47 protein-coding genes and 2 tRNA genes (1 of these 49 running past the window's edge) are annotated in these 57,671 nt (G+C 53.3%); 26 read left to right on the top strand and 23 right to left on the bottom strand.

The window, feature by feature from the left end; genetic code table 11:
* Window positions 1-389 carry the 3' portion of a cupin domain-containing protein gene (locus ACMHXE_RS00540; protein ID WP_101055082.1) on the top strand. It extends 85 nt beyond the left edge of the window, so 389 of the gene's 474 nt are visible here — the last part of the coding sequence; its start codon lies off the left edge, out of view; the stop codon is at window positions 387-389.
* A 215-nt stretch (window positions 390-604) separates the two neighbouring features.
* Here the strand turns inward: ACMHXE_RS00540 and ACMHXE_RS00535 are convergent, their stop codons facing one another.
* Entirely contained in the window at window positions 605-1,030 is a 426-nt protein-coding gene (locus ACMHXE_RS00535; RefSeq protein WP_224866175.1) for a DUF2809 domain-containing protein, read from the bottom strand.
* A complete protein-coding gene (locus tag ACMHXE_RS00530; protein ID WP_101055084.1) occupies window positions 1,027-1,365 on the bottom strand; it encodes a winged helix-turn-helix transcriptional regulator in 339 nt (112 codons plus the stop codon). Before ACMHXE_RS00530 ends, ACMHXE_RS00535 begins: the two co-directional genes overlap by 4 nt.
* A 206-nt stretch (window positions 1,366-1,571) precedes the next feature.
* On the opposite strand from ACMHXE_RS00530, the gene ACMHXE_RS00525 reads away from it, so the two are divergent.
* Both ACMHXE_RS00525 and ACMHXE_RS00520 read left to right on the top strand, forming a co-directional pair.
* Complete coding sequence (locus tag ACMHXE_RS00525; RefSeq protein ID WP_025010933.1) at window positions 1,572-1,886, top strand: monooxygenase; 315 nt, start codon at window positions 1,572-1,574, stop codon at window positions 1,884-1,886.
* A 134-nt stretch (window positions 1,887-2,020) separates the two neighbouring features.
* The gene (locus tag ACMHXE_RS00520) at window positions 2,021-5,287 is read left to right on the top strand and encodes a S41 family peptidase (protein WP_413731097.1); all 3,267 of its coding nucleotides are present in this window, start codon (window positions 2,021-2,023) and stop codon (window positions 5,285-5,287) included.
* Between the two features lie 105 nt (window positions 5,288-5,392).
* Here ACMHXE_RS00520 and ACMHXE_RS00515 read toward each other — a convergent pair whose 3' ends face one another.
* A complete protein-coding gene (locus tag ACMHXE_RS00515) occupies window positions 5,393-5,836 on the bottom strand; it encodes an OsmC family protein (RefSeq protein WP_028781544.1) in 444 nt (147 codons plus the stop codon).
* Window positions 5,837-6,178: 342 nt separating this feature from the next.
* On the opposite strand from ACMHXE_RS00515, the gene ACMHXE_RS00510 reads away from it, so the two are divergent.
* Window positions 6,179-7,741 (top strand): S8 family serine peptidase, encoded by a 1,563-nt coding sequence (locus tag ACMHXE_RS00510; RefSeq protein WP_413731096.1) that lies wholly within the window; start codon window positions 6,179-6,181, stop codon window positions 7,739-7,741.
* A gap of 83 nt (window positions 7,742-7,824) precedes the next feature.
* On the opposite strand, the gene ACMHXE_RS00505 is transcribed toward ACMHXE_RS00510, so the two are convergent.
* Genes ACMHXE_RS00505 through ACMHXE_RS00495 form a run of 3 tightly spaced genes read right to left on the bottom strand, consistent with a single transcriptional unit; the run spans window position 7,825 to window position 10,056 of the window.
* Window positions 7,825-8,148: a DUF3325 domain-containing protein gene (locus ACMHXE_RS00505; RefSeq protein ID WP_234556288.1), complete on the bottom strand. Its 324-nt coding sequence runs from the start codon at window positions 8,146-8,148 to the stop codon at window positions 7,825-7,827.
* Window positions 8,145-9,752, bottom strand: a complete 1,608-nt coding sequence (locus tag ACMHXE_RS00500) for a PepSY-associated TM helix domain-containing protein (protein ID WP_413731095.1) — start codon at window positions 9,750-9,752, stop codon at window positions 8,145-8,147. Before ACMHXE_RS00500 ends, ACMHXE_RS00505 begins: the two co-directional genes overlap by 4 nt.
* 1 nt (window position 9,753) lies before the next feature.
* Window positions 9,754-10,056, bottom strand: coding sequence for a hypothetical protein (locus ACMHXE_RS00495; RefSeq protein WP_413731094.1), 303 nt, complete (start codon window positions 10,054-10,056; stop codon window positions 9,754-9,756).
* Between the two features lie 350 nt (window positions 10,057-10,406).
* Between ACMHXE_RS00495 and hpf the strand changes: the two genes are divergently transcribed.
* Entirely contained in the window at window positions 10,407-10,763 is a 357-nt protein-coding gene (gene hpf / locus ACMHXE_RS00490) for a ribosome hibernation-promoting factor, HPF/YfiA family (protein WP_039033763.1), read from the top strand.
* 75 nt (window positions 10,764-10,838) lie between these two features.
* On the opposite strand, the gene ACMHXE_RS00485 is transcribed toward hpf, so the two are convergent.
* Window positions 10,839-11,561, bottom strand: a complete 723-nt coding sequence (locus ACMHXE_RS00485) for a YebC/PmpR family DNA-binding transcriptional regulator (protein ID WP_101056645.1) — start codon at window positions 11,559-11,561, stop codon at window positions 10,839-10,841.
* Window positions 11,562-11,823: 262 nt separating this feature from the next.
* Between ACMHXE_RS00485 and ACMHXE_RS00480 the strand changes: the two genes are divergently transcribed.
* Window positions 11,824-13,398, top strand: a complete 1,575-nt coding sequence (locus ACMHXE_RS00480; protein ID WP_413731093.1) for a methyl-accepting chemotaxis protein — start codon at window positions 11,824-11,826, stop codon at window positions 13,396-13,398.
* 46 nt (window positions 13,399-13,444) lie between these two features.
* On the opposite strand, the gene ACMHXE_RS00475 is transcribed toward ACMHXE_RS00480, so the two are convergent.
* Window positions 13,445-14,026 carry a TetR/AcrR family transcriptional regulator gene (locus tag ACMHXE_RS00475; protein WP_101056644.1) on the bottom strand — a complete coding sequence of 194 codons (582 nt, stop codon included), beginning with the start codon at window positions 14,024-14,026 and terminating at the stop codon, window positions 13,445-13,447.
* A gap of 183 nt (window positions 14,027-14,209) precedes the next feature.
* On the opposite strand from ACMHXE_RS00475, the gene ACMHXE_RS00470 reads away from it, so the two are divergent.
* Window positions 14,210-15,253 (top strand): alkene reductase, encoded by a 1,044-nt coding sequence (locus ACMHXE_RS00470; protein WP_101056643.1) that lies wholly within the window; start codon window positions 14,210-14,212, stop codon window positions 15,251-15,253.
* Here ACMHXE_RS00470 and ACMHXE_RS00465 read toward each other — a convergent pair.
* Window positions 15,171-16,112 carry a substrate-binding periplasmic protein gene (locus ACMHXE_RS00465; protein ID WP_413731092.1) on the bottom strand — a complete coding sequence of 314 codons (942 nt, stop codon included), beginning with the start codon at window positions 16,110-16,112 and terminating at the stop codon, window positions 15,171-15,173. The genes ACMHXE_RS00470 and ACMHXE_RS00465 overlap by 83 nt on opposite strands.
* A gap of 188 nt (window positions 16,113-16,300) precedes the next feature.
* Between ACMHXE_RS00465 and ACMHXE_RS00460 the strand changes: the two genes are divergently transcribed.
* Entirely contained in the window at window positions 16,301-21,247 is a 4,947-nt protein-coding gene (locus ACMHXE_RS00460; protein WP_413731091.1) for a S8 family serine peptidase, read from the top strand.
* A 146-nt stretch (window positions 21,248-21,393) separates the two neighbouring features.
* On the opposite strand, the gene ACMHXE_RS00455 is transcribed toward ACMHXE_RS00460, so the two are convergent.
* Window positions 21,394-23,778: a Lon protease family protein gene (locus ACMHXE_RS00455; RefSeq protein ID WP_165565345.1), complete on the bottom strand. Its 2,385-nt coding sequence runs from the start codon at window positions 23,776-23,778 to the stop codon at window positions 21,394-21,396.
* Between the two features lie 227 nt (window positions 23,779-24,005).
* Between ACMHXE_RS00455 and ACMHXE_RS00450 the strand changes: the two genes are divergently transcribed.
* From ACMHXE_RS00450 to ACMHXE_RS00420, 7 genes are all read left to right on the top strand, one after another.
* Window positions 24,006-25,229: a DEAD/DEAH box helicase gene (locus tag ACMHXE_RS00450; RefSeq protein WP_413731090.1), complete on the top strand. Its 1,224-nt coding sequence runs from the start codon at window positions 24,006-24,008 to the stop codon at window positions 25,227-25,229.
* A 348-nt stretch (window positions 25,230-25,577) separates the two neighbouring features.
* Window positions 25,578-26,339 carry a phosphatase gene (locus ACMHXE_RS00445; RefSeq protein WP_413731089.1) on the top strand — a complete coding sequence of 254 codons (762 nt, stop codon included), beginning with the start codon at window positions 25,578-25,580 and terminating at the stop codon, window positions 26,337-26,339.
* Window positions 26,340-26,407: 68 nt separating this feature from the next.
* Window positions 26,408-27,670, top strand: coding sequence for an SDR family oxidoreductase (locus ACMHXE_RS00440; RefSeq protein WP_413731088.1), 1,263 nt, complete (start codon window positions 26,408-26,410; stop codon window positions 27,668-27,670).
* Between the two features lie 188 nt (window positions 27,671-27,858).
* Window positions 27,859-28,620 carry a 3'(2'),5'-bisphosphate nucleotidase CysQ gene (gene cysQ / locus ACMHXE_RS00435; protein WP_413731102.1) on the top strand — a complete coding sequence of 254 codons (762 nt, stop codon included), beginning with the start codon at window positions 27,859-27,861 and terminating at the stop codon, window positions 28,618-28,620.
* Window positions 28,621-28,648: 28 nt separating this feature from the next.
* Window positions 28,649-29,551 (top strand): fructokinase, encoded by a 903-nt coding sequence (mak, locus tag ACMHXE_RS00430; RefSeq protein ID WP_412495965.1) that lies wholly within the window; start codon window positions 28,649-28,651, stop codon window positions 29,549-29,551.
* A 313-nt stretch (window positions 29,552-29,864) separates the two neighbouring features.
* Window positions 29,865-30,527 (top strand): YdcF family protein, encoded by a 663-nt coding sequence (locus ACMHXE_RS00425; protein ID WP_224866350.1) that lies wholly within the window; start codon window positions 29,865-29,867, stop codon window positions 30,525-30,527.
* A 68-nt stretch (window positions 30,528-30,595) separates the two neighbouring features.
* Window positions 30,596-31,270: a DUF2982 domain-containing protein gene (locus tag ACMHXE_RS00420; protein ID WP_107110267.1), complete on the top strand. Its 675-nt coding sequence runs from the start codon at window positions 30,596-30,598 to the stop codon at window positions 31,268-31,270.
* Window positions 31,271-31,376: 106 nt separating this feature from the next.
* On the opposite strand, the gene ACMHXE_RS00415 is transcribed toward ACMHXE_RS00420, so the two are convergent.
* The 6 genes from ACMHXE_RS00415 to galU all read right to left on the bottom strand — a co-directional run bounded on the left by ACMHXE_RS00415 (window position 31,377) and on the right by galU (window position 37,983).
* The gene (locus tag ACMHXE_RS00415; RefSeq protein ID WP_101056634.1) at window positions 31,377-33,644 is read right to left on the bottom strand and encodes an OmcA/MtrC family decaheme c-type cytochrome; all 2,268 of its coding nucleotides are present in this window, start codon (window positions 33,642-33,644) and stop codon (window positions 31,377-31,379) included.
* Between the two features lie 288 nt (window positions 33,645-33,932).
* Window positions 33,933-34,907 carry a LysR family transcriptional regulator gene (locus tag ACMHXE_RS00410; protein WP_101056633.1) on the bottom strand — a complete coding sequence of 325 codons (975 nt, stop codon included), beginning with the start codon at window positions 34,905-34,907 and terminating at the stop codon, window positions 33,933-33,935.
* A gap of 152 nt (window positions 34,908-35,059) precedes the next feature.
* A complete protein-coding gene (locus ACMHXE_RS00405) occupies window positions 35,060-35,464 on the bottom strand; it encodes a bactofilin family protein (RefSeq protein WP_165565339.1) in 405 nt (134 codons plus the stop codon).
* A 115-nt stretch (window positions 35,465-35,579) separates the two neighbouring features.
* Window positions 35,580-36,059 carry a ferredoxin-type protein NapF gene (gene napF / locus ACMHXE_RS00400; protein ID WP_101056631.1) on the bottom strand — a complete coding sequence of 160 codons (480 nt, stop codon included), beginning with the start codon at window positions 36,057-36,059 and terminating at the stop codon, window positions 35,580-35,582.
* A 2-nt stretch (window positions 36,060-36,061) separates the two neighbouring features.
* A complete protein-coding gene (gene galE, locus ACMHXE_RS00395; RefSeq protein ID WP_413731087.1) occupies window positions 36,062-37,075 on the bottom strand; it encodes a UDP-glucose 4-epimerase GalE in 1,014 nt (337 codons plus the stop codon).
* Complete coding sequence (galU, locus tag ACMHXE_RS00390) at window positions 37,072-37,983, bottom strand: UTP--glucose-1-phosphate uridylyltransferase GalU (RefSeq protein ID WP_101056648.1); 912 nt, start codon at window positions 37,981-37,983, stop codon at window positions 37,072-37,074. Before galU ends, galE begins: the two co-directional genes overlap by 4 nt.
* Before the next feature lie 286 nt (window positions 37,984-38,269).
* On the opposite strand from galU, the gene phhA reads away from it, so the two are divergent.
* The 7 genes from phhA (at window position 38,270) to ACMHXE_RS00355 (ending at window position 46,403) form a co-directional block, all read left to right on the top strand.
* Window positions 38,270-39,061 (top strand): phenylalanine 4-monooxygenase, encoded by a 792-nt coding sequence (gene phhA / locus ACMHXE_RS00385; RefSeq protein ID WP_100145291.1) that lies wholly within the window; start codon window positions 38,270-38,272, stop codon window positions 39,059-39,061.
* A 54-nt stretch (window positions 39,062-39,115) separates the two neighbouring features.
* Window positions 39,116-39,454: a 4a-hydroxytetrahydrobiopterin dehydratase gene (locus tag ACMHXE_RS00380; RefSeq protein WP_413731086.1), complete on the top strand. Its 339-nt coding sequence runs from the start codon at window positions 39,116-39,118 to the stop codon at window positions 39,452-39,454.
* A gap of 198 nt (window positions 39,455-39,652) precedes the next feature.
* The gene (gene tyrR / locus ACMHXE_RS00375; protein ID WP_286995963.1) at window positions 39,653-41,191 is read left to right on the top strand and encodes a transcriptional regulator TyrR; all 1,539 of its coding nucleotides are present in this window, start codon (window positions 39,653-39,655) and stop codon (window positions 41,189-41,191) included.
* Window positions 41,192-41,452: 261 nt separating this feature from the next.
* Window positions 41,453-42,442: a fumarylacetoacetate hydrolase family protein gene (locus ACMHXE_RS00370; protein WP_165565336.1), complete on the top strand. Its 990-nt coding sequence runs from the start codon at window positions 41,453-41,455 to the stop codon at window positions 42,440-42,442.
* A 268-nt stretch (window positions 42,443-42,710) separates the two neighbouring features.
* Window positions 42,711-43,370 (top strand): maleylacetoacetate isomerase, encoded by a 660-nt coding sequence (maiA, locus tag ACMHXE_RS00365; RefSeq protein WP_101056647.1) that lies wholly within the window; start codon window positions 42,711-42,713, stop codon window positions 43,368-43,370.
* 462 nt (window positions 43,371-43,832) lie between these two features.
* The gene (locus tag ACMHXE_RS00360) at window positions 43,833-45,944 is read left to right on the top strand and encodes a S8 family peptidase (protein WP_101056628.1); all 2,112 of its coding nucleotides are present in this window, start codon (window positions 43,833-43,835) and stop codon (window positions 45,942-45,944) included.
* Between the two features lie 12 nt (window positions 45,945-45,956).
* Entirely contained in the window at window positions 45,957-46,403 is a 447-nt protein-coding gene (locus ACMHXE_RS00355) for a hypothetical protein (RefSeq protein ID WP_101056627.1), read from the top strand.
* A 163-nt stretch (window positions 46,404-46,566) separates the two neighbouring features.
* Here the strand turns inward: ACMHXE_RS00355 and ACMHXE_RS00350 are convergent, their stop codons facing one another.
* Window positions 46,567-47,448 carry a LysR family transcriptional regulator gene (locus ACMHXE_RS00350; RefSeq protein ID WP_413731085.1) on the bottom strand — a complete coding sequence of 294 codons (882 nt, stop codon included), beginning with the start codon at window positions 47,446-47,448 and terminating at the stop codon, window positions 46,567-46,569.
* A gap of 148 nt (window positions 47,449-47,596) precedes the next feature.
* On the opposite strand from ACMHXE_RS00350, the gene ACMHXE_RS00345 reads away from it, so the two are divergent.
* Window positions 47,597-48,859, top strand: a complete 1,263-nt coding sequence (locus ACMHXE_RS00345) for an MFS transporter (protein WP_226564212.1) — start codon at window positions 47,597-47,599, stop codon at window positions 48,857-48,859.
* Here the strand turns inward: ACMHXE_RS00345 and ACMHXE_RS00340 are convergent.
* The 6 genes from ACMHXE_RS00340 to ACMHXE_RS00315 all read right to left on the bottom strand — a co-directional run bounded on the left by ACMHXE_RS00340 (window position 48,838) and on the right by ACMHXE_RS00315 (window position 55,685).
* Complete coding sequence (locus tag ACMHXE_RS00340) at window positions 48,838-50,205, bottom strand: sigma-54-dependent transcriptional regulator (protein ID WP_412500374.1); 1,368 nt, start codon at window positions 50,203-50,205, stop codon at window positions 48,838-48,840. The genes ACMHXE_RS00345 and ACMHXE_RS00340 overlap by 22 nt on opposite strands.
* Window positions 50,202-51,998, bottom strand: a complete 1,797-nt coding sequence (locus ACMHXE_RS00335; RefSeq protein WP_412500373.1) for an ATP-binding protein — start codon at window positions 51,996-51,998, stop codon at window positions 50,202-50,204. Before ACMHXE_RS00335 ends, ACMHXE_RS00340 begins: the two co-directional genes overlap by 4 nt.
* 88 nt (window positions 51,999-52,086) lie before the next feature.
* Entirely contained in the window at window positions 52,087-53,484 is a 1,398-nt protein-coding gene (locus ACMHXE_RS00330) for a TRAP transporter large permease (protein ID WP_335917816.1), read from the bottom strand.
* Between the two features lie 8 nt (window positions 53,485-53,492).
* Window positions 53,493-54,131, bottom strand: a complete 639-nt coding sequence (locus tag ACMHXE_RS00325; protein WP_413731084.1) for a TRAP transporter small permease — start codon at window positions 54,129-54,131, stop codon at window positions 53,493-53,495.
* Window positions 54,132-54,176: 45 nt separating this feature from the next.
* A complete protein-coding gene (locus tag ACMHXE_RS00320) occupies window positions 54,177-55,196 on the bottom strand; it encodes a TRAP transporter substrate-binding protein (RefSeq protein ID WP_101057642.1) in 1,020 nt (339 codons plus the stop codon).
* A 261-nt stretch (window positions 55,197-55,457) separates the two neighbouring features.
* Complete coding sequence (locus ACMHXE_RS00315; RefSeq protein WP_101057640.1) at window positions 55,458-55,685, bottom strand: hypothetical protein; 228 nt, start codon at window positions 55,683-55,685, stop codon at window positions 55,458-55,460.
* 256 nt (window positions 55,686-55,941) lie between these two features.
* On the opposite strand from ACMHXE_RS00315, the gene gltX reads away from it, so the two are divergent.
* From gltX to ACMHXE_RS00300, 3 genes are all read left to right on the top strand, one after another.
* Window positions 55,942-57,351 carry a glutamate--tRNA ligase gene (gene gltX / locus ACMHXE_RS00310; RefSeq protein WP_165565329.1) on the top strand — a complete coding sequence of 470 codons (1,410 nt, stop codon included), beginning with the start codon at window positions 55,942-55,944 and terminating at the stop codon, window positions 57,349-57,351.
* Window positions 57,352-57,457: 106 nt separating this feature from the next.
* A tRNA-Ala gene (locus ACMHXE_RS00305) sits at window positions 57,458-57,533 on the top strand.
* 51 nt (window positions 57,534-57,584) lie between these two features.
* A tRNA-Glu gene (locus tag ACMHXE_RS00300) sits at window positions 57,585-57,660 on the top strand.
* Window positions 57,661-57,671: the final 11 nt, after the last annotated feature.

Raw genomic sequence — 57,671 nt, 5'->3', positions numbered from 1 at the left:
ACAGCCGGTTTGATGACAGCCGTAACCTGTGGACCAGCATCTACTTTATGCTCAAGACGGGTGAAAAGTCCCACCTGCATCAACTGACGGCCGATGAGATGTGGTACTTCCACAGTGGTGAGTCGCTGACCATCTATATGATCTCCGAGCAGGGTGAGCTGACCGAGGCTCAACTCGGGATGGACTTGGCCAAAGGTGAGCGGCCACAGGTCTTGGTGCCCAAAGGCACTATCTTTGGTTCGGCAATGAATAACCCGGGCTATTCGCTGGTAGGTTGTATGGTGGCACCTGGCTTTACCTTCGATGACTTCAAGCTGTTTGGCCGTGATGAACTGCTCGAGCGTTTCCCTCAGCATCAGGCGTTGATAAACCGCCTGACCCGCGACTAGCGAGCTTTACAAGGTTTACGCTTATTTTGAGCCGTGACTTTTAAACCGCTATTTTTAAACCGCTATTTTTGAACAGTCAAATCCCCGGGGGGCAGGTGCTAACCTGCTCCCGGTCTTTTAGCCCAAGTTAGTGGATAATTCTCAGTCTTAATACCGCCCAGGTGGTGCAGATATTGGCCTAAGATAGGGGATAAGCACCTAAACTGAGTTTTATTTCAGGGATTATTCACCGGCCCTTGCGCTATCTTCCTCGGGAAAGACAGCGCAATGGAACCAGGGAGTAACAGCAGGCAACCCAGGCTGTATGCCAGCAGATCCAGCCAATCGAAGTGGCTGCCGATAACGATTCGTGCCAGGCGAATATGGCCCAGCCCCAGCTTATCCACCAAGCCAAAGGCCTGGCCAAACTCTATGGCGAAGGCAAATGCCAACACCAAGGGAAACAGCAACCGACTTGCCCAGGGGCTCACGGTTTTAAGGGCGCAAAACATCAATATGACTACCAGCAGATCGCCGATAAACCCGCGGATGAAGCCGGGCGGGGCGTAGCGGGCTATCAATACTTCAATACCGAATAATAAAACAGTGGCCAAGGCAAAATGCCAGCGCTTCAAGCCATCGAACCAGGGCACAGGTTTCATTGGGGCTCTCCCGTCAGCAAGTCGGCGTTTTGCTCGGCAAAAAGGTGCATCTGTTCCAGCAGCGGCAACAGTGCCATTCCAAGCGGACTGAGACGATAGTCGACTCTGGGTGGCACTTCAGGGTAGAGAGTGCGGGTGAGTACGCCGTCTTGCTCCAATTCCTTTAGCTGAGCGGTCAGCACTTTTTGACTGACACCGGGCAGATGTCGTTTTAGGTAGCTGAAGCGCTGTGGTTGCTGTTGCAGCAGGAACAGAATGGCGGGTTTCCACTTGCCGCAGATCAGCCGCAGAACCTGATAGGCCGGGCAGAGAGGGGCTTGCTGATTGAGAGTCATAAGGCTGGGCGCAAGTTACTTTAGGGTAACTATGCCACTAATTTGTGCCTCCTTGTAGCGAACGCGCAGCAGTTTTATGATTTTATCAGGAAGGTCCTCACGGCGCTCTCTTGAAAGAGAGCGGCTAAAACAGTGACAGGCGTTCAAGGCCTGTCACTTGTTTGTATCTTCCCTGACATTTATCCGCAAACCAAGGGGAGGGTTGAATGACCACTCTATTGCAAATCGATTTTGAATTTCCCGCCGAAATGATGGGCGATGCCCTGACTGAGCAAGCCAAGCCTCTGGCCGAGTCCATTACCCGGGAGCCGGGTTTCATTGCCAAAATCTGGACTGAAAACCCACGCAGCGGCGAGGCCGGTGGCATCTATCTGTTTGAAGATGAAGCCAGCGCCGAAGCTTACGCCTGCATGCACTCACAACGAGTGGCGGCCATGGGCGCCCACAACATACGCATCAGGCTGTTCGATGTGAATGAATCCTTGAGCAAAATAACCCACGGCTGGCCGCTATCAGTTTGATTTTTCAGTATGCCTGCCGACACATTTGCTAAAACTTCTGTCGTCGGCAACAGCTGAATCCCGCTGCTTTCTCTGTTAACTTGTTGGGCTCGTAAAACCGTACCAACAGACTAATAACAGAGATAGAGGCATTCATGAAACTTCGTCACTCCGTGGCCTGCTGTATGCTGGCATTGGGAACTTTGGGCAGTGCAGCCGCCTACGCCGCAGAAGCGGGCCAGGGCTATTACCGTTCGCCCGCGATTCATGACAACACCCTGGTGTTTACTGCCGAAGGGGATATCTGGACTCAGAAGCTCGGGCAGGACAAGGCCGCCCGGTTGACCAGCCTGCCGGCCGAAGAGTTGAATGCCAAGATCTCTGCCGATGGAAAATCGCTGGCGTTTACCGCCAACTATGACGGTGCCCAGGAAGTCTATGTGATCCCCATGAGTGGCGGGATAGCCAAGCGCGTCAGTTTCGAAAACAGCCAGGTACGGCTGCAGGGCTGGACCGCAAATGGCGAAATTCTCTATGCCACAGACAATGCCCAAGGGCCGGCGAACTACTGGGTGCTGCGTTCGGTAAACCCGGATACCCTGACAACCCGCGATCTGCCGCTGGCCGATGCCATAGAAGGCGTGGTTGACCCACAAGGCGAGTATGTCTACTTCACCCGCTTTGGGCTGCAAACCACAGGGGATAATGCCAAGGTGTACCGCGGCGGCGCCATGGGTGAACTGTGGCGTTATCAACTGGGGCAGGACAAAGAGGCCGTGCGGCTGGCCAAAGAGCATCAGGGCTCGCTGCGTCATCCCATGCTGTGGCAGGGACGGGTCTATTTTGTCTCGGATGCCGATGGCAACGCCAACATCTGGTCTATGGCCAGCGATGGCTCAGATCTTCAACAGTTGACTCAATATCGTGATTTCGAAGTGCGCAGCCCCTATCTGGATGGCGGCCGCATAGTGTTCCAGCTGGGCGCCGATATTCACCTGTGTGACCTGGCTTCCGGGAAGGAGCAGAAGCTGGATCTGCGTCTGGCCTCCGACTTCCCCGAGCGGCGTGAACATTGGGTTAACGATCCGCTCGATTTTGCCACCAGTGCCAGGCTGGCCCCGGCAGGAGACAAGGTGGTCATCACTGCCCGCAGCCATGTGGCGCTGGCGACTACAGATGGTTCCCGTCTGGTAGAGCTGGACTCGGACGGCAAGCATAGAATGCGCAACGCACTGATGAGTCATGACGGCCGTTGGGTCTATGCCATCTCGGATGCTTCCGGTGAGCAAGAGATCTGGCGTTATCCCGCCGATGGCAGCGCTGGCGCCAAGCAGCTGACCCAAGATGGCAACACATTGAGAATGAGTCTGGAGCTGTCGCCCAATGGTCGTTATTTGGCCCATGATGATTATGCCGGTAATTTGTGGCTGCTGGATCTCAAAGACGGCAGTAATAAGAAGATAGTGACCAACAACGAAGGTCTTGGCCCCTATGCCGATATCCGTTGGTCGCCGGATAGCCGCTTCCTGGCTTTGACTCGCTCGGAAGTCGGTGCCCAGCGCAGCCAAGTGATGCTTTACTCACTGGAATCCGCCAAGGGCGAGATGCTGACCAGCGACAAGTACGAGTCTTTTTCGCCCAGCTTCAGCCCGGATGGTCAGTGGCTCTATTTCCTGTCAAACCGTGAGTTCCAGGCCACTCCTTCTTCGCCTTGGGGCGATCGCAACATGGGCCCCGTATTTGACAAGCGTAGCCAAATATTTGCCCTGGCATTGAGTCAGGATGCCCGTTTCCCATTCCAGCGTCCCAACGAACTGCAAGGCGTTGCTGCCGGTGATGAAAAGGCCGCCGACGATAAGCTGAAAGTGGATTGGCAAGGCCTGAAGTCGCGGCTGTGGCAAGTCCCCATCGAGGCGGGTAACTACCAGAAACTGCAGGTGCTGGACTCTGGGTTCTATCTGCTAGATAGCGATATCACAGGCAAACAGTCGGCGCTCAAGCTGGTGAAGTTTGACCCTTTGAGTCCCAAGTTGGAAACATTCGCAGGTGATGTGCGCGATTATCAACTCTCGGCCGATCAGAGCAAGGTATTGCTGCGGAAGCAGAGCAATCCCAAAGAGATGGTGATAGTGCCAGTGGGTGACCAACTGCCGGGCGATCTCAGCAATGCCGTGGTGCAAACATCCCAGTGGCAACTCGCCATTCAACCGCGTCAGGAGTGGCAGCAGATCTTTGAAGATGCCTGGCTGATGCACAGAGACTCTTTTTTCGACAACAAGATGCGCGGGGTCGATTGGCAAGCCGCCAAGGCCAAATATCAGCCATCGCTGGACCGGCTCACCGACAGACATGAGCTGAATGATATCTTCACTCAGATGATGGGTGAACTGGATGCGCTGCACTCGCAAGTGCGCGGCGGTGACTTTGCCAAGGATCCCGATATGCCCAAGGCCGCCGAGCTGGGAGCACGTCTGAGTCAGGTGAAAGATGGTGTCAAGGTCAGCCATATCTATCGCACCGACCCTGAACTGCCGATGCAGGCCTCACCGCTGGCGCGCCCCGGGGTCGATGTCCGTGATGGCGACATCATCACCCATATCAATGGCCGGAAATTGGCTACCCTGGCGCAGCTCACCTCTATGCTGCGTAATCAGGCCGACAAACAGGTGCTTTTGGGACTCAAGCGCGGCAGCAAACAGCACAAGGTAATAGTGCAGGCGATCAGCAACCGTGACAACGCCAAACTCAGGTATCTCGATTGGGTCAATGCCAATGCCGATAAGGTGGCCAAGGCCAGCGACGGCAAGATAGGTTATCTGCATCTGTATGCCATGGGCAGTGGTGATATTGAGAGCTTTGCCCGCGAGTTTTACGCCAACTACGACAAGGATGGTCTGGTTATCGATGTGCGCCGCAATCGTGGCGGTAATATCGACAGCTGGATTATCGAAAAGCTGCTGCGTAAGGCCTGGGCCTTCTGGCAACCTACAACAGGCGCGCCTTATGTCAACATGCAGCAGACGTTCCGCGGCCACCTGGTGGTGCTGACAGATCAGTTGACCTACTCCGATGGTGAAACCTTCTCCGCCGGCATAAAGGCACTGGGATTGGCGCCCTTGGTGGGTAAACAGACGGCGGGCGCCGGGGTGTGGCTTTCGGGCCGCAACAGCCTCACCGACCGGGGCATGGCGCGGGTTGCTGAATATCCTCAGTATGCTATCGATGGCCGCTGGGTGCTTGAAGGCCGCGGTGTCAGCCCGGATATCGAGGTCGACAATCTGCCTCTGGCAACCTTCAAAGGCAAAGATGCTCAGCTTGAGCGGGCTATCAGTTATCTCAAGGATGAACTGGTTCGCGAGCCGATACCGGCATTGAATGCTCGCCCCATGCCCCTCAAGGGCGAAGCGGACGATATTAAGTAAGCATGCAGCGATAAAAAACAGGGGATGCATTTGGCATCCCCTGTTCAGGTGTTAGGGTGTTATCGGCCAAGTGGTTCCCAGGCCGGTGACACCCGTTTTTATTGCTCAGAAATTGATTTCCACTTCGGTATCTGCCGCCAGTGAGTTGGCGATAAAGCAGTTGGCATGTGCCTTTTCGTGGATCTTTTCCAGTGTTTCCCTATCTATCTCAGTGCCTTCGGCAAAAGTGACTTCAGGGTTGAGGCTCATACGGGTCACGGCAATTTTGCCAGACTCCTTCTTGCCGATTTCTGCGGTGGCGTTATCCCGGTAGCTCTCGACCGGTAAGCGCTTCAAGTGAGCTATGGTCAGGAAGGTCAGCATATGGCAGGACGACAATGCCGCCAGCAGACTCTCTTCCGGGTTGACCTTGGCCTCATTGCCTTTGTATTCGGGGGCTGCTGACGCCAGCAGCTGTTGGCCAGTACCAAAGTCTATTTGATGATCTCGATTGAACTCTCCCTCGGGCGCCGGGCTGGTTTGCCAGGATACGGTCAGATGAAAACTCAATTGGATGCTCCTTGAGACGGTTTGCAAAGTAGCGGCCACTATAGCCTATTTGCCAAACCCTTGTCTGCCACAGGTCATCACGATTCCATTTGGCTTATTTGTTTTGGGTGTTTTCAATAATTTTGTTGTTTTATTTGGTTGATTTAATTTGTTATTTTTAATTTTTTACTTCTAATTCTTTAGTCTGATCTCTTTGGTCATTCCACCTACTTTAGTCTTGCATCTGAAGTCTTGCAGCGCTATAACAACATAGCGTGTAAACACCTTGTTTCAATTGTTAATAAAAATAATATTTCGAGATGAATCGAAATGCAGACCAAAAACAAATTGCAGGAGAACATTATGCAGGCATTTTACAAGCCCCTCGCAGCAGCGGTGACTTTGGCGCTGTGCGTCGGTGCACAGGCTGCAGATAACGAACGCTACATAGTTAAGTTCAAGGAGGGGAAAGGCCCCAGCACTATGGCGCAGATGAAGGCCATGGGTGCTAAAATGGAGCTGGATCTGTCGGCCCACAACGCCGCCGCTTTTTCTATTCCGGCTCAGGCTCTCAAGGGCCTGGCCAACAATCCCAACGTGGAATATGTCGAAGCGGATGTGAAGCGTTTTCCGCTTTCACAGATAGTGCCTTATGGTATTCCCATGGTGCAGGCCGACCAACTCAGTGACGCCCAGACCGGCAATATGAAGGTCTGTATCATAGATTCGGGTTACCAGTTGGCTCATGAAGACCTATCGGGCAACAATGTTGATGGCACCAATGATCCGGGTACCGGCAACTGGTACACAGATGAAAATCATCATGGTACCCATGTGGCCGGGACTATTGCCGCGCTCAACAATGGGGTTGGTGTGGTGGGCGTAAACCCCAACGGCAATCTTAACTTGCACATTATCAAGGTATTCAATGCCGATGGTTGGGGCTATTCATCCAGCCTGGTTGCCGCACTGGACAAGTGTGAACAGGCCGGCGCCAAGGTAATCAACATGAGTCTGGGTGGCAGCATGAAGAGCCGCACCGAGGACAGCGTCTTTGCTGCCGCCGACAGTCGCGGCATTCTGAGTATTGCTGCAGCCGGTAACGACGGTAATACCCGTCACTCTTATCCGGCATCTTATAACTCTGTGGTGTCGGTTGCCGCAGTGGATGCCAACAAGCAGCATGCGGATTTCTCACAGCGTACCAGTCAGGTTGAGCTCTCCGGCCCAGGTGTCGGCGTGCTTTCCTCCGTGCCTATGGGCACTGCGTTGGTGGCTGCGGCCTCAGTGGCCGGCAATGGTTACGAAGCCATAGGTATGGAAGGCTCACCCACCGGCAGCGCTGCCGGTACTCTGGCTGACTGCGGCACAGGTGAGAGCCAGTGTGATGCCGCTGGTAAGGTGTGTTTAATTCAGCGCGGTAATATCGCTTTCTCCGATAAAGTGCTCGCCTGTGAAAACGGTGGTGGTGTTGCGGCCATTATCTACAACAATGAGCCGGGTGCCTTGAACGGGACTCTGGGTGAGGTGGTTACCGCCATTCCGTCTGTGGGTGTGAGTGATATCGATGGTGCGGCCATGTTGGCGGCCGTGGGCAGCAATGCCAGCGTTGATATCGGCGCGGGTAACTATGCATACTTCGACGGCACTTCGATGGCGACACCTCATGTGGCCGGGGTTGCGGCCTTGGTGTGGAGTCATTTCCCTCAGTGCAGCAACAGTGAAATTCGTGCGGCATTGCGTGCCACCGCTGAAGATCTCGGCGCTGCCGGCCGTGATGATGAGACAGGTTATGGTCTGGTACAGGCCAAGGATGCTGTGGATTATCTGACTGCCAACGGTTGCTCGGGCGGTGGTACCGGCGGTGGCGGTGACACAGGTGGATGTAAGGGCAAAGGCTGTAAAAACCCGAAAAATCCTCGCTGATTGCTGGATCTCTTTTGAGATACACACTAAAAAAGCGCTGCAGCTGCAGCGCTTTTTCATGGCAGAGTTTGAGGCAGAGTTGGCTAGATAAACCAACCCGCTATCAGGATGACAGGTGCCAATATTAACGTTTTTGGTAGGCTACGGCTGGCATAGCTGAGCTGTAAAACCACAGGCAGGGCGGCCAGCGTCATCAGACCGAAAAACAGTATGCTACCGTAACCCCAATCATATTTTGTGACACACAGTATCAGGCTCATCAATAGCGTCAGCCAACCACTGACATACAATAGCTGGCTTTCCAATGTTTTTGGCGCGCGCCCCATGGACTCACGGAAATGACCGAACATGGACATGGCCAGCAGGCCAAAGGCGAGATAAGTCAACGCAATAAGTGCAATCATCATCCGCGCACCGCCTGAAGTTTTTGGGCCTTGGCCGTTTGTTTCATTGGCAGTTTCCCCAAACGCTTGAAGGCAAATAAGCCAAGGGCAGCGAAGGCCAGCGCCAGCAGATCAAATCCTGCCAATTGCCATTGACCGGCCGCGAAGTTGCTCAGCAGGTTGGCTGGCGAGGTTAGGGCGTTCAGCAGCGGCAAGAACGCCAGTGCGGCTGTCAGCGCCGCCAGTTGAGCGCGCCACATGGCTCTGTCTCGGCGCCAGATAGCCAGCAAGCCACTGATCAGCAGCAGAATAAAGAAACTGTGAACCTCCCATTGACTGCGGCCAGGTAAAGAGGCAGGCAGCAGGCGATTGGCATAGAAAAAGGCCACTGTACCCAGGGGCAGACCGAGGATAAACATCAGGTTCAGCGTTTCCACCAGGCGCAGACCCAGGCTGGGCTTGGTGCCCTGACTGATGGCTTTTTGTTGTTTCTGGCGAATCTTAACCGCCCACATCAAGGTGCCGCTGGCTATCATCACGCAGCCGCTCAGCCCCAGAAGGAAGAAGAGCCCCCGCAGTGCGGGGCCGGAGAAACGGGCTGTGTGCAAGGACATCATGGCGTCGTGAGTTGCCTTGGCGGCGCTGATGTCCTTGTCCGCGCTGTAGAGAAGCTCGCCATCAGTACCGCTGAACACCATAAACAGCTCCCGCTCTGTGACCTGCTCGCCTGTGTTGAAAGTGACCACTACCCGGCTGTTGGCATCATCCGGGTTGATCACTGACACCGACTTGAGCGGCAGTTCGGCAAAGGTTTGCTGCACCTTGGGCAGGAAGCTTGCCAGTGGCAATTGAGGCGCGGCTTCATTGGCGGCAGCTATGCGGGTAAAGCTGCTGCCGGGACGGGCTTCATTGATAAATTCCCGGCGGTCACTGTCATAGTTGACCAATATGCCCCAGGGCATATAGATGATCATCAGGGTGATAAGCCCGGTATAAGTGATCATCAGATGGAATGGCAGTGCCAGTACCGAGCTGACATTATGGGCATCGAGCCAGGAACGGCTGCCCTTGCCGGGGCGGAAGCTGAAGAAGTCCTTGAAGATGCGTTTATGGATCACTATTCCTGAGATGATCGCCAGCAGCATAAACATGGTGCAGAAACCGACAATCCAGCGCGCCGTGATGGCCGAGATATAGTGCAGATCGAAATGCAGGCGATAAAAGAAGTTGCCGCCGCGGCTCTCCCGCACTTCAGTCACATAGCCGCTGTTATCGGCCTTGACTGCATGTTCACTGAAGGCGCCGCGGCGCTGTCCCGGCTCCGGCGGCTGTTGCCAGCCATAACTCAACATGGGATGACGCTCAGTGGGGAATTCAATCAGCCAGCGCTGGGCGTTGACCGCATTTTGCCTGAGATAATCCTCGCCCTGACTCAGTTGCTCAGTAAGGCGGGTGGTATCGTAGGATTGGAACACCTCTTTGTGTAGCTCAGGCTGATTCCACAGGCTGATTTCATGGCGATAGTAGCTCAGGGTTCCGGCAAAAAACACCAATAACAGTACCCAACAAACCAGCAGGCCTACCCAGGTGTGTAGCCAGGTCATAGTTCGGAAAAAACTGTCTTTCATCTCAAGCCCCCAGCAGTTTCAGCACGCCAAACAAGGCGGCCGCCAGCAGCAGGAGTTCCTGCCAGGCCCGCAAACTGCGTTTGATGCAAAATACCCTGATAACCACCAGGGCGTAGATCAAAAAAGACAGCATCATGGCGCACACTGTACTGTCGATACGGCTCATAGGCAGGCTCACAGCCAACAGGGCACAGGCCAAAGACGCAATAAGATAACCGCCAATAATAGATGCCAGCGCCCGGTTGATAATGGTCAGGGCTTGGGGATGGCGCCTGGGAAACTGTAACAGAGATAAAGATTTCATGATTGCTGCGGATAGTGCATTGGTCATCAAGGGAAAGAGATGCGCTGATTCTATCTTAATAATGCTTAATGATAAACATTAGCATTCGTGTTTTACTTGTAAATGATGCCTGTATCAAGTTGGCCAGGGTTTGATAATGAAGGGGCTGAAAATATTGAACTGAATTAAATCGAGCTAATTACAGGCGATAAAAACAGCACTAAACAGGGAGTATGATGAACTCTGGATTAATTTTGACCATACAAGAGCAGAATAAGGCACTTATCGAGCTTTATTTGAACATTGCCCCTTGTGTTTTACGCTGAAAGCCCCAAGCTCTATAAGTGAATCAGCAGAAAAAAGGAAAACCTATGAAAATTCAGCTTTCAGGTCATCATGTTGAAGTTACAGCAGCAGTACGTAGCCATATCGAAGAGAAGTTTTCCAAAATCGCCAAGCATTTTCCCAGCCTGATTGGCTTGGACATCATTATTGCCAAAGAGCATGGCGTACATCAGGTTGATATTCGAACCAATTACGAGGGGGTGGCGGTCGCGGCCTCCGGCAAGAACGAAGTCATGTATCCGGCTATCGCCGAGGCAGGCAAAAAACTGGAAGCGGCGCTCAAGCACAGAAAGGGACAGCTCAAAGCCGATCTTCATGAAAAGCCCGAGGTGACCACCCCGGAAATAGCCCACGAGATCATCCAGGAAATGGAACTGCGTTAATTCAAGGACTTAACTTTGATGCAGAAATGAAAAAGGGACCATCTGGTCCCTTTTTCATATTCTAAATCTTTGAGATTATTCGATGATCTCGGCGTTGTGATAGACATTTTGCACGTCATCACAGTCTTCCAGCGCGGCAATAAACTTGTCGAACAGGGCGACATCTTCACCGGACACTTCCACCATGTTCTGTGGTACGAAAGTGATCTCTTCCATCTCAAAGTTGACCTCGGGGAAGGCTTCCAGCAATGCCGTCTTGGCTTTGTAGAATTCTGTGTTGGGGGCGTAGACACTGATCATGCCGTCTTCCAACTCGACATCGGCAACATCGACATCGGCCATCATCAGGGCCTCGAGCACCACTTCATCATCTTCACCGGGGAAGACAAATACCGCCTGGTGATCGAACATGTGGGCCACAGTGCCTGGGCCACCCAGTTTGGCATCATTCTTCACAAAGGCCTGACGAACCTCGGTGAAGGTGCGCTTGCCGTTGTCGGTCAGACAGTCGACAATCACCATACAGTTACCCGGGCCGAAACCTTCATAACGGGCAGTATCATAGTCTTCACCGCCACCACCTTTGGCCTTGTCGATGGCCCGGTCGATGACGTGTGCCGGTACCTGATCTTTCTTGGCGCGCTCAATCAGGCGCCGCAGTGCCAGGTTACCGTCGGGATCGACACCGCCACCCTTGGCACACACGTAGATCTCTTTCCCGTAACGGGAGTAGACCTTGGTCTTCTGTGCAGCCGTTTTGGCCATGGATTCCTTGCGGTTTTGATATGCTCTGCCCATCTTTGCAATGTCTCATCAATGCGTTGAAAAAGAGTGGCAGATTCTAGCAGCTTTCCCGCACTAAATGCACCTGTCGGCCCATCGGGCTGCCGGCAGTGTGAAGCCACGCCTGATCATGCTTACCGTCTCCGGCCGTAGAAGCTCATTACCTCGCTATAGACTTATGTCCAATTCGGCAGAGCGCCGTGCTTTGGGTTATGCTGAAAACTCAAGGATCCCTTATTTGGTACAAACCAACACTAAGGATAGGAAGGGAGGCTGCATGTCTGAGAAAAACCGTATTTTGCCTATGCTGGCGGGTTTGCTGCTCGGCGCGCTGGCGCTGGGTTGCGCTCAGCTGGCTTTAAGTGCTGACAATCTATTACTTTCACTGCTTGGATGGTGTCTTGCGCTTATTGGCCCTGTATTGGCGCTGCGCTGGGCTTCCCGCCCTTTGGTCCAAAGCGCCAAGCAAGCATCCAGTGAGGGCGCAAGTGATGACAAGGCGGCGCAGCAACTGGGCCGGGATGCCAGTCGTATTGCTATCGGCGCTGCCGAAGTGTCCCACTTTGTTGACCAGCTCAAGCTCACTCTGGACTCCAGCGGCCAGCAAGCCGGGCAAATTGCCGTGGCGGCTAATCAGCTGAGTCATACTACCGTGGCTTTGAGTGAACATGCCGAAGTGGTGCTCAATCAGGCACAGGCATCGCGCAGTGTCAGCATGGAAGGGCGTCAGTATGCCGCCAGTGGTTTTCGTGCGGTTGAAGCCTTGAGCCTGGATGTTGACAAGGCCGCCTCCGGCGTGGGACAACTCAAGGCGCAGGCCGATGCCATAGGCAAAATTACCGAAGTGATTGACAGTGTTGCCGCCCAGACCAATCTGTTGGCGCTCAATGCCGCCATTGAAGCCGCCAGGGCCGGAGAGGCGGGCAGGGGCTTTGCCGTGGTGGCCGATGAGGTGCGCAGTTTGGCGGCCAAGACCGCAGAGGCTACCCAGAATATTGCCGCCATGTTGACCCAGATAAGAGAGCTGACCGATGGCACCTCACAGCTAATGAATCAGGTGGTTAGCCAAACGGCCGGCGCCGTGGATGCCATGAATTCACTGGAGCAGAGGTTTGACAGTATCGCTTCGGGTGTCGAGGATTCGGCGCAGGCGCTAGAGCAGATTGAGGCGGCTTTACGTGAATATCGCGGCACTACGGCGGATATTTCCAATGCCATTACCCATATCAGCGAGTCGCTGACAGATACAGGTCATCGCAGCGAGCAGATCTCCCGTCAGGCCTTTGGGCTGTCGCAGACCACAGAGGGAATGTTCCGGGCGCTTTCGCATTGGGATACCGGCAGTTTCGATCAGCTTATTCTCAAAGAAGCGCAGCAGGCCGCCAAGGCTTGCGCCCAGGCGCTGGAGCAAGCCTTGGTGGAAGGCAAGTTTACTGAGCAGCAGCTGTTTTCGCCGCAATATCGGCCGATAGCGGCGACAGAGCCGCCCAAATACAACACCGCCTTTGACGGTTTTACCGACAAGCACTTTCCGGCCTTGCAGGAACCGATACTGGAGCGTCACCGGGAGGTGATTTACGCAGGTGCGGTCGATAAGAAGGGCTACTTTCCTACTCACAATCAGCGTTTCTGCCAGCCGCTGACCGGTGATAGGGAGCGGGATATGCTGCAAAACCGCACCAAGAGATTGTTCAACGACCCCACAGGGATCCGCTGCGGCCAGCACACAGAGCCGGTGCTGCTGCAGACCTATAAGCGTGACACGGGCGAGGTGATGCACGATCTCTCTGTGCCCATTTATGTTAAGGGCAAACACTGGGGTGGCTTTCGGATAGGCTTCAAGGCCCAGTGATGCTGAAGTGCGGAGGCGCCTTGGGCGCTCAAGGCTTGCGGCTGGCTCAGAGACTCAGATGCTCATACAGCTCTGTTGCCAGGGCACTGAGTTCATCGGCGCTCGGATGAGTATGGGCATAAGTGCGCAGGCCATAAATACCCATCATCAGAAACCGGGTCAGCTGCGCCGGATCTTTATCGGCGCCCAGTTCACCTTGCACCTGGGCCTGCTGCAGTATCTGCTGCAACGCCGTTTGCCATTGCTGTAGATGTTGGCTCACTCTCTGTTGTACAGCCAGATCTTGCTCACCCACTTCGCTCAAGGCCTTGACCAAAAGGCAGGCCTGACTGGCATCACAGCTGAGGCACTCGCTGACTATGTTGTCCAGATAACGCCGCAGGCACTCGAGTCGTGAACCCTCGGCCGGGAAAAAGCCCTGCAACTGCTGCTCGCGATCGGCGTGGTACTGATCAATTGCCGCCAGAAACAGCCCGTGCTTATTGTCAAAGGCACAATAGATAGACCCCGGATGCAAGCCGGTTGCCCGGGTCAGATCCTGCATGCTCGTCTTGCTGTAACCCTTGGCCATAAAGGCATTCATGGCGCTGCGCAGCACTTTCTCGCGATCGAATTCGGCGTTTCTCATAAGATGATTTCCCACTGTGATGCGCCGAGTTTACTGCAATTTGAATATTTGTTCAAAAAAGGCTTGAATGATCATTCAACAATCTTTATCTTGAACGAACATTCAAATAGGGGCTCAGCTCCTCAGGCTCTGAATAAGGCGAATGCCAGTGACTGAGCCGTTAACTCGCCAAGGGCAGGAACCATGTACCAGAACTTGTTTGAACAGTATCGTCTCAATGACAGCATCACACTCAATAACCGCTTTTTGATGGCGCCGCTCACCCGTTGTATGGCCGATGCCGATTTGGTGCCGACAGATGCCATGTTGGCTTACTACGCCCGCCGCGCCGAGGCTGGGCTGATCATCAGTGAAGCCACCATCATTCGCCCGGATGGGCAGGGCTATCCCAACACTCCAGGGCTCTTCACTCAGGCTCAGATTGCCGGTTGGCGCCGGGTGACCGATGCCGTGCATGAAAAGGGCGGCAAGATTTTTGCCCAGCTGTGGCACACAGGCAGGGTAGCGCATCCGCACTTCTTTAATGGTGAACATGTGTTGGCACCATCTGCCGTGGGCGTTGAAGGTACAGTGCCGAGAATGCGCGAGCTGAGCTACCAAACTCCAAAGGCGGCCAGCAAGGCCGAGATTGCCGAACTGGTGCGTGATTACGCCAAGGCGGCAGAAAACGCCATTGAGGCCGGTTTCGATGGTGTGGAGATCCACGGTGCCAACGGTTATCTTATCGATCAGTTCCTGCATTACGACAGCAACCGACGTGAAGATGAGTACGGCCAAACGCCTGAAAACATGAGCCGCTTTGCCCTGGAAGTGGTGGATGCCACCATAGCCGCCATAGGTGCAGATCGCACTGCGCTGCGTTTGTCACCCGGGGCATACTTTAATATGAGTGCCGATCCCCGTGACCGTCAGGTGTTTGATTATCTGCTCGCCGAGCTTGGCTGCCGCCGATTGGCCTATCTGCACGAGGGCATGTTTGACGACAGCATGCGCTTCGACTTCCTTGATGGCCGGGTATCGGATTACATGCGCCGTTACTACCAGGGCAATCTGGTGGGTGTGGGTGGTTACAGCCCGGAAACGGCCGCCGAGGCGATTGCTGCCGGGCGTTTTGACCTGATCGCCATAGGCCGCCCCTTTATTGCTAACCCTGACTATATCGCCAAGGTTCGCAGCGGCGAGAGCCTGCAGGATTACTCGGATGAGATGTTGGCCACTCTTGACTGAAGCAGAGCACTCCGGCCAGATTCTCATCCCTAATCCACTTTGCCATGGCGCCATCGAGATGCAGTATTGGAGGCGCCCGGCGTCCTTGTAGAATTGCCCCATATTTGGCGAGTATTTTGGCATACTCGCCGTTTTTTTTGATTGTCTCCAGCCCTTGATTGAACTCGGCTATCAACTCTGCGCCATGGGGATGAAGGCGACTGGTGCTCAGGTGCAGGTTGCGAATATCCAGTGGCGGACCGGTAAAGTCGAAGCTATCTTCCTGGTGCAGACGCCAGAATGTATCTGTGGCGACAATTTCATCCTCCAGAGTCAAATCCAGACGCCCCACTGCCAACATCTTCAGATTGGACTCCAGACTGTTGTTGGGCACGCGAATAAAATCGCGTGCGGCGCGAAAACCGGTTTGATAGCTGTATCCGCGTACCACGCCGATTCTTTTCCCCTTGAGGCTGTCGAGATCTGTGTATTCAAAGGGATCGCCACGGCGCTTGATGAAACGCTGGCGATTTTGCAGATAGGGCTCAGAAAACAACAGCACTTGCTCTCGCTCCGGCGTATGCCAGGTCGCCAGCAGCAGATCGGTTTTGGCCTCTTTAACCGACCTCAGTGCCCGTGCCCAGGGTTTTAACTCCACCTGTAAGCGATAACAATGAACCGCCAGGGCGCTCTGAACTATTTCCAGTGCCAAACCGGCTTTGCCATCGGCCTCAATAAAAGGAGGCCAGGGATCATTGGTCAGTGACAGATGCAGCGGTAATGCCGGTTCAGAAGTTAAAGGGGCTGCTGGATTACAGTTGGCGCTGGTCGGCCATGGCTGTAGTAGAAACAACAGAGCAATTACCCAAGTCAGTTTCATATTTAACCTTCATATCAGAGGCTTGTAATCCAAAAGCGGCGAAAGAAAGTTGCAGGTTTCATCAGCATCCCATAAATCCGCATGTAATTGCAAGGTTACTAAATGCTACGAAGTTGTTTGTTTTTGTTTGTTATATCTGTAGTGCAGATTTTCTGCGTAATTGAAAGCAAGAGTCTTAAAGAGGACCTATGACTATAACAAATAATCAACTTGGAACGCGGTTCCGTCAGACGGCGTTGGCCAGTCTGACCGCGCTCTATTTCGGCGGCATGATGAGCGCCAGTGCCCAGGTTCAGATGCAACCTGTGGGGAAAGGCAATTTCTATCAGCCAAGCTTTACCAAAGAACAGATATTGGCGGCAGACAAGGCTCGCAAGGCGAGTCTTGAAGGTGATATCTATGCCGGTCAGCCGGGAGTGCTTAATCAGGTGTTGCGTCAACGGACGCCGGAACAGATATTTCAGCCGGATCCATCTGTCAGTGGCGTTCAGAGCTATATAGTGCAGCTCAATGAAGAACCTCTGGCAACCTATGACGGCAGTATTTCAGGGCTAGCGGCTACCAAGGCACCGAAAAATCGCTCGCTGATCGCCAAAGGTCGGGTCAGTGTCAATACGACTGATGCCAGGGCTTACAGCCGTTTCCTGGAAAAGCGTCAGGACAGTTTCGTCAATCGCGCCCGTCAGGCCGGTGCCAATCTACAGTTGAAACAGCGCTTCACCATTGCCAGCAATGCCATGGTGGTGGAGATGACTCAGGAAGATGCCAAAATTCTTGCCCGCCAGAGCGGCGTCAAGCGGATAACCCCCAACCGCATTTTCCAACTGCGTACCGACAGAGGGCCTGAGTTTATCGGCGCCGACCGGATCTGGCTTGGCCAGGACCCGAGTACAGGCCTGGCCGCCAAGGGTGAAGGTATGCTGGTCGGGATCATAGATACCGGGGTTAACACAGATCATCCGGCCTTTGCCGAGGATCAAGACTATGTGCGTTTGAACCCGCTCGGCAGCAACAAGTTTACCGGTGATTGTGTCGACAGCCCTGAGTTGTGTAACAACAAACTGGTGGGGGTACATTCCTACCCCGAGATCACAGATGTTTACGGGGCGCCGGAATTTCAGGCCAACCCTTGGGGGGCACCTGTCATGTTGCGCCCGGCCAATGGTGAGGACTATAACGGCCATGGCTCCCACACTGCCAGCACAGTAGCTGGTAACCATCTGGACAATACGCCTTTGCAGGCTGCAACCGGTGATGCCACCAGTGATGGGGTCAATGTGCCCTTTAACTTCCCGGCTACCAGCGGTGTAGCGCCGCGGGCGCATATCATCTCTTACCAGGTGTGTTGGCCCGGCAACGGTGGTGATCCCTATGCCGGTTGTCCCGAGTCGGCGATTCTGGCGGCCTTTGAAGATGCCATTGCCGACGGGGTAGATGCGATAAACTTCTCCATCGGTGGCGCCGAATCTTTGCCCTGGGCCGACCCTATGGAGTTGGCGTTTCTGGCCGCCCGTGAGGCGGGAATTTCTGTGGCTGTCGCCGCAGGTAATGCCGGTGCCTATTGGAGCGCGGATCACAGCTCTCCCTGGGTGACGACAGTTGGCGCCACCACCCACGACAGGGTGCTGGAAGCCGGTAACAAGCATATAGACAATTTCGGCGGCAACGAGCGTTATCGCCCGTCCGAGCCTATTGCAGGCAAGAGCTTCTCCGGCAGCATTACCGGTGAGGTGGTATTGGCTGAAAATTATGCCGACCCTGATCCCAGTGATGATTTCAACGCCGCTTCCTGTAACGCTCCTTTCCCTGCCGGAACCTTCCGCGATGACCAGATAGTCATCTGTGAGCGCGGTGACATTCCCAGAGTGGACAAGGCCAAGAATGTGGCGGCCGGCGGCGCCGGTGGTTTTATTCTGCAAAACGTGGACTATCAGGTCGACAATCTGGTGGCCGACAGTTTTGTGATCCCTGGGATCCAGGTAAAGCAGAGCGACAGATACAAGCTGAAAAACTGGGTCAGATACAGTGAGCCAGGCACGGCCATAGCGACTATCTCGGATTTCAGCAACGAGTATCTATTTGATGATGCTCAAGCCAATAACCTGGCGCCTTTCAGCTCAATGGGCCCGAGCCGCACCAACAACACCCTGGTACCGGATCTCACCGCTCCCGGGGTACAGATTTACGCTGCCAACGCCGATGATCAACCCTTTACCGGCGCGCCGGATGCCTCCGACTGGACCTTTATGAGCGGCACCTCAATGGCGGCGCCTCATGTGACAGGTGCCATGACTTTGTTGATGCAGCTGCATCCCGAGTGGACCCCTGCCGAAGTGCAGTCGGCGTTGATGATGACTGCCGGGCCTGTGTATCTCAACACAGGTTATGAGTTGCTGGAGCCTTTCTATCACTTTATGGCCGGCGCCGGTGCCATTAATGTTGCCCGCGCGGCCGATACCGGCTTGGTGATGGATGAGACCATAGAAAACTACCGCAATGCCAACCCGGAAAACGGCGGGATAGTCAACTGGCTCAACTTGCCTTCCATGGTGGAAATGGCCTGTGAGCAAAGCTGCAGCTGGATGCGCACAGTTACTGCCACCCGTGACGGCAGTTGGAGTGCCGAGGCTTTGGGTAAGGAGCAGGGCTTTGAGCTCAGTGTATCTCCCGAGAACTTTACCCTGGCCAAGGGGGAGAGTCAGACCCTGGTGATCAAGGCCAAAGTGCCGCCGCTGATTGAGTCCAACGTCAATCCGGGTGAGCCGGGAGCGCCTTGGCAGCAGGTACAAAACAAGGACGCCTTCTTCAACGGTGAGCTCAGACTCACTGAAGCGTCAAGCACTTCCCCTGAGTTGCATATGCCGGTAGTCGTGGCCAGTAAGGCTGATCAGATGCCGGTATCCATGGACCTGGAGATCAGCCGGGCTCAGGGCAGTGAAACCCTGAAGATGAATACCTCGGCCTATGCTCAACTGACGCCTCGTTTCTACGGCCCGGTGCAGCCTGAACTAAAAACTGCCACTCTGGAAGCCGTGGCACCATTCCTTGATCTGGAATACATAGAGAAGGGCTGGGATATTCAAACCGTCACGGTTCCCGAAGGCGCCAAGCGTTTGGTGGTGGAAGTGCAGAGCGCCAAGCGCACCAGTACGCTTGAGGAGATGAACCCCCGTTATTCAGGGGTGTTCCCCTTTGTGATCCTGGGGCGGGATGCCAACGGCAATAACGGCTTTATCCCTTCGCAAGAGGAGATGGAGCAGGATGACAGGGCGCTCAAGGCAGAATACGATGCCGAGCTGGTGTGTTTCTCCTCCAGCCAAGCCGAGCACAACCTCTGTAGCTTGGAAAACCCGGCCCCCGGCACCTATTGGTTTGCCACCGCCATGGCCTATGGCAAGGGGGAAGTGGAAGCTGTGACCGGCCATGCGGTGATCATGGCCGATGACGATTTCGGTATGTTGAGCCTGGATGGCCCGGCATCGCATGATGGCAATGGTGACTATCAGTTGACCCTTAACTGGAATATTCCCGATGCCAAGCAAGGGGATGTCTTCTATGGCGGTATGGATCTCGGTGCCGGCCCTGGCGCTGAAGGCTCGTTCGGTTTCAGTGCCCTCAATATCCGCCGCGGCGAGGATGCCGTAAGTTGGTCCGTCAATCAGGACAAGGCGCTGAGCGAAGATGTGGTGGATGTTACCGTTAAACTGGCGGCCAACCTGGAATCCCGCGATCGCAACTATGAGCTGCAGCTCAAGTTACCCGAAGGCATGCGTTTGGCGCCGGCGACCATCAAGAGCAATAATCCTACGGTTGCCGAAGCGATTGTTGCCGATGAAAACGGTCTAACGCTGACAGGCTTGCAGCCCAGCACCCGCTTGGTGGAGCGGCAATACAAGGTTAGTACCAACCTCAACGATGCCATGTGTCGCACACCTATGATTGATGACTACTCCACAGGTGGCTACATAGATCTCTTCGGCGAGTTTGGTATGCAGCCCAACGCCGACTGGTTGGCTGGTGACTCTCAAACCAGTGTCGATGTGCCTATCGATTGGTTGTTCTATAAAGAGGGCGCCGAGTTTAAGGTGTACAACCAGGCCAATGCCGGTTATATGCGGATGCACACTGTGGGTGCACTGCAGTTTAATACTGCCTACTGGTATATGGGCGCGCACCGAGGTCCGGGTTTCCTCTACGAGGCGCTGGCTCCCTTCTGGCGTGGCAGTTTCGAGATGAAGTACCGCCGTCATTGGGAAGAGCCTTGGGGCTTGACCATAGCCACTCAGTACAAGGAAGAGCGTCCGGATCTGGGGGACTTGTTGTTCCTCGAGTTTGATAATGTTACCGACCGCCAGACAGGTCAGGAGTTTGACTTCCAGACCATACTGCGCAGTGGTATCGACGATCATCCCGGCATGTACGAGATCATCTATGCCTACCAGAATTTGGGGGCCGATGTAGCCGATGGGGCTGTGTTTATCGAAGGTTTTGACAGTACCTGGTCCAGCGATGCAGGGCCGAAGAATGGCTATCTGTATGAGATGTTGGGCTTCGATAACCTGGATACCTTGCTTAAGGACGATCTGGTAATCTGCTTTGATTACTCAGGGCCTGAGCAGAGCCGGGTCGAGCTGAGCTTCAAGGCGGCGATTCAACCCGGCGCTACCGGGAAGGCGCTTGCCATGACACTGGATTACGATCTCGAGGGCGGCGAGCCGGGCACTTTGAGCCATCAGATTCAGGTTAAAGGCAATATCCAACTAGCACCTCTCAGTGACATGAGCGTTGCCGAAAATGGCCGCATAGACGGTATCGCCGTGACCTATATCGATGCCGATAAGGTGCCGAATCTGTTGGAGGTCAGTGGTGAACACATCAGCGCCGAGATTAACGGTGATAGCTTCAACCTGATCCCGGAGGCAGATTTCCACGGTGAAACCCAGGTCACTGTGACAGTGCGTGATAGCCTCAACACAGGTGATGCCGCCAGCACTAGCTTTATGCTGAAGGTGGAGTCCGATGGGGTTGACCCTGTGAGTCCACCTGAGCCGCCGCTGGAAGAGTCAGACTCGGGTGGTTCACTCGGCTGGAGTCTATTGCTCTTGTCGCTGGGGTTGCTGCGACGTCGGCGTTAAGCCCAATCCTGGTGATTCGCCTGGAAAAATAGTCAGATAAAAAATCCCCGCCTTGGTAATGGCGGGGATTTTTATTTGATTTCACTGCCTGTCCACCGAGGTTTTACATTATTTGGGGAAAAGAGTGAGTTTTGCCCCGACTGGGTTTAAGCCTTGTCTTGGCTTTTAGTTTTCAGGGTTGACAGCCTGGCCGAGGCCAGTCCCAGTAAACTGCCATTCGGGTAATGACCGCGCTTGTCGGCCTTGCCGGTTTCCATATCGCACAGCAATGCCATCGCCTCGGTTACATGCTCGACCGTCCAGATATGGAACTTGCCCTTGCTGATGGCGTCCACCACCGGCTTTTTCAGCATTAGGTTGTGGGCGTTGGCCGAGGGAATGATTACCCCTTGGGTATGTCTGCGCCCCTTGATGGCACAGACATCGAAAAAGCCTTCAATCTTTTCATTGACCCCGCCTATGGGCTGGGCTTCACCGAACTGGTTCATTGAGCCTGTGATGGCGACATCCTGGCGCAGGGGAACCTGGGCGATTGCAGAGATAATGGCGCAGCATTCGGCCATGGAGGCACTGTCGCCATCGACCCCGGAATAAGATTGTTCAAAGGTCAGGGAGGTGGTCAGCGGAATATCGGCCTCGCGTCCCAACAGGGTTTTGATATAGGCCGAGAGGATCCACACTCCCTTGGAGTGAATACGGCCGCCGAGGCGCACCTTGTGTTCAATGTCCAACACTTCGCCCTTGCCAAAGGCTGTGGTCGCGCTGATACGGTTGGGCAGGCCAAACTGATGATCTGTGGTGGCGATAACCGACAGGGCGTTGACCTGGCCGCAGACTTTGCCGTGCACATCAATCAGGGTGGTGCCCTTGTGAAAGCTCTGCATCAGTTGGTCCCTGAGACGCGATACCCTTTGCTCCTGCTGCGCCAGAGCCTGCTCTACATGGGCGAGACGAATACTGCGGGCGTTGGCCGCCTTGGCGCAGTAGTGGGTCTCCCGCAGCAGGTTGGCGATATTGGCTGAGTGCAGTGACAGCTGGGTTTGGTCATCGGCCTGGCGCGAGCTGAATTCGATTATCCGCGCAATGGCGCTGCGATCGCAGTGCAACATCTGGTTGTCATGCACTATCGAGGAGATAAATCTGGCATAGAAACATTCGGCCTTCGGACTTCTTGGCATCACATCTTCAAAGTCGGCGGTTACCCGAAACAGCTCGCTGAAGTCGGGATCATAATGCTGCAGTAACTGGTAGGTCTGGTTATCACCGAAGAGCACGATTTTGACATCCAGAGGGATAGGCTCAGGCGCCAATGAAACTGTGCCGGACAGGGAGACTTCACGCTCCAGCGAGCTGAGATCCAGACTGCGGGAACGCAGTGCCCGTTTGAGTCCGTCCCAAACATAGGGCCGTTCCAGCACCTTGACCGCATCCATCAGCAGCACCCCGCCATTGGCCTTGTGCAGGCTGCCGGGGCGGATCAGCGAAAAGTCGGTAAAGACTGTGCCGCGGTAAGTGGCGTTTTCCACATAACCGAATAGGCCGTGATAGGTGGGGTTTTCCTCTACCACCACAGGGAATTTCTGCTCCTCCTGTTCTACCAAGAGGTTGATCTGATAGCGCCTGGGCATTTTCTTTTCCAGCGAGGCATAGGCCAGCGCCAGTTGGTCTTCACTCTCCTCAAGGAAGATATCCAGATTGCCGAGCATATCTTTCTGCATCGCCGTCAGAAAAGAGCGGATCTCCGGCAGGCTGCGGTATTCATCCTTGAGCGGCTTGAAAAAATGGCTCAGTACTTCGCGGGCCACCTGTTCATCGTGCTCCTGCTGCTTGGTGCTGAACTCCTCTTCCCATTCGGTCAGTTGGCGGATAATGCCCCGCAGGCGCGATTCCAAGTGTTTGATATTCTGTTCAAACAGCTGCTGCTCGGCTTCTGGCAGGGCGTGATAGGTTTCCTCTGTATGTGGCTCTTCGCCGTTCAGCGCCATCAACTGATACTCGCCCTGAGTGTTGATGGAGAGGCTTATTTTCATCCCCTTGGCTTCTTCGCTCAGAGCCAGCAGCGCCGCTTCCTGTTTTTGCGCTAACTGACTCTTGAGCTTGTCGGCGCGGCGGTAATACATCTCGTTGTCAAACGCCAACGGCAGCGCCTTGACCAGCCGGAGAACCAGTTTTTCCATCTCTTTCTTGAAAGTGGCGCCCTTGCCGGCGGGCAATTTGAGCACCTTGGGGGTACGGGTCTGGTCGAAGTTGGCCACATAACACCAGTCGTTAAGTGTCTTGTCGGTAAATTCATGGCGCTTGAGATAACGCAGCATCATGGTGCGTTTGCCCAGACCATTTTGGCCTATGGCATAGATGTTGTACCCCTTTTCCTTGATGGACATGGCAAATTCCACCGCACTCTGGGCCCGCTCCTGGCCTATGATGTCATCCAGCGGCTCCAGTTCGCGGGTAGACTTGACCTCATCTCCCAGATTGTCGAGATTGGCGGGACGATATACCTGACTGGCATCTAAGCTGGTGACGGCCATGGGCGCTTCCTTGTTCAAATAGGGCAGAGAAAAGTAAAACTGCTTTTTATGACAATAAGATGCGCTGCAGCCTAAAGCAAACGTCAAGCCGAATAAGTCTCTCGGGTGGTTGATTTTTCACCCGCAAACCATTTTTGCTGCTCGAACCCAGGGATAACGCCTACTCGTCACCGGGTAGCAGGGTATAATGGCGGTTTGCCCTAAGCTTTATCTTTGAAGGACTCTCCATGGAATTTGCCGCATTTTCTCTGCCCGAACCGCTACTGACCAATCTGGCCGGACTGGGTTTTAGCAAGGCAACCCAAGTACAGGCAGAGGCCATTCCTATGGTGCTCGCCGGCAGCGATCTCCTGGTGCAGGCACAGACGGGTACAGGGAAAACCGCCGCCTTTGCCTTGCCGCTGCTGGCGCGTTTACTGCCCGCTACGGCTGAGAGAGCAGTAAAACCCGCAGCGCCCAAGGCTCTGGTGCTGGTGCCTACCCGGGAGTTGGCGCAGCAGGTTTTCGATAACATTAAAAGCTATGCCAAGGGCTGCGAGCTGAAGATTGCCATTGCCTATGGCGGCGTGCCGCTCGATGGGCAGCTAAAGAACTTCAAGGATGGCGTCGATATCTTGGTCGCCACGCCCGGACGCCTGCTGGATCACCTTAAAAAGCGCAGTCTCAGGCTGGATAAGGTTGAGACCCTGGTGTTTGATGAGGCCGACCGCATGTTGGACATGGGGTTTGAAGATGAGATCTCGGCGCTGATGAAAAAGATGGCCAAACAGCGCCAGACTCTGCTGTTTTCCGCCACCTTCAACGACAACATCTGGCGCCTGGCCAAGACTTTGCTGCAGTCTCCCAAAGTGTTGGAGCTGCAAGCATCAGAGCAGGGCAGCAGTATCAAGGAGCGATTGATTGAGCTCGATAGCGAGCGTAAGGCCGCCGCCGTTGCCGCCCTTTGTCGTCGGCACGACTGGCGTCAGGTGTTGCTGTTCAGTCGCACCAAGGAGGGCGCCGACAAACTGGTCAGTGAGCTCAGTGCCGGGGGCTTGGCCGCCAGTGCGCTGCACTCAGATCTGAGTCAGGCGCAGCGGGAGCAGACCTACCAGGCGTTCAAGGCGGGGGAATGTCGTTTGTTGGTGGCCACAGATGTTGCCGCCAGAGGCTTGGATGTAGCGGCCTTGCCTTGCGTTATCAATCTGGAGCTGCCGTTCAAGCGCGAAGATTATGTGCACCGCATTGGCCGCACTGGCCGCGCCGGCATGGAAGGGCTCGCCATCACCCTCTTCAGTCGTGACGATGAGCGCCTTCTCGAAGAGCTGGAAGCCATGCTCGACAGACGCCTTCCCAGAGAATGGCTGCCCGGGTTTGAGCCGGATCTTAACCGCAGTTTCGACGCGCCGAGAAGCCTGAGTAAAGCCGCCCAAAAACAACGGGCCCGCAAGAGAGCGCTTGGTAAAAGATAGTAAGTTCGGTTTAGTTGAGCCTACTTGAGTTAATCAACCGCAAGTGCAAACAACACAAGTATTCTGCTCCTGATGGATTCGAGGCCTTCTCTGGCATGGATGCCAGAGTAGAGCCATCAGGGATGATTTCACGGCGTGCCGAGAAGCCGTTAGGACGAAAGTCCACGGCAGGTGCTCGATAGTTGTGTGGATTGGAAATCTATGCTGTTCAAGCCGTTTGAGTCGATGCATACCCTTTATCTTTGGGGTGGCCGATGGGCAGGAAAGCTATTGGGTTCATTCGCTAAAGTGGGTCAGTTGCGCTAAGCTAGTGGCCCGGTTTTCAAGAAACAGTCTCCTGGGGGAGCCATGTTCGCAGTCGATACCCACACCCACACAGTTGCCTCTACTCACGCCTACAGCACGATCCATGATTACCTGGCAGTCGCCAAGCAGAAAGGGATCCGTTTGTTTGCCACCACAGATCATGGCCCGGCGATGGCCGATGCGCCGCATTTCTGGCATTTCGTGAATCTCAGGGTATTGCCGCGGATAGTCAACGGCGTAGGGATATTGCGCGGAATTGAAGCCAATATTACCAATCTGGAGGGGGAAATCGACTTCTTTGGTGAGTTCCTGGAAGAGCTGGACTTGGTGCAGGCCGGGTTTCACGAGCCGGTATTCCCTCCCGCCGACAGTGACAGCCATACTCAGGCGCTGCTGAACTGCATTCGCAGCGGCAAGGTCGATATCATTACCCACCCAGGCAACCCCAAGTATCCATTGGATCAGGAGCTGATTGTCCGCACCGCCGCCGAGCATAATGTGGCGCTGGAGATCAATAACTCCTCTTTTGCCTGCTCCCGCAAGGGCAGTGAAGACAGCTGCCTCAATATTGCCAAACTGGCGAAACGATTCGACGCCCAGTTGGTGATGGGATCAGATTCCCATGTTGCCTTCAGTCTGGGGGAGTTCCCGCTGGCGCTTGAGATAGTGGATGCCGCCGGTTATCCAAGAGACAGGCTGCTCAATCGCGAGCCATTGGCGCTGCTGAATTTCCTGCAGCAGCGAGGCCACAAGACGCTTGGTGAGTTAATCGATTACTTTAAGAGTGAGGCGGCCGCGGGCTAACCTGGTTCGCCTGCCTTGAGGATACGAGCCACAAAATCCATCAACTGATTAGCCATGAATCCCGAATCGTGAAAGCCAAGACTACCCGAATATTGATCACCGGCGCTCATGGCCAGCTTGGACAGGCACTGCTGGCGAATTTGCCTTGGTTGCCCGAGTTTTCGCCTTCCAGGCTGCGAATGGAGATACCTGAGGCAAGCCTGGTGTCCGGCAGTGCTGTAAAACCCCGCAGTGCTATAGCACCCGGCAGCGCAATTGAAATTGTGGCGCTCGGGCATCAGCAGCTGGATTTAACCTCAGCAGATTTGCCCGAGCGGCTCAGTGAAATCAATGCCGATGTGATAATCAACTGCGCCGCCTACAACGCCGTGGATGCGGCCGAGCAGGATATGGCTGCCGCCATGGCGCTCAATGCCGAGGCGCCGGAGCGTTTGGCCATCTGGTGCCGGCAACAGGGTGCTTGGCTTATCCATATTTCGAGCGACTATGTCTTCGGGAATGTCTTCGGGAATGTCTTCGGGAATGATTTGGGAAGTGTTTTCGGAAACGTTTCTGGGAATGCTTCTGCCAATATGCTCGGGAATGCGCCCAGAGCCTTGACCGAGAGCGATGTTTGCGAGCCTTTGAGCCTGTACGGTCAGAGCAAGCTCGCCGGCGAGCAGCGCTTGCTTAAGGCCAATCCCGGCGCCCTGGTGCTGAGAACCTCTTGGCTTTACAGCCGTTTTGGCAGCAATTTTGTGTTGACCATGCGGCGATTGCTGACCGAGCGCCCCGAGCTCAAGGTGGTGGCGGATCAGGTCGGCACGCCAACCTGGGCCGAGGCGTTGGCGCGGCTTATTTGGCAGTTGCTCATCTGGTTTCATCTTAAGCCAGAGAAGTCCGCGGTGCTGAGCGGCTGCTTTCATTACGCGGCAATGGGGCAGTGCAGCTGGTATCTTTTCACCAAAGAGATAGCCGAGCAAATTGCCAAGCCGCAGTGCAATTCTGCGCCAAGCTCTCAGGCGGCGCCATTGCAAACCGCGTCGCCATCTCAAGCCGCGTTGCAATCTCAAGCTACATTACATTCACCAGCAAACCCGGCGCCAATCACGCCAGGGTGCCGGATAACGCCTGTCAGCACAGCAGAATACGGCGCCTTATTGAATCGAGCGCAGGCGCCGCGCCCGGCGTATTCGGCGCTCGACTCAAGCGCTCTCAAAGATGCCATGGCGGCCATGCCTTCGGCATTTCGCTGCTATTTGCCAAAAGATTATCCGTCACCCATCTGGCTTTCCTGGCAGGCGCAGCTGGCGCTGATGCTTTCGGGGCTTGGTGCATCTTCCTTGGGTTGAATCGGCTTAAACAGGATGAAAAGTAAGGCAAAACCGGCTGTAGATTATAACCAGTAGCTAAAGGTTATACCCGCCAAAGCCGGGTGGCTGGCATAATAAACTATCTTGTTGATCCAAAGGATGAAACCTTGTCGAATAATCCCCCCAAGACCTTGCTTGATGTCAAGCAGCTGACACTTTTGGCCGAGATGGCCCGCGCTGCCGGTGAGGCGATAATGCACTATTATCAGGGCGGCGAACTGGCGATTGAGCGCAAGGCCGATGACAGTCCGGTCACGGCTGCCGATCTTGCCAGTCACGCCGTGTTGCAACAGGCGCTGGCGCGTGAGTTTCCAGCCTGGCCACAGATGTCGGAAGAAGCGGCGGATATCCCCTGGGCGCAGCGGCAGGGCTGGGAAACCTATTGGCTTATCGACCCACTCGACGGCACCAAGGAGTTTATCAAGGGCAACGGTGAATTTACCGTCAACATTGCGCTTATTCACCGAGGCCAGGCGGTCGCCGGTGTTGTCTATGTGCCTGCCACAGCCGTGTGCTATTTGGGCGCACTGGGACTTGGTGCCTGGCGTGAGACCCTAAATGCGGCTGGATACCAGCGGGTGGAATTGAATGCCAGGGCCGGAGTTAAGCGCCAGGTTCCTGTGATTGTCGGCAGTCGCTCGCACTCGAGCCCGGGGCTTGGCGAGTATCTGCAGCAGCTTGGCGAGCACGAAATGAAGAGTGTCGGCTCATCACTCAAATTCTGTCTGCTTGCTGAGGGCAAGGCAGACATCTACCCCAGATTGGGCCCTACCAGTGAATGGGACACGGCGGCGGCTCAGGCCGTGCTTGAGAGTGCCGGTGGCCGAGTTTTGGAATATCCAGCAGGCAACAACTTAAAATATAACCAAAAAGAAACTATCCTCAATCCTTGGTTTATCGCATACAGTGCCGATTGGGCTTGCGATTGAAGCAGATATACACACCGGAGTTGCAAGCATGATGCGTATCGGCGTTGATTTGGGCGGCACTAAAATTGAATTGGTGGCTTTGGGTGATTCCGGGAGTGAGCTGTTTCGCAAGCGAATAGCTACCCCCAGAGACTATCAGGCGACCCTTGAGGCCATCTGTGCCTTGGTCGATGAAGCCGAGACGCAGCTGGAAATGACAGCAACTGTGGGTATTGGCATTCCCGGAGTGATCTCGCCCTTTTCCGGTTTGGTGAAAAATGCCAACTCCACTTGGTTAAATGGTCATCCGCTCGATAGAGATCTTGAGCAGCGTCTGGGGCGCAAAGTGCGGGTTGCCAATGACGCTAACTGTTTTGCGGTCTCCGAGGCGCTGGATGGCGCCGCCGCAGGTAAAGAGGTGGTGTTCGGGGTGATCATAGGCACAGGCTGTGGTGCCGGTATAGCCATCAATGGCAAGGTGCATCAGGGTGGCAATGGCATAGGTGGTGAGTGGGGCCATAATCCCTTGCCCTGGATACGTGCCGAAGAGTTCAACAGCACTGAGTGTTTTTGCGGCAAGCACGATTGCATCGAAACCTTTATTTCGGGAACCGGGTTTGTTCGCGACTATAACCAGGCCGCCGGGACGCAGCTCAGCTCGGGCGCCGAGGTGATGGCATTGCTGGAGCAGGGGGATGCCGAGGCCGGCGCGGCCTTTGAGCGCTATCTTGACCGTCTGGCCCGTTCTCTGGCCCATGTGATCAATCTGCTGGATCCGGACGCCATTGTACTTGGCGGCGGTATGTCCAATGTGCAGGCCATTTATCCGGCATTGCCGGAAAGACTCAAGCGCTATGTGGTCGGCGGCGAGTGCCGAACCCCTGTGTTGGCCAATCACTACGGCTGCTCCTCCGGGGTACGCGGCGCCGCTTGGTTGTGGGGCCGGGACTGAGTTTGGCAAGGCGCCCGGGCCGTGTTACTGATATTCGACTTAGGTACTTTAGACACTCTAGGCACTTTAGACAAAAGGGAAAAGCGTTCGAACATGTATTGGGGCAAGCGAGTCCATAGCCCTTCGCCAATCACTGGTCAGTCGGGTAAGGCTTCTGTAAGCTATGGCTACTTTTGCCAACCTTCGGATATCAAGCGTGTTCTGGCTGAAAAAAATCTTATCTCAATTCTTTATGCCCATCCCGCTAACCTTGGTCACTCTGCTATTGGCCTGTTTTTATATCCGTCGCAGGCCGGGAGTAGCGCGCGCTCTGATGGTTTTTGCCATAACTTGGTTGCTGCTGCTTTCCAGCTCTATCGGCAGCAGCACTTTGCTTGCGGGGCTTGAGCGTCAGTATCCACTTTATACCGCTGCGCCGGCGCGCTCCTGTGTGGTGATGGTACTGGGGTCTGGCCATGATGATCAGGTTGGCGGACTCGCGCGACATATGTTGTCGGCAACGGCGCTTGAGCGTCTCAGTGAAGGGGTGGCGCAGCTCAAGGCCGCCAACAGCAAAGATTGCCTGTTGGCGGTCAGTGGCTGGAACGGCGGTCTTGAGCAGCAGAGTCATGCCCGGCGAATGGCCGAGGCTGCCATCGAGTTGGGGGCCGAGCCATCGCGAATTCTAATGCTGGAGTCGGCCCGCGATACCATAGAGGAAGCCCAGGCGTTGCGGCAGACCTTCGGTGCCGGCACTGATGATAAAGGGATAGATGCCTTGGGTGGCAGACAACTGATCCTGGTCACTTCTGCCAGCCATATGCCAAGGGCGATGCGAATATTCCGCTCGACCGGGCTTGAACCTCAGGCGGCACCGACCGGTTTTCTGCTTAGGCGCGATCACTGGTGGCGCCTGAGCACATCCAATCTGGATGATTCACAAAAGGCGCTGCACGAATACCTGGGATTGGCCTGGTTGACTGTTACCGGCCGCTAATGGTTCTGAACCCTGGTCATGAAATGAATAAACGGCTGACAAGCCGCTGATAATAGAGCGAAAGCGTTATGGAAACTATCACTATAAGGCCGGGCAGCAAGCGCAATGGCATTACATTGACTCTGGCTGGAGGGCTGGGCATAGTCCTGGGGTTGGTGTTGTTTATCGGTTGGCCCTGGATGTTTGCCCCTGGAATCGCGTGTTTTGCCCTGGGGGCCGTGTCTTTGGTGCTGGGTATTGCCAAGCAGCTCGAGCCCCATGTCAGTCTTGAATTCAGCGCCGAAGGGCTGAGGTTCTTCCATCGCCGCGGTAGCTTGTTTGTGGCTTGGGATAATATTCAGCGGCTGGATCAGCCCAGAGTCACCCAAGGTATGGAGCAACTGACGTTGCCCTATATAGGGCTCAAGCTCAAACGTATCAACCCATTACTGGATGCCATTTCCCCGAGGTTAGCGACCGGGCTCTTGTCGGAGCAGCGGCCCTTGCTGATGACAGCTGCTGCCCAGGATGAAGAACTGCAAACACTGGAAGCGGCACTCAGCGCCGAGTTTGAACCCCTGACGGTCAATAATGAACGCTACCGAGGTGTATTGGCCATGTTTGGTCGCCGCTGCCTGACGCTGGACAAGTACTTGGGGTATCACCTCTATATTCCCGTGGATGCATTGGATCAACCGCCGGAGAGCTTTGTCCATAAACTGCGACAGCTGTGGCAGCAGAGGGTGTCGGCTACTGAGTTGTAAGTTATGGCTTAAGTAAGTTGAGAAAAGGCAAGGGGACCCGGTTGGGTCCCCTTGTTGTTGCAGAGTTGAGGGAGGGCCTTGCAGGGACAGCCCTCAAGGTACGGTACTAGTGAGCACCCCCTGCGTGTACCTTATCTACGCCATAGGTCTTTCCTTCGGCGTGACAGGTGGCACAGGACTCAACCGGTAGGTTGGCGTCTGTGGCAGCATCACCGGCAACTAAGGCACCATTACTCTTGAAGTGGGCCAGAGCGGCCGCATCAGAGTGAGCGTGACAGGTACGGCAGGATTCGGCAACCGGGGAGATATACTCGGTTGCTGAAATCTTGATCCCACGCTTGGCGGATGTCAGACCTCCGTCGGCGGCGAACAGCGGTGTGTCGTCTTTGTGGCAGGCGGTACACTCGGTTTCCACTGCAGGGTAGCCATGCAGCTCGCCTGAAGCGTCACGGAAGATGGCGGCTTCACCCCAGTTACCACTGTGGAAGCGGTGGGCAACTGTCATCAGATCCCGGTTGGCATACAGGAGTCCGGGGACTTCGGCAAATATAGGATTGCCATCGGCATCCAGATTACCTGTATTGTACTCGGAGGTGCCGTGATAGGAGCCATCATAGCTGTTGTTGTGGCAGTCCATACACTGATCGAAGGTGTAGGTGCCGTGGCGGGTACCCTTGATATAGTCCAGGGTGCCGTGACAGGCATTACACTTGGCTTCGCTGGCGCTCATCCGTTCTGCAATGGCAAAGCGGGCTGTGACAGCATCACCACCATCAAGGTTATAGAACTTAACGCTTGAAGTGGCGCCAATCGGATTGACGGCATCGAATGGCATGCCTTCGGCACAGGCGGCTATCTTACCTGAGTTATCGACACAGAAGTTAGCCTCGGTACCGACGTAAATGGTGCCCATCGCCTGAGCTTCCGGTACATCAGCAGTCAGGGTCAGCACGCCATTGACGGCGTTGCCGCTGGCTAGACCGGGCCTGCTGCCCCAGCGGGTGACTTCGCCTCTGGTATCCACATTGCCTATCAAAGTAGCGTCTTTATTGAGCACCGCCAGTTGAGCTGCATCTGTCAGTGGTTGACCATTGAAGCTGACATTGGCTGTGATGGTGACTAGTTTATTGCCGGCTGTGGTAGAAGCTACAGCCGTGGCAGAGGTGAATTCAACGGTCAACAGCTCAGCATATTCAGCCCGTTTACCCACTTTGTGAGCTTGCATAGGGCTGAGTGCTCCGCTGCCATGACAGGACTGACATTGGCTGTCATCTGTCTGGGCCAGGTTGAAGTCTGAGTGGCCGGCGCCGGTTTCAAAGTTGACATTGATATGGCAACCGACACAGGCTTCACGGTAGATATTGGCGTTCCAGGAGTCACCGTTGTTGTGGCAACTGGCACAGTTGTTAATTTCTGCCGGGAAGCCGATTTCACCGAAGTACTCTTTGGCTTCACCTGAGAGGAAACCTGCGATGTGATGGCCGGCATGCAGCCTGTGAACCATGGGACCGAAATCAAATACCCAACCTTCGGCTTTTTGGGCTTCGTTCGGTACCAGAGCCGGGTTGTGGCAGGCAACGCATTTCTCTGTGCTTTGGTAGTTGTGGTGCGCGTTTATCTTGGCGATGCGGCCTTCGACTTCACTGTGGCAGGCAATACAGGCGGCATCTGTTACCGTATCCTTACCTGTGGCTTCAACCAGTTCGCCGGATGCCGGAATATAATCCAGCGGCGTAGAGAGCACCTTGTCTGCTATGGCTGTGCCACTGGCATCCTTGAGGTTATAGGCGCGCAGGAACAGGCGATGAGGTGCGCTGAGGTTGTCGTTGGCATTCATAATGGGGGCGACCCCGTCATGTGCCCAAGTGCCGGTATAGGTACCTGGTTCGGCCGGATCTTCAACCAGGAGACAGGCATCGCCAGTCTGACCTCTGGAGCTATAGGTGCCATCCAGGGTGCAATACATGGAGCTGCCCAGTTCCTGAGCCGTGGCATTATTGACCCATTGCAGCGGTGCACCGCTGCCCGAGTCATTGCTCATGGCGGTAATAGAGTAGAGGGCGACCTGATCCAGGCCAGTCAGAGGGACTCGCTCCCCTGAGCTGTTGGTGGCCGAAGCCTTGAACTTGAGGGCGAAGGTTTCGCCGCCTGCCAGTGTGTTGTCGGCCGGCACTATCTCGAAACTGACATCGCCGGCACTGATAATGGTGGAAGTACTTGAACCTGCGGGGGCACCTGGCTGTCCGGGTTCGCCTGGTATACCAGGTTCACCGGGGGCTCCGTCTTTTCCGTCCTCACCGTCCCCGCATGCGGTAAGGCACAATAGACTGGTCAGAGCCAGCGCCAGTAATGACTTATTGTGTTTTTTCATCATAGCGTCCCTTTATTCAAATTATGGGTACTGCCTTTGCAGTTATTTGAATATACATACATCTAAAGTAGTAGTTTTGATTTATTGTTTTATTTGTGAAATAAGAGTTAATAAATTGATAAAGAAATGGCGAGTGGCGAAATCGGTAATTTCAGTTTTTGAAATTACCGAATGCACAGAGTTACCAGCGGAAGTTGGCTATAAGTAGCAGATAGTTTTGGACAAATGGGAGAATGGGCTGATTCTGAAGGTAGCAAAGATGCCAGGTAATGAGCCGGAATCAATCAGTTCTCAATATTCAGCCTTGGGGTAAAGTTCTTGAGTGACCAGGCTCAGCAACAGTTTTCTTTGTTGTTCGGAATAACGGCGATAGCTGGGGGCCTTTTCCACCAAGGAGTAGCTTGGCAGCGAAAATGCCCGGTGGAGTTTAGTTACTTCGGTTTCCGGCAGATGTTGCACTCTCAAGCCAGGCATGCCTTCAATAAGCGCCATTTCATTGGGGGTGCTGAAGGCTACACTGCCCATGGTCAACAGATGAGCATGCCATTCTTCCCTGTCGTGTACGGCGTGCACCTGGGATAGGGGAATGCCTTCCTGCTGACAGAAGAGCTCCATGGGATCCATGCGCTCGTTGAAGCCCTTGATGGTCAAGTAAACGAAAGTATATTGGCTGATATCTTCGAGGGTGATGGCCGGCGATCTTTGCCACAGGGGATGATCTTCGCGGCTGACAACACATACCCCCATGGTTTGCCCGAGCGAACTCAGAATGAGATCCAGCTGTTCGGGGTGCTCCAGGCAGACCCCCAAGTCCAGTTGCCCACGGTGAATTTTTTCTGCCGAATCATCTTGCCAGGGATAGAGTCTGATCTGGCCCAACTGCTGTTGAATGTTCGTCTGTCCCAGTTTCATCGCCAGCGAGGAAAGTAACCCATGCGCTACGGCTACATGAATACAGATATCGCTCGAGGGCAGACGGCTCTGATGAACTTGTTGTTCCAGACGGTGCACTGAGTGGATGAAATCGCAAACCGGTTGGTATAGATTCTCCGCCAGAGGTGTAGGCTTGAGTTGTTGCTGACGGCGATAGAAAAGCTCGTCGTCAAAGGCTAATCTCAGCGCCGCCAGGCAGCGGCTGATTTTAGGGGCGGACACTGCCAATTCTCGCGCTGTACAGTTGGCGTGCCCTGTTTCATAGATGTTCTTGAACACCATGAGGGTAAAAATATCCAGCTCACACAGCTGTTTCAATAATCGACTTGACATTAGCATCCATCCTATGGATTTGTACCTCTTTAGGGATAGATGCTAGACCAGCACAGATATGAATACTGTGACTAAGCACAATTCAATGCGTTTTTCGAAATCTTTGTGAATAAACTGTGATAAAGATCCTGTGTTAGTGCGTTTTTTGATCACTACTCTTGGGTTTGGAGCTTGAGTTCAGCCATTGGGGGAATATCATCACCAAGCTCTTTAAGCAAGTTAACTTCGTCTTTGACTCTGATGCCGATAAATTGACCACCTTCGAAGATCTCCATCGACTTACTGGCGACTTCTCCCTCGACTGTCCCGGTACCGCAGATAGTCAATTTTTCACAATGGAGTTTACCGCGAAACACCCCTGATACCTTGAGTTCTTGGCAGTTAAGTTCGCCATCAACCAGGCCATTGGCTTCTATGATCAGCTTATTTTCAGCTGTTACCTTTCCATATATAGCGCCGCCGATTAGGGTCTCATCATCGAAGTGGCTTTCGCCGGTAATCTTGCTGCCCTGGGCAATATAGGTGAGCCCTGCCGTTTTTTTATTTTTACCAAACATAGTACTTTTTAGTGGTTTTTATCAGGGGAAACTCGATATTACCTGTTATCGCAAAGTAACAAAACCACTAATATTTGGCGCTGTGGGAGTCAGATTTTTGGCTCCCGGATGGGAGTCAGTCGGGGTTTGGCTCTCGTAGCTTGATGGCAGAGGCGGGGCAGGGCGCAACGCAGGCGCCGCAGCCATTGCAGCGCTCTGCATCCAATACCGGCAGGGCGGTAGCCCCTAAAAGGGGCGGAAAGCGGATCGCCCGCTCGTCGCAGGCATCCTTGCAGCTCTGGCAGACAATCCCCTGGCGGGCGAGGCAACTGTCGGCAAATTGGGCAATGAGCCGCCAAGGCGCTTCGCCAAGAGGCCTGAATACCGGCTGTTCACAGTGGGTGACACAGGCCTGACAAAAGCTGCATTCGGCGCGCTGAAAGTCAAGCTCCGGAAAGCCACCATCCCCCTTGATTAACACTTGAGTCTCGCAGGCATCCACACAGGCGCCGCAGCGAGTACAGGCGTCGGTAAATTCCGCTTCCGGTTTGCTCCAGGGCGGCCGAACCACATCACTCTTGCGGCGACTGAACAGGCGTCTGCGGGACAGATCCATGATTAACCTTTGTAACCGTTAGGATTGTTGGATTGCCAGTTCCAGCTGGAGTCGGCCATATCCTGCAGGTTGCGCTCAGCCTTCCAGCCCAGTTCTTTGGTGGCATGGGTAGGGTCGGCATAACAGGCGGCGATATCGCCGGGGCGACGTGGGGCAAACTCAAAGGGGATCGCCTTTTTGCAGGCTTTTTCAAAGGCTTTAACCATCTCAAGTACGCTGTAGCCCTGACCGGTTCCCAGATTATAGGTGACCAGACCTGGATTGGTGGCGAGCTTGTCCAGAGCCTTGAGGTGACCTATGGCCAGGTCAACTACGTGGATATAGTCGCGCACACCTGTGCCGTCTACCGTGGGGTAGTCATTGCCGAAGACGCTGAGTTTATCGCGCTTGCCGACTGCAACCTGGGCGATAAAGGGCATCAGATTGTTGGGGATATCGTTGGGATCTTCACCGATGCGGCCGCTCTTGTGGGCGCCGACCGGGTTGAAATAACGCAAGCGGGCGATGTTCCAGTTGGGTTCGGCTGCGGCCAGATCCGCCAGAATATGTTCCACCATCAACTTGGACTGACCATAAGGGTTGGTGGCCGATGTAGGAAAAGTTTCGGTGATCGGCAGACTGGCGGGATCGCCGTAAACTGTGGCCGATGAGCTGAATACCAGGTTGCGAACGCCATATTCTTTCATTACCTGGCACAGAATAAGGGTGCCAGTGACATTGTTTTCATAATATCTGAGCGGCTGGGCAACGGACTCACCCACCGCCTTAAGGCCGGCGAAGTGAATCACGGCTTCGAAGCTGTGGTCGCTGAAGACTTTCTGCAGGAATGCCTTGTTGAGGATATCACCTTGATAAAAGAGTACGTTCTTGCCGCTGATCTCTTCGACTCTGGCCAGGGCTTCGACACTTGAGTTGCTCAGGTTGTCTATTACTACAACCTCTTTGCCCGCGGCCAGAAGTTCAACCAGTGTGTGGGTGCCAATATAGCCGGCACCGCCGGTGACCAAAATTGTCATGCTTTACATCCTTTTATCAAATCGCCCAGATAGGCGGCAAATTCACATCCAAGCTCGGGGTGGCGCAATGCATGTTCCACCGTTGCCTGCATATAACCCAACTTGTTGCCGCAGTCATGGCTCTTGCCACGCATATAGTAAGCGTTGACCTGCTGGCTTTGCATCAACATGGCAATGGCATCCGTGAGCTGGATTTCATCACCGGCACCGGCTGGGGTTTTGCCAAGCAAGGGCCAGATAGCGGCAGGCAGCACATAGCGACCCACTACAGCCAGGTTGGAGGGGGCTTCGTCGATATCCGGTTTTTCAACCAATTTAAGCAGAGGCTGGGATTCGCCCGGCTTAAGGTCGTGACCGTTGACATCGGCTATTCCGTATTGGTCTACCTTCTCGTGAGGTACACCCTCGACCATGATCTGCCCGGTTCCTGTGCGGTCGAACAGGCTGACCATTTCGGCCAGGTTATCGCGGGAAAGATCGCTGGCAGCATCGTCTATCAACACATCCGGCAGCAGTACGGCGAACGGCTCATCACCTACTACCGGACGGGCACAGAGAATGGCGTGCCCCAGCCCTTTGGCCTGAGCCTGGCGGACGCTGATCACAGTGACATTTTGCGGGCAGATGGACTGCACTTCATTGAGCAGTTGCCGCTTTACCCGCCGTTCCAGCTGGGCTTCTAGTTCAAAACTGGTATCGAAATGGTTTTCAATGGAGTTTTTACTGGCGTGGGTAACCAGCACGATTTCCTTGATGCCGGCGGCAATGGCTTCGCTGACAACATATTGGATCAAGGGTTTATCTACTACCGGCAGCATCTCTTTGGGAATGGCCTTGGTGGCCGGCAGCATACGGGTGCCAAGACCCGCAACGGGGATTACCGCCTTGCGGATGGTGGTCGATTTTATCGGCATTCAGATACCTTGGGTGCTCGGGATAAATCAGCCCCTATTGTAATGCAGTGGCACCGAAAAGCCATTTGCAAAAAGGGCTAATTTTGCTGGAAACTTGCAAAAAATCCTGCCTGGGCTGCAAGAGTAAGCTACTGAACTTACCGAGCTAAATACTATTTTGTAACCAATTCTTTACAAATCTTCTTCGCTCGCCTCCGGAAATAAAGTGTGAGCTGGTTAACAAAAGTGCGGCCTTGAGTGAACATGAAATCAGAAACGATTCAGGCAGTGAGTATGGACTATGAGTAAAGCAACTCAATATGTGGCCCGTCACCCGGGCAGTGATGGCCGAATAGATTACCCGCAGGACGAGCACGCCATCTGGCAGGAGCTGTATGCCCGTCAGGAACACAACTTGCCTGGCCGTGCCTGTGATGAATACATGCAGGGGCTCAAGGCGTTGGACTTGCCTAAAGACAGGATCCCGCAACTGGGCGAGCTGGATGCCGTGTTGCAGGATACCACTGGCTGGAAGACGGCAGCGGTGCCGGCGCTTATCTCATTCGGGCGCTTCTTTGAACTCCTGGCGAATAAGGAGTTTCCGGTGGCGACTTTTATCCGCAGCAGGGAGGAGTTTGATTATCTGCAGGAGCCGGATATCTTTCATGAGATTTTCGGTCATTGTCCTTTGTTGACCAACCCGGCTTTTGCTCATTTTTCCCATATTTATGGTCAGTTGGGGCTTGATGCCAGCAAGGAAGACAGAGTCTTTTTGGCGCGTCTCTACTGGTTTACCGTGGAGTTTGGTTTGTTGCGTACCCAGACCGACGGCCTGAGAATTTACGGTGGCGGTATTTTGAGCTCGCCGGGCGAGACACTGTATGCCTTCAGCGACACGCCGGAGCGCAGACCCTTTGAACTGCTGGATGTGTTACGTACTCCCTATCGGATAGACATTATGCAGCCCATCTATTACGAGATAGAGCATATTGATTTTCTCGATGAAATCGCCCGCATGGACATTATGAAGGCGGTTACCCAAGCCAAACGACTGGGACTCTTTACCCCCAAATTTCAACCCAAAGCCAGCTGATACTGGCGGTAATGGCCTGTGTGCAAGAGTGCAGGCCACTTTCAAGGAGATGTTATGACTGAACTGGCCAATATGAAGTGCGAAGCATGCCGCGCCGATGCTCCCAAGGTGACAGATGCCGAGCTTGCCGAGCTTATTCGGATGATCCCGGATTGGGGCGTACAGGTGCGCGATGGCATCATGCAGCTGGAACGGGTTTACAAGTTTAAAAATTTCCGGCAGGCAATGGCTTTTAGCAATAAGCTGGCGGACTTGGCTGAAGAAGAGTTTCACCACCCGGGGATCCTCACCGAATGGGGCAAGGTGACTGTGACCTGGTGGTCGCACTCCATTAAGGGGCTGCACCGTAACGACTTTATCATGGCTGCCAAGACAGACCAGTTGCTGGGTTAATCTTTTCCTAATATATTCAGTGTGTTGATTATGTCTTCACACTGAATCCTCTCCCTTTGTTACAAATACGCTGTAAAGCGAGCTTGCCACTTGTGTCAGAACCTTCTAACGTATAGGGCGCATTTTTACATCGCCTGCCGACCTCTCAAAGCAGGCGATAATCCCAAAGAATCTGAATTATAAAAGGGAATGACAGTTATGCGCTTGGAAGTTAGTTGTCAGGATCGCGTTGGTTTAGCCAAGGATATTTTAATGGTGCTGGAGCGATACGGGATTAACCTTATCGCTATTGATGCCAGTAACAAGGGATTCTTATATTTGCAGTTTGCCGAGGTCGGTTTTGAGACCTTGAGTGAGTTGATGCCCCAAATCCGTAAGGTGGAAGGGGTGCACGACGTCAGAACCGTTTCTTTTATGCCCTCGGAGCAGGAGCATTACGCCCTCAAAACCCTATTGAAAACCCTGCCGGATGCCGTGTTCTCTCTCGACGGAAAGGGGCGAATTCGTATTGTCAACGAGTCGGCCTTGCTTATTCTGGACATGGCCGAACATGAAGTAATAGATGAATCCCTCAATCACTGGGTGCAAGGCTTCAATTTTGGTCGCTGGCTCAGTGAGCCCAAGGTGTTGGCGCAGGCCACTCGGGTCTCTATTGGCAGCAATGAATATCTGGCCGAAATGCTGCCCATCTATCTGCCGGATGAAAACGATAAGAGCATTCTCGCCGGCGCCGTGGTGGCGCTTAAGTCGCCGGCGCGGGTGGGCAAACAGTTCAACGCGCTGCAGAGCCAGAGCAGCGGCTTTGATTCCGTGCTGGCTGTCAGCGATAAAATGAAAGAGGTACTCAAGCAGGCCAAGCGCATGGCACAGCTGGATGCGCCTTTGCTGATCACCGGAGAAACCGGCACAGGCAAAGAGCTGATGGCCAGGGCTTGTCACGATGCCAGCATGCGGCGGGAGAAACCCTTTATTGCCATCAACTGCGCCGCCATGCCCGACAGTGCCGCAGAAGAGGAGCTGTTTGGTTATGTCAGTAAGGGGGAGGTGGTTAAGCGGGGTTTCTTCGAAGAAGCCAAGGGCGGCACCGTCTTCCTCGATGAAATTGCCGAGATGTCCAAGGCCGCTCAGGTCAAATTGTTGCGCTTGCTGCAGGATGGCAGTTTCCGCCGTATCGGCGGCGATGTAGAGGTGCGCGCCGATGTCCGTATCATCTGCTCGACCCAGAAGAATTTGGCGGAGTTGTGTCAGACCGGTGAGTTCCGTGAAGATCTCTACTACCGAATTCATGTACTGAGTTTCCATATGCCGGCGCTGCGTGAACGCAGGGTCGATATTATCCCGCTGACGGAGATGTTCCTTGAACACTACAGCCAGCAGCTTTCCAGCCCGGTGCGGCGGATCTCGGCGTCCTGTCGCGATCATCTGTTGACCTATGCCTGGCCGGGAAACGTGCGGCAACTGAAAAACGCTGTATTCAGAGCGGTATCCATGTGGGACGGTTCGGCCGAATTGACCATAGAACAGTTGAAACTGCCTTCTTATGCCGAAGGTTTTGGCTATTTCGACAAGGAGTTTGAAGGCACCTTGGATCAGGCCATGAAACAGTTCGAAGCCGGTTTGCTGAGGCGGCTCTACCCGGCGTACCCCAGTACCCGCCAGTTGGCGAAAAAGTTGGGGGTATCCCACACCGCCATTGCCAATAAACTCAGGGAATATGAGATCAGCAAGAAGCGCTGAAGCCCTGTAAAGCGGATTTGCCGCCGGAATGGCTGAAATTTAGGCTATCTTTGACCGCAAAGCCTTTACCGGCGCTTGCGGTTGGCAAGCGTCAGTGAAAGTTTACAAACCGGTTCTCAAAGCGGTTAAACGTGAAGTGAGTCACAGAGTTTTCATTGCCCGCGGCATGAGGTATTACTGGCGGGATAACAGAAACGGATTGAGCCGGGCACATAGCCTGATGAAAACCATTAATCCGGGCAGAGACAGGAAGGAGCAGGTATGAAATTAGCGACATATGACAATGGACGCCGCGATGGTCAACTCATGTTGGTCAGCCGAGATTTGAAGAAGACAGTGGCTGTCCCCGCCATAGCCCAGACCATGCAGCAATTGCTCGACAGTTGGTCACTGCTGGAACCTCAGCTCAGAGAGCTTTCCGATGCCCTGAATGCCGGCATGTTGGACAATACTCAGGACTTCGACGAGAGTCGTTGTCTGTCACCTTTTCCCCGCGCTTATCAGTGGGCCGACGGCAGCGCCTATGTCAATCATGTTGAGCTGGTACGCAAAGCCCGCGGTGCCGAAATGCCGGAGTCTTTCTGGACAGATCCCCTGGTGTATCAGGGCGGTTCAGACAGCTTTATCGCTCCCAGAGCCGATATCCCGCTGGCAAGCGAAGATTGGGGCATAGATTTCGAGTCGGAAATTGCCGTGGTCACAGATGATGTACCCATGGGCGTGAGCGCTGAAAACGCCGCCTCTCACATCAAGCTGTTGATGCTGGTTAATGATGTGTCGCTGCGTAACCTGATCCCGGCCGAGTTGGCCAAGGGCTTTGGCTTCTTCCAGTCCAAACCTTCCAGCAGTTTCTCACCGGTGGCAATCACACCGGATGAGCTGGGGGATAAATGGCAGGATACCCGGGTTCATCTGCCGCTGATCACCCATCTGAACAACGAGCTGTTCGGCAAGCCCAATGCCGGGGTGGATATGACCTTTAACTTTGCCGAGCTGATCGCCCATGTCACCAAGACCCGCCCCTTGGGTGCCGGTGCCATCATAGGCTCGGGCACCATTTCCAACTATGACAGAAGCGCAGGTTCCAGCTGTTTGGCCGAAAAGCGCATGCTGGAAGTAATTGCCGAGGGCAAGGCCGTCACGCCATTTATGGGCTTTGGAGACAGGGTCAGAATCGAAATGCTGGATGATGCCGGGAACAGCATCTTCGGCACGATAGATCAGCAGGTAGTTGAGTATATAGCCGAGTAAAATAACTCGATAACAAAACGGGGCTTTCAATAAAGATAAGGAAGGTGCGAACAAGTCCCATGTGTGCTCTGCGTCGGCTTACAGGCCTGGATGCAAGGCGTGGTTCGCAGCAAATGGCCTTAGTCCTTTGCACCTTCCATAAAGCCCCGTTGGTTTTTATACCGGCTTGGTATTGCCTTCGAATGTGTCAGCGTTAAGGCTTTGGATAAAGCGTCACCAGAGCGGAGTCGCAATCTAAGGTTAGCGAGCTTTGGGAGAACAACTTATGTTGAAATTATATGGTTACTGGCGCTCCAGCGCTGCTTATCGGGTGCGGATTGCGCTCAACCTCAAGGGACTTTGCGCCGAGCAGCTTTCGGTTCATTTGGTGCGCAATGGCGGCGAGCAGCATCAGGCCGCTTTCAAGGCGCTAAACCCGCAGGAGTTGGTACCGGCTTTGGTGGTGACGGATGACACCGACGAGCGAGCCGAGTTGGTGTTGTCCCAATCGCTGGCGATCATTGAATATCTGGATGAAGCCTTTGGCGGTGAGGCACTGTTGCCGGGTGATATTGAACAGCGGGCGCTGGTCAGGGCCATGGCAATGGGAATTGCCTGTGAGATCCATCCTTTGAACAACTTGCGGGTGTTGCAGTATCTGACCGGGACGCTCAAGTTGGATGATGCGGCCAAGAATGATTGGTATCGCCACTGGGTCGAACAGGGCTTTGGCGCATTGGAGCAGCAGTTGCAGCAGTACTCGGGCAAGTATTGTTTTGGCGACCAGGTCAGCCTGGTGGATATCTGTCTGGTTCCCCAGGTTTATAATGCCAAACGTTTTAATATCGACTTGTCTCCTTATCCCAATATTTGCCGTATTAATGATGAGTGCTTGACGTTGCCAGCCTTTATTGATGCCGCACCTGAAAATCAAGCGGATGCTCAGTAGTTTTCTTGTTTTATAGTCATCTATACGGTGACTATAGAATAACCTTCCAAATACCCCCGTGTTTGAAAAACTTCTCTTATAAAATGATGTCTTTCTGTTAATAACAGGCTTTTAAAAATAAAATCCAGCCGGCAATTTGTAACCAATTGTTTAAACGGCATGCTGTTTTTATTACATTTGCGATTTGGTTTATATAGGAAATTGTTTTTATATTTATAGGTTTACCATTTCTTTTTTTAGTTTTTATAAAATACTTAAAATAACGTATTTTGTATCGTAAGTCGGATTTTTTCTGCTTGTTGTTTTTCTATTATTGAATTAGTTGATACATATGATACATATGTTAATACTTGATTTTGGCCAAACTATAACAATAAAAAAGTACGTCATACCTATTAACTAGCTGTTTCCGAAAACCAGTTTTCGGCGATATGACGTTTTATTATCAAAAGGAAAAGAAGCATGCATAAGTCGGTTATTTCACTGAGTATAGCTGCAGCCTTATTGGCGGGCTGTGGCAGTGACAGCAAGAAGGCACCTGAGCCGGTAAATACTCCTCCGGAAAGCCGGGATGTAACCTATGACGTTCGTCAATCAGTACGTCTCAATGGACAACTGGAAGGAAAAGATGCCGAAGGAGGGATCACCTTTTCACTGGTTGATCCCAATGAAGTCAAGCTAGGGACTTTGACCATCAATGATGCGGCCAAGGGGAGTTTCAGTTACCAGACAGATGCGTTGGAAGGCACAGAAGTCGTGCGTTTCAAAGTCAGTGACGGTAAGAGTGAATCTATTTCTGCATTAACCTTGAGAATAAAGGGAGGCGACCCTCTGTATCAGCATCAGTGGCATTTGAAAAATACCGGCCAAAATGCCTTTGCCAGAAACCGTGGTGTGCTCGGTGAAGATATCAACGTCAATGATGCCATAGCTTCAGGTGCTACCGGCAAAGGCGTCATTGTCGCTGTGGTAGATGATGGTCTGGAGATCAGCCATCCGGATCTCAGTGCCAATGTGATTGCGGGCGGATCCTATAATCTAATCACAGGTACAGTTGACCCGACACCATTTTCCAACAGTGCTTCACATGGGACTTCGGTTGCAGGAATCATAGCCGCTGCCGGGTGGAATGGCATAGGTGGTCGGGGAGTTGCACCTGAAGCTAAGCTTATCGGTTTTAACTTCCTGGATAGAGATCCTAGCCGCGAAATCCGCAATGTACAAACCTTTGAAAATTTCGCCAAATCCCATGGCGCCAGTGCTTATAGCGACCGAGCCAGGGTGTTTAACCAAAGTTATGGAAACCAACCTGTGATTCCAGGCCTAATGAGAGAAAATGAGTTTGAAGTTTATCAGCAGGTGACAACCAAGAGTTTTAATGGCAAGGGCAGTGTTTTCGTTAAGTCTGCCGGTAATGGATATAATTATAATTTTTTGGGTTATAACGCTACAGGGCAACCTAGATATTTATTACCAAAAGACTTCTATACAGCCAGAGATGAAAATAGGCCGGCCAATAAAGGATTACCCTATCACAATGCCAACATGTCTCCGAATAATACCAACCTCTATAACCTTGTGGTCAGCGCAGGAAGTGCAAATGGTAAACGCAGCAGTTATTCATCTGTGGGGGCCAATGTTTTTGTTAACGCTCCCGGCGGGGAGTTTGGTACTTATAACCCTGCAATTGTGACAACGGACAGAGCTGGTTGTGACAAAGGCAGTTCGGTTACCCAAGAGCGCCCCAGAACCCCTTTTAATGGGGGCCAGCATCCGCTCAATCTTGAGTGTGACTATGTCTCCAATATGAATGGCACTTCGGCGGCGGCCCCGAATGTCAGTGGTGCGATTGCCATGATAATGAGCGTCAATCCATCACTCTCCTGGCGTGATATCCGGCATATTCTAGCCATGACGTCCAAGCAGGTAGATGTCAATATTCAGCCCATCAGAGTTCCATTAAATACGGACGCTAGTCAGCTTTATGAAGCCGTGCCTGCTTGGTTTACCAATGCTGCCGGGTTTAAATTCCATGATTTTTATGGTTTCGGGCGCATTGATGTCAGCAAAGCGGTTGCCATGGCTAGAAATTATAAAGCGAATTTAGGCGAATATCGGATAAGCGATAGCTTGTCTCGTACCGAATTGAATGCGGCAATACCGGACGCCTCCCTGGAAGGCGTCAGTGATGTACAGAGGTTCGATTCAGATTGGATTATTGAAGGCGTACAAATTAATCTTACAGCAGAGCATAAGCGTTTGGCTGATCTGGCTGTTGAGTTAATTTCGCCTTCTGGTACTCGCAGCGTTCTTATGACGCCTTATAATGGATTTGTTCCTATTCGAAACTCCGGATACACAAATACTCCCATGTTATCCAATGCTTTTTATGGTGAAAATGCCAGAGGAAATTGGACTTTAAAGGTTATCGATGTAAATAGTGGCGAACAGGGATACATTTACCGAGAAGGAACGGTAAATTTAGAAGAAAAACTATTGGAAAATGAGGCTAATGGAGTACTCAAATCCTGGTCTTTACGTATTCACGGTCACCAAGCCGTAAGCGCTTCTTAATAAGGGGAGAATATGAAAAATATCACAGTGATAGTTGTTTCGTTACTTATTTCTGCTATGTCTATGACAGTGCAGGCTAAAGCTTTTTTGAAAGATGATTCTTTATTGGATAAAGTCGCTCCCGAAGTTTATGATATGGATACCCTATTGGTAAAAATTAATGATAGAGTTGTAAAGGCAGAGACTTTATCAAAGGGGCAACCTTTGGTTGATTCTGCTGGTGGTGTTATTGCGATTCCAACAGGGAAATTCATTATAAAATTGGCAGAAGGCGTCTCGGCTACCGAATTTTCTCAACAGCATAATTTGCGTTTGGATTGGCGAAGTGATAATAACCTCCTTCTGTTATCTGCACCGGATGGAAGCGATTTGTTAAAGGTTTTGGGTTCAATAAAACAGAATCCACAGGTCCTCAGAGCAGAATTGGATCTGGCACAGGACTTCTATCAAGCTTGGTGATTAAGTTGAGTATGAGCCTCTCTTTATTGATAGTATATTTAAAGGGATTGATAAGAGGAATAGGCAGGGGCTTAAGCTTCTGCCTTTTGAATTTTGTTAAAATATTTTTCTATATATTTCATTCCATTTCTCAAATATGGAAAGAGACTTGCGATGAGATTTTTTACTTATTGGCCAGCAAAAACTCCACAAAGGCTCGGTCGGCCTGGCTCACCGGGCGCTGTTTCTTCCAGGCAATATGCAGGTCGAGATACACTGGCGGTGCGAAGGGCAGGGCGATGATGTCATCTCTTTCATTGACCACCATTTCCAACACGCTGGTGACGGCAAATCCTTGACTTACAATCTGTTTTATCAGGTTTATCAGGTTGGTTTCAAAGGCGATCCTAGGCTCGAGTTGCAGCTCTCTGGCTCGGCTCAGCATCCATTCACGATGAAAATAACCGGGTTTGAACATCACTAACTCATGGGCGAAAAACTGCTCCAGCGTTACGGCCTCGTTTGTGGCCAAGGGGTGTTCAGGGCTTGAAGCTACCACCATCTGCTCTCTAATTAACAGACAGGACTCGAACTCAGGCTTGAGATCCTGGGCCGTGATAATCGCTATATCAACCTCTTCCTGCTCCAGCATCCTCAGGGCATCGCGGGTGCCTCCCTCAAACAGAGACAGCTTCAAATCAGTATACTGATGGCGAAAGGCCATCACCCGTGACGGCAGGTAGAAAGAGCCCAACATACCGGGCACGGCAATTCGCACTTCGCCCTTGGCCAGCTCGGCCATGGCCCGGATATGGGCTTCTGCCTGACTCAGCTGTTTGAGGATCAATACCGCATGTTGATGCAGCGCCAGCCCTTCGGCAGTGAGGCGAATGCCGTTTTCCTGGCGACTGCCACTACGGTCGACCAGAGTGACGCCGAGAGATTGTTCCAGCCGCTTGATACTCTGACTGAGGGCGGGTTGGGCCAAATTCAGCTTCTCTGCTGCTCGGGTGAAACTGCCGTACTTAACCAGGTTATCCAGGTGTTTTAGTTGTCTGATGTCCACGTCTCGCCTTACTCTTGCGGATAATCTTGAGGAAGTTTTTCAAGCATAACAAAAATTGATGAAATCGATATTATTTATCTATTATTGTTATGCATTGCCCGGTGCTAACCTTGTTGTGGTGAATCCTTTGCTAATTTAAGAGGTCAGAGTGACTAAGGTCGAAGCCGTTGGCCGACATGCGCGTGATACCCGTTTGATTTGGGCACTGTGCGTGGCCTCAGTGGTGGTTTATATCAATCTGTATTTGATGCAGGGGATGCTGCCTTTGATTGCCGAGCATTTTCAGGTAACGGCGGCCAAGTCAACTCTGGTACTGTCTGTTACCAGCTTTACGCTGGCGTTTTCCTTGCTTGGCTATGCCATAGTTTCGGACAGAATTGGCCGTCACAAGCCGATTATTATCAGCCTCTGGGCTCTGGCGCTGTCCAATATCTTGTTGGTATTTGTTAAAGACTTCAATGCGTTGGTGGCTGTGAGGTTGCTTCAGGGGATATTGCTGGCGGCTGTGCCGGCCATCGCCATGGCTTATTTCAAGGAGCAGCTCAGACCTGAGACCATGCTCAAGGCCGCGGCGGTTTACATTACCGCCAACAGTTTCGGTGGCATTATCGGTCGGCTGTTTGGTGGGCTGATGTCGCAACATCTATTGTGGCAGGATGCCATGTGGCTGCTGCTGGCGGTGAGTCTGTTTGGGGTGGCGCTGGTCAGTTATTTGCTGCCCAATGCCGTCAGCGCCGCCAAGCGAGAACGGCTGCCGAAACAGTGGCGTTTCTGGCGCGGTGGCAGTGAAGACTTACGGGGTTTTGTGCATCACCTCAAGGATGGTCAGATGCGACTGGCTTACCTTATCGGTGGGCTGGCATTTATGATGATGGTCAACCAGTACAGCTTTATTCAGTTGCACTTGATGGCACCGCCTTATGATTGGAGCCGGTTTGAGGCGACACTGATCTTCCTCTGCTATTCGAGCGGCACACTGGCATCGTATTACACCGCCAGGTGGATTGCCCGCCATGGACAGTTGCCTTTGTTCAGAATTTCCTTGTTGCTGATGTTGTGCGGCAGTCTGCTGACTCTGCTGGATACCCAGGTGTGGATCTGCGTAGGCTTTTTGCTTACCTCCTGCGGTTTCTTTATTACCCACAGTTGCTGTAACTCCTTTGTGGCCATGCGTGCCAGCAGCCACAGGGCCAAGGCAACTTCATTGTATCTGTGCTGCTATTACCTTGGCGCCGCAATGGGAGGCCCTTTTTTGATGCTGTTCTGGCAGCGGGGCGAGTGGCAGGGCGTGGTGATGGGATCCATGGTTTTGCTGTTTTTGACTTCGCTGGCGGTTTGGCGCCTTGGCTGGCGGCAAAAACAGCCGCTCAGCCAGGAGATGGATACGCCTCAGGGGGCATCGTTGAGGTAGTCTTTACGCTCAAGACCGTATTTGCGCATCTTGTCGTAGAGGGTCTTGCGCGGTAGCTCCAGCTGTTCCATGGTCAGCTTGATGGAGCCCTTGTTGTGCGCCAGGGCTTCTTCAATCAGCAGTCTTTCGAAAAACTCCACCCTTTGAGTCAGTGACATGCCGCTTTGCAGGCTGTCACTGCTGCCCATGGCGCCGGCAAAGGCTGCCTCGGCGCCAAGCAGAACATAACGTTCCGCCAGATTTCTCAATTCGCGCACATTGCCGGGCCATTCATGGGTACTGAGACGGGCCTGCTGCTCACCGCCAAGGGCAATCAGCGCCTTGTGGTAGCGGGCCGAAGCGATACGGGCAAAGTGCAGAAACAGCAAGGGAATATCTTCCCGTCGCTCCCTCAGCGGCGGAATGGCCACAGTCACCAGATTGAGACGATAGAAGAGATCTTCGCGAAAGCTGCCCTGGCGGCACAGTTCTTTGAGGTCGACCTTGGTCGCGGCAATCACCCTGATATCCAGCGCTATGGATTTATTGGAGCCCAGACGCTCGACTCTCCTGTCTTCCAGTACACGCAGTAGCTTGACCTGCAATGCCATAGGTGTGCTTTCAATTTCATCGAGGAACAGGGTACCGCCGTTGGCGTACTCAAATTTGCCAATCCGGGTCTTGTCGGCGCCGGTAAAGGCTCCTGCTTCTGCACCAAACAGCTCACTCTCTATGATGTTTTCCGGGATAGCACCACAATTGATGGCGACAAAGTTAGCGCCGTGTCTGGGGCTGTGATCGTGCAGGTAACGGGCAACCAACTCTTTGCCAGTGCCGGTTTCACCCTCAATCAGGATATCGGCCGGAGTATCCAGCACCTGGTGGATGAGATGGCGCATCTGACGGATACCCGGACTGTTGCCGAGGATCCTTGGGCCTGGCAGGCTCTGGGATTCCAGCTCTTGCTTGAGCTTGCGGTTCTCCAGCGTCAGGCTGCGCTTGTCCAGTGCCCGCTTGACGACGTCCAGTATATGTTCGTTGTTGAAGGGTTTTTCCAGAAAGTCATAGGCGCCCTGCTTAACGGCGCTGACCGCCATGGCAATATCGCCAAAGCCGGTGATCAGTATCACCGGCAGATCGGCATCCAGCTGTTTGATTTGCTGCATGACACTGATGCCATCCATGCCGGGCATGTTGACATCGGTAATGACCACTCCCATCCAGTCGCGGCTGAGGTGGCGCAAGATCTCTTTCGCTTGGGTCGATGCCTTGGCATTGATGCCTTCGAGATCAAATAACTGGCTCAGCACTGTGCCTATATGGGGTTCGTCGTCCAGGATCAGGACTGTGTATTCTTGTTCGCTCATTGGTTTTCCTCGCCGAGATACAGAGGCAACAGGATCTGAAATATAGCGCCACCTTCGGCGGCGTTGGCGACGCTGATGGAGCCCTGCATGGACTCGACAATTCGGCGGGAGATGGAGAGTCCCAGACCCAATCCCTGTCGTTGGTTGGTGGTAAAATAGGGTTCGAAAATTTTCTCCATCTGGCTTTCGTTGACGCCTGGGCCGGAATCCTGAATACGGATACACAGCATATCTTCTACGCTGATGCTGATGGTCAACAAACGCTCATCGACTCGTTGCATGGCGACTATGGCATTGCTGATAAGATTCACCAGTACCTGTTGCAGGCGTATTTTATCGCCGTAGAAGCACCAGGGCTTACCCGGGAGCTGCAGTTCGAGCCGGATCCCCTGCTTGTCGATTTCCGGATGCACTATGGTCAGCGCCTCCTGCACGGTTTCATTGATACTGGTGGGCTTGTCCTGGCCTTGACTCTTACGGGTGAAGCTCTTGAACTGGGCAACTATTTCCGCCAAGCGGTCGGTTAGGCTGATGATGGTGACCAGATTTTCCTGTGCCTTGTCATGCATGCCCCGACCAAGAAAGGTTTGAGTGTTTTGGGCATAACTGCGCAGCGCCGCCAATGGTTGATTGATTTCATGGTTGATGCTGGCAGACAGACTGCCGATGACAGTCAGCTTGGCGGCCTGGATCAATTCATCCTGGGTTTGTTTCAGTTGGGTGTTGGCATCTTCCAACTCCCGGGTACGTTCTTTGACCCTATGTTCCAGCTGGCTCTGGGCCTGGCGCATGCGTCTTAGGTTACGGCGCCGCTCGAGACTGAACAGCAGCCCCAATGCCAGCAACAGAAAGATACTGGCGGACAGCAGCATCACAGGGGGCAGTGAACGATACAAAGGTGCCACAGGTGTCAGCACATGTACATACCAGCCTACCTTGATCATTTCATTGCGGGTATCCAGATATTGGGCCCGGCCTTGATCGTTTTCTATCCGATACAGTGCCCTGTGGGGGAGAGTTTCCTGCCGGTAGGGTGGATCTATCCTGAGTTCCTGCAGCTTACGGTCGGCATAACGGCGGCTAAGGGTTATCTGTTGCAACCTTTCCGCAGCCAGGGGTTGCAGTGACCTCAGGCGCCAATTGGCAATACTGGCCAGAAAGATGACTTCATCCTCACCGCTGATGGCCAGTTCATACTGGCCCGCCTTGGCCAGCCCCGTCATCTGCTCTTCAATATCGGCAATATCGACCTTGACTACTATGACACCGAGTACTTTACCCTGATCGTAAATCGGGTAGGAGAAATAAAACCCCCTGGTGTTGGACGAGGTGCCGACGGCGTAATAGCTGCCCAGCCTGCCGGCTATGGCTTCTGTGTAGTAGGGGCGAAAGGCATAATTCTGACCGATAAACGAATAGGCTTGCTGCCAGTTACTGGCGGCAATAGCATCCCCTTGGCTATTGAGCAGATAGATATCTGAGGCTTCGGTGACATGCTGTATCTCTTCAAAGTACTTGTTGATTTTGCTGATTTCGCGCTTGTCTGCGCTACTCTTGATTACCCGGGCCAGCATGGGGTTGGTGGACAGCACATGGGGAATACTCTCATAGCGAATGAGTGCGCCTTCAATAAAGCTTATGACTTCGCTGAGCTGTTTGTCTGCCAGGGCCTGGTATTGGGTGAATCCCTTATCCAGATGGTACCAGTAGGTCAGTTTGAGGGTAATAAACAGACCCGTCATCAGCATGGTGGTGATAAGCAGGCGCTTTCGGGTCTTGTTGTTGAGCGGCATCTTATTGTCCCGGCGTCATTGCGGTGTAGTTCCGGCGTAAGAAATCGGCGAGTCTTAGACTCGCCGATAGCCCTGTTGATTTCAAGGATTAAAAGCCCCGCAGTGAATCCAGATACTCGGGCAGGAACAGGGACACTTGAGGAACATAGGTGATCAGAATAAGGAACCCCAGTAACAGCAGCAGCCAAGGCAGGCACGCGTGGATTACCCAACCTATGCTCTTGCCTGTGATCCCCGAGGTCACAAACAGATTAAGCCCCACCGGCGGCGTTAGCATTCCTATCTCCATATTGACCACCATGATGATCCCAAGGTGAATTGGGTCGATCCCCAACTGGGTGGCGATGGGGAATAGGATGGGAGCCATGATGAGCAAAATGGCAGATGGCTCCATAAAGTTACCTGCGGCCAGCAACAACAGGTTGACTATGATGAGAAAGCCCCAGGCAGGCAGGCCCATGCCGACTATGTTTTCGGCAATCATGTGAGGGATCCGCTCTGTGGTCAATACATGGGCGAACAACATGGCGTTGCCTATGATAAACAGCAGCATGATACTGACTTTGGCGCCATCCCTGACGACGGCGCGTATCTCTTTGTCGGCCGGCGTCTTGAGTAACCCCAGTAAGCTGTACCCCAGATTGCGGCCTATGGCTTTGACTTTAGGCTCACCAGGATTGCGCCAGGCGACATTTTTCAGAGGCCCGATATCGCGATAGCCGAAGACGGCAATGAAATAGGCATAGACGCAGGCGACTGCCGAGGCTTCCGTGGGGCTGGCGACCCCGCCGTAAATGGAGCCCAGCACTATGACAATCAACATCAGGCCACCCATGGCCTTAGCCGTTGAGATAGAGAGCTTGCGAATCCCGGGGAAGGGTAGGGAGGGCAAGCCCTTGATACGGGCTACTATATAGATGGCCAGCATGATCAACATCCCCGCCAGTAAGCCAGGGATCAGTCCAGCCATAAACATCCGCGCCGCCGATACCTCGGTAGCTGCCGAATAAACCAGCATCACAATCGATGGTGGGATCAGTATTCCCAGGGTGCCGGAGGTGGTAATAACCCCGGCGGCAAACTTTTGTGGATATCCGGCGCGGATCATGCCGACGATAACTATGGAGCCGATAGCTGCCACTGTGGCCGGAGAAGAGCCGGAGACGGCAGCAAACAACATACAGGCCATGACCGAGGCCATGGCCAAACCGCCGCGGATATGGCCGACGCTGTCCATGGCAAAGTCGATGATCCGCCTGGCGACGCCGCCGGTGGAGAGAAAGGCCGAGGACAAAATAAAGAAAGGGATCGCCAGCAAAGTGTAGTGCTCTGAAGTGGACTCATAGAGTTTCAGGGCCACAGAGGCCAGCGAATCGTTGGAAAACAGTAAAATAGTCAGCATGCTGGAGAAACCCAGTGCAATGGCAATGGGCATGCCGAGCAGCATACAAACAAATAAGACGATAAAGAGGGTAGCTATTGTCATGGCATTACCTACTCATGCTTTGAGTTGTTTTTGTCTTCGCCGGCTTCGTTTTCGTCTGTCAGGTGCATGCTTTCCTTGGCTTCATCGTGGAAGCTGAATCCTTGTGAACGGTTGGTCAGAATGGCAAAAAACAGTTCAATGAAACGCCAGGTCAACATGGCAAAACCGATAATCAGAATGCTTTGGGAGATCCACAGCGGTACTGCCGGATCTTCCACATCTATGCGCAGGGTTTCCCAGGCAAAGTCGGGGTCCAGTTTGGCAACCAGGGCATGGGGGAAGTCGATATCTTCCATGGGTATCCCAATCTGATACATCTGGCTGAGGTAATCCCAGCTGCCTTTAAGGAACAGGCCGCAATAGATCAAACAGATGACAGCAGCCAGCATAGCGGCGTATTTGCGGCCTGTCCTGGGAAGCTTTTTGACGAAGGCATCGACACCTATATGGGCACCGACTTTAACGCCGTATGACATGCCAAAGAGGACAAACCAACCACAGAGGGTCAATGTCAGCTCCTGCATCCAGAGAAACCCTGTATTGAAAAAGAAGCGGGCAACGACTTCGACAAAGACAAGTACCGTCATCAGGGTGATCAATAAGTTGAGAAAGCCTTCCTCAAAGTAGCCCAAGGCGCGTGAAATCATATTGCTCTCCGCAGAAATTGCGGGGGCCGGAGCCCCCATACTGACTTACTGGTTGGCGGCCACGGCGGCATCTATCACGTCTTTGCCGATTTGGTCTTCAAATTTAGCCCATACCGGCTTCATTGCATCAACCCAGGCCTGGCGTTGCTCTGGGGTGAGCTCAACCACCAAAGAGCGTTTGGAGTCGATGATCAACTGGCGGTCCTGGTCATTCTTGTCACCGGCAATTTTGTTACCGTAGGCAATGGCCTCATCGAGCGCTTCTTTGATGATTTTCCGCTTATCGCCGGGCAGACTCTTCCAGAACGTGTTGGAAGTCACCACCATGTAGTCGAGCACACCATGGTTACTTTCGGTGATATGGCTCTGCACCTCGAAGAATTTTTTGGAGTAGATATTGGACCAGGTGTTTTCCTGACCATCTATGGCGCGGGTTTGCAGCAAGGTGAACACCTCGGAGAAGGGCTTTTTAACCGCAGTTGCATCGACGGCGGCAAACTGAGCCGCCAGCACGTCAGAGGCCATAACCCGGAATTTTTTGCCGCTGGCGTCCTTGGGCAACAGCAGCGGCTCATTGGCAGAGAACTGCTTCATACCATTGTGCAGATAACCGAGGCCAACAACGCCTTTTCGCTTCATGGAGTTCAGCAGCTTTTGCCCGGCTTCACTCTGTTGGAACTTGTCGACAGCGGCCATGTCTTTGAACAAAAACGGCAGATCGAACAGCTGCAGTTTTTTGGTGTAACGCTCGAACTTGGAAAGTGATGGCGCAACCAACTGCACATCGTTGAGCAGCAGTGCGGCCAGTTCATTGTTGTCTCCGAAGAGTTGTGAGTTGGGGAACACACTGACCTGATATTCACCCGGCAGGCGTTCTTCGACCAAGGCCTTGAATTTCAGTGCCATCTGGCCCTTGGGGGTGTTTTCTGCCACAACGTGGGAAAACTTAATCTCTACCGGTTCTGCCAGAACCGAGAAGCTCGCCAATGCGCCGGCCAAAGCTGTCACTTTGGCAAGGGTTTTCAGTAACCGGGTAAAGAGTTTGGATGGATTGAATGCACTCATGATGTGTCCTTTTTATATGCTCTTGAGTTATTGAAAAATACGTACCCCAAAGTGCGTATCTCCAGCGGGAATACAGCCGACTTTCCCTAAGGTCTGTATTGGTTAAGGCAAGTAGTGCGCCAACTTGATTACTTTTTTGTAACTCATTGGTTGCTAAAGTGTAGTTTATTTGATGTTTGTCACACCTTTTTGCTGTTTGGGTGAGATCTTGCTCACGGTGCTGTCGACTTTGGGTGGAAAACCGCCTATTGCGACTTTGATTTACTTGGGGGGATCTATGCGCTTGAGGATGGCGTCACTGGGCAGTAGCTCTAGGTGCCCCTGCTCGTCAAAGTACCAGCCGGTAATAAAGCCTTTCTGACGCATAGTCACCAGGTTATGCATCACTTCTCTGGCTTCTTTTTGCGCTGTTTGCTCGTCATAGTCGTTGGTGTGCTTCAAATAGGCCGCAATGCTGGCGAGGGAAGCCGATTGACTGATTCCTGTCATAGCCTCTGTTCCACAAAAAAGATGCTTTCCTGAAGCGTAGTTGAAAATTTAGCCAGAGTGAAAGAAGCGATGGTATTGCAGCCCAGGATAATGATCTGGGCCTGCTTTGTTTATGTCATGTCAAGTCAGGACTGCAATATCTATCTTATGACTGTCGGCCAGAGCCCTTTTCCCCTGTAGGGTTAGGCTGCTAGAATATGCGCACTTTTCATTTGCCTGCCTGGCAGGCGTTTATTCTTAAGGTTAGTGTTCAATTATGACCACCAAGACGCGTTTTGCTCCCAGCCCTACCGGCTTTCTTCATGTGGGCGGTGCCCGTACTGCTCTATACTCCTGGCTGCACGCCCGTGCCAATAATGGCGAGTTTGTGCTGCGTATCGAAGATACGGATCTTGAGCGTTCTACTCAGGAGGCGGTTGATGCCATTCTGGAAGGGATGGAATGGTTGGGCCTGAATTGGGACGAAGGGCCTTACTATCAGACCAAACGCTTCGATCGTTACAATGAGATCATCGCTCAGATGCTGAAAGAGGGCACGGCTTACAAGTGTTATTGCTCTCGTGAGCGCATTGAAGCTCTGCGTGAAGAGCAGGCCGCCAAGGGCGAACGTCAGAAGTATGATGGCTGCTGCCGTGATGCCGCTCCCCGTGATACAGATGAACCATATGTAGTGCGTTTCAAAAACCCCAAGGAAGGCAGCGTGGTTTTTGATGATCATGTTCGCGGCCGGATTGAAATTGCCAACGAAGAACTGGATGACCTGATCATTGCCCGCAGTGACGGTACGCCTACCTATAACTTCTGTGTGGTGGTTGATGACTGGGATATGGGTATTACTTGCGTGGTTCGCGGTGAAGACCATATCAACAACACCCCAAGACAGATCAACATTCTCAAGGCCTTGGGTGCACCTGTTCCTGAGTATGCCCACGTATCCATGATCCTGGGTGACGATGGTGCCAAGCTTTCCAAGCGTCACGGCGCAGTGAGCGTAATGCAGTATCGTGATGACGGTTATTTGCCGGAAGCCTTGCTGAACTATCTGGTGCGTTTGGGCTGGTCCCATGGCGATCAGGAGATCTTCTCACTGGAGGAGATGAAGCAGTTCTTCAAATTGGACGATATCAACAAGGCGGCTTCGGCATTCAATACCGAAAAGCTGATTTGGTTGAACCAGCACTATATGAAGTCGCTGGATCCAGAATATGTGGCCGGTTTCCTTGAATGGCACATGCGTGATCAGCAGATAGATACCAGTAATGGCCCGGCACTGGCTGAAATCGTTACTGCATTGGCAGAGCGCAGCAAGACACTCAAAGAGATGGCTGCTTCCAGCCGCTACTTCTATGAAGACTTCGAGGCGTTTGATGAAGCGCAGGCCAAGAAGCACTTGCGTGGGGTCGCATTGGAACCCTTGCAACTGGTGCAGCAGAAGTTGGCAGCTCTGCCTGAGTGGACCGTGGAAGGGATTCACAATGCCATTGAGTCAACTGCGGCCGAACTGGAGGTAGGAATGGGTAAAGTCGGTATGCCTTTGCGGGTTGCCGTGACAGGTGCCGGCCAATCTCCTGCTGTGGATTTAACCTTATTTCTCATTGGGAAAGCTCGTTGCGAGCAAAGAATCTCCAAAGCGGTTGAATTTGTAGCAGCCAGAATAAATTCCTAAAAAAGGCGTTGACACATTTGGGTGTGCTGCATAGAATGCGCCTCGCAGTTGAGACACAGGGCAGCAAGTTGCTGGCAGTACACTCAAATGTAATGAGAGATAGCTTGGGGCTATAGCTCAGCTGGGAGAGCGCTTGCATGGCATGCAAGAGGTCGACGGTTCGATCCCGTCTAGCTCCACCAACTTCTCTCAATAAGCTCTTTTTAAGCCGAGTTTAAATGCTTAAGTCCGGGGTCCCCTTCGTCTAGAGGCCTAGGACACCGCCCTTTCACGGCGGTAACAGGGGTTCGAATCCCCTAGGGGATGCCAATTTTCACAGT

Source organism: Shewanella sp. BJSY2023SW007, from assembly GCF_047314525.1.
Classification (GTDB): domain Bacteria; phylum Pseudomonadota; class Gammaproteobacteria; order Enterobacterales; family Shewanellaceae; genus Shewanella; species Shewanella chilikensis.
This window is presented reverse-complemented; position numbering and strand designations above follow the sequence as displayed.

Excerpts from the sequence above, each read along its gene's own strand:
- ACMHXE_RS00355 (WP_101056627.1), top strand. The coding sequence starts at position 45,957 with ATGAAAAATATCACAGTGATAGTTGTTTCGTTACTTATTTCTGCTATG.
- ACMHXE_RS00500 (WP_413731095.1), bottom strand. The coding sequence starts at position 9,752 with ATGAAAGACAGTTTTTTCCGAACTATGACCTGGCTACACACCTGGGTA.
- ACMHXE_RS00335 (WP_412500373.1), bottom strand. The coding sequence starts at position 51,998 with ATGCCGCTCAACAACAAGACCCGAAAGCGCCTGCTTATCACCACCATG.
- tyrR (WP_286995963.1), top strand. The coding sequence starts at position 39,653 with ATGCGCTTGGAAGTTAGTTGTCAGGATCGCGTTGGTTTAGCCAAGGAT.
- ACMHXE_RS00415 (WP_101056634.1), bottom strand. The coding sequence starts at position 33,644 with ATGATGAAAAAACACAATAAGTCATTACTGGCGCTGGCTCTGACCAGT.
- ACMHXE_RS00315 (WP_101057640.1), bottom strand. The coding sequence starts at position 55,685 with ATGACAGGAATCAGTCAATCGGCTTCCCTCGCCAGCATTGCGGCCTAT.
- napF (WP_101056631.1), bottom strand. The coding sequence starts at position 36,059 with ATGGATCTGTCCCGCAGACGCCTGTTCAGTCGCCGCAAGAGTGATGTG.
- ACMHXE_RS00445 (WP_413731089.1), top strand. The coding sequence starts at position 25,578 with ATGTTCGCAGTCGATACCCACACCCACACAGTTGCCTCTACTCACGCC.
- ACMHXE_RS00320 (WP_101057642.1), bottom strand. The coding sequence starts at position 55,196 with ATGAGTGCATTCAATCCATCCAAACTCTTTACCCGGTTACTGAAAACC.
- ACMHXE_RS00510 (WP_413731096.1), top strand. The coding sequence starts at position 6,179 with ATGCAGGCATTTTACAAGCCCCTCGCAGCAGCGGTGACTTTGGCGCTG.
- cysQ (WP_413731102.1), top strand. The coding sequence starts at position 27,859 with ATGGCCCGCGCTGCCGGTGAGGCGATAATGCACTATTATCAGGGCGGC.
- ACMHXE_RS00380 (WP_413731086.1), top strand. The coding sequence starts at position 39,116 with ATGACTGAACTGGCCAATATGAAGTGCGAAGCATGCCGCGCCGATGCT.
- ACMHXE_RS00420 (WP_107110267.1), top strand. The coding sequence starts at position 30,596 with ATGGAAACTATCACTATAAGGCCGGGCAGCAAGCGCAATGGCATTACA.
- gltX (WP_165565329.1), top strand. The coding sequence starts at position 55,942 with ATGACCACCAAGACGCGTTTTGCTCCCAGCCCTACCGGCTTTCTTCAT.
- ACMHXE_RS00465 (WP_413731092.1), bottom strand. The coding sequence starts at position 16,112 with ATGAAACTGACTTGGGTAATTGCTCTGTTGTTTCTACTACAGCCATGG.
- ACMHXE_RS00450 (WP_413731090.1), top strand. The coding sequence starts at position 24,006 with ATGGAATTTGCCGCATTTTCTCTGCCCGAACCGCTACTGACCAATCTG.
- ACMHXE_RS00405 (WP_165565339.1), bottom strand. The coding sequence starts at position 35,464 with ATGTTTGGTAAAAATAAAAAAACGGCAGGGCTCACCTATATTGCCCAG.
- ACMHXE_RS00455 (WP_165565345.1), bottom strand. The coding sequence starts at position 23,778 with ATGGCCGTCACCAGCTTAGATGCCAGTCAGGTATATCGTCCCGCCAAT.
- ACMHXE_RS00485 (WP_101056645.1), bottom strand. The coding sequence starts at position 11,561 with ATGGGCAGAGCATATCAAAACCGCAAGGAATCCATGGCCAAAACGGCT.
- mak (WP_412495965.1), top strand. The coding sequence starts at position 28,649 with ATGATGCGTATCGGCGTTGATTTGGGCGGCACTAAAATTGAATTGGTG.
- ACMHXE_RS00520 (WP_413731097.1), top strand. The coding sequence starts at position 2,021 with ATGAAACTTCGTCACTCCGTGGCCTGCTGTATGCTGGCATTGGGAACT.
- ACMHXE_RS00425 (WP_224866350.1), top strand. The coding sequence starts at position 29,865 with ATGGTTTTTGCCATAACTTGGTTGCTGCTGCTTTCCAGCTCTATCGGC.
- ACMHXE_RS00525 (WP_025010933.1), top strand. The coding sequence starts at position 1,572 with ATGACCACTCTATTGCAAATCGATTTTGAATTTCCCGCCGAAATGATG.
- ACMHXE_RS00535 (WP_224866175.1), bottom strand. The coding sequence starts at position 1,030 with ATGAAACCTGTGCCCTGGTTCGATGGCTTGAAGCGCTGGCATTTTGCC.
- ACMHXE_RS00460 (WP_413731091.1), top strand. The coding sequence starts at position 16,301 with ATGACTATAACAAATAATCAACTTGGAACGCGGTTCCGTCAGACGGCG.
- ACMHXE_RS00325 (WP_413731084.1), bottom strand. The coding sequence starts at position 54,131 with ATGATTTCACGCGCCTTGGGCTACTTTGAGGAAGGCTTTCTCAACTTA.
- ACMHXE_RS00360 (WP_101056628.1), top strand. The coding sequence starts at position 43,833 with ATGCATAAGTCGGTTATTTCACTGAGTATAGCTGCAGCCTTATTGGCG.
- hpf (WP_039033763.1), top strand. The coding sequence starts at position 10,407 with ATGAAAATTCAGCTTTCAGGTCATCATGTTGAAGTTACAGCAGCAGTA.
- ACMHXE_RS00410 (WP_101056633.1), bottom strand. The coding sequence starts at position 34,907 with ATGTCAAGTCGATTATTGAAACAGCTGTGTGAGCTGGATATTTTTACC.
- ACMHXE_RS00530 (WP_101055084.1), bottom strand. The coding sequence starts at position 1,365 with ATGACTCTCAATCAGCAAGCCCCTCTCTGCCCGGCCTATCAGGTTCTG.
- phhA (WP_100145291.1), top strand. The coding sequence starts at position 38,270 with ATGAGTAAAGCAACTCAATATGTGGCCCGTCACCCGGGCAGTGATGGC.
- galE (WP_413731087.1), bottom strand. The coding sequence starts at position 37,075 with ATGACAATTTTGGTCACCGGCGGTGCCGGCTATATTGGCACCCACACA.
- ACMHXE_RS00495 (WP_413731094.1), bottom strand. The coding sequence starts at position 10,056 with ATGAAATCTTTATCTCTGTTACAGTTTCCCAGGCGCCATCCCCAAGCC.
- ACMHXE_RS00480 (WP_413731093.1), top strand. The coding sequence starts at position 11,824 with ATGTCTGAGAAAAACCGTATTTTGCCTATGCTGGCGGGTTTGCTGCTC.
- ACMHXE_RS00340 (WP_412500374.1), bottom strand. The coding sequence starts at position 50,205 with ATGAGCGAACAAGAATACACAGTCCTGATCCTGGACGACGAACCCCAT.
- ACMHXE_RS00330 (WP_335917816.1), bottom strand. The coding sequence starts at position 53,484 with ATGACAATAGCTACCCTCTTTATCGTCTTATTTGTTTGTATGCTGCTC.
- ACMHXE_RS00505 (WP_234556288.1), bottom strand. The coding sequence starts at position 8,148 with ATGATGATTGCACTTATTGCGTTGACTTATCTCGCCTTTGGCCTGCTG.
- ACMHXE_RS00470 (WP_101056643.1), top strand. The coding sequence starts at position 14,210 with ATGTACCAGAACTTGTTTGAACAGTATCGTCTCAATGACAGCATCACA.
- ACMHXE_RS00475 (WP_101056644.1), bottom strand. The coding sequence starts at position 14,026 with ATGAGAAACGCCGAATTCGATCGCGAGAAAGTGCTGCGCAGCGCCATG.
- ACMHXE_RS00370 (WP_165565336.1), top strand. The coding sequence starts at position 41,453 with ATGAAATTAGCGACATATGACAATGGACGCCGCGATGGTCAACTCATG.